We start from the raw sequence: 57,671 nt of genomic DNA, 5'->3' as shown, positions 1-57,671 counted from the left end.
AAGTAGGGGTACAACCCGGCTCGTGGTCCACAGGCGGCTCTCGTGCACAGGGTTGTCCACCGTTGTCCACCGGTTGTCCACCGGTAATCCACCGACTTTCTCCCCAGCCCTGTGGATCGTCGCGGGCGCTCGGGACGCCGTCGTCCCCAGAACCTTCAACAGGTTGCCCACAGGTGGGTCGTCGTCGGTGGACAGAGCGTCCGGTTGTCCCCAGCCCTCCACAGGCGTCCACAGCGTTGTCCCCAGGGTTTCTCCACAGGCTGTGGGTAACTGGACGTTGACGGCGAGTGGTTATCCACCGGTGGTGGACAACGAGCTGTGGACGACGAGCGGCAGCCGGCGCGGACACGCCCTCGATGGTGTGGTCTACACCTCGTCGAGGGTCAACCGACGACACGAAAAAGGCCCGGCCGATGCTCCGGCCGGACCCTCAGGTGACGACGCACGCGGCGCCGGGACGAGACGTACGCCTCAGGTGTTCTGCTTGATCCGGTTGGTCAGCTCGGCGATCTGGTTGTAGAGCGAGCGCCGTTCGGCCATCTGCTGGCGGATCTTTCGGTCGGCGTGCATGACGGTGGTGTGGTCCCGTCCACCGAAGGCCTGGCCGATCCGGGGCAGCGACAGGTCGGTCAGCTCCCGACACAGGTACATGGCGACCTGACGGGCGTTGACCAGCACCCGCGAGCGGGAGTGCCCACGGAGGTCCTCCAGGCTGACCCCGAAGTAGTCGGCGGTGGAGACCATGATCTGGTCGGCGGTGATCTCCGGCCCGGTGCCGTCCGGGATGAAGTCCCGCAGGACTTCCTCGGCCAGCGACAGCTCCACGTTCGAGCGGGTGAGGCTGGCGAAGGCGGTGACCCGGATCAGCGCCCCTTCCAGTTCGCGGATCGAGTTCGACACCCGGGACGCGATGAACTCGAGCACGTCCGGCGGGGCGTACAGCCGCTCCTGGGCGGCCTTCTTCTGGAGGATCGCGATGCGGGTCTCCAGGTCCGGCGGCTGGATGTCGGCGAGCAGGCCCCACTCGAAGCGGGTCCGCAGCCGGTCCTCCAACGTCGCCAACTGCTTCGGCGAACGGTCGGAGGTGATCACGATCTGCTTGTTGGCGTTGTGCAGGGTGTTGAAGGTGTGGAAGAACTCCTCCTGGGTCCGCTCGCGGTTCTCCAGGAACTGGATGTCGTCGATGAGGAGAATGTCGACGTCGCGGTAGCGGCGCTGGAACGCGCTGGTCTTGTCGTCCCGCAGCGAGTTGATGAAGTCGTTGGTGAACTCCTCGGTCGAGACGTACCGGACCGAGCGGGCGTTGCCCAGCGTCGTGGCGTAGTGCCCGATGGCGTGCAGCAGGTGGGTCTTGCCCAATCCGGAGCTGCCGTAGATGAAGAGCGGGTTGTACGCCTTCGCCGGCGACTCGGCCACGGCGACCGAGGCGGCGTGCGCGAACCGGTTGGACGAGCCGATCACGAACGTCTCGAACATGTACTTCGGGTTCAGCCGGTTTCCGCTGCTGTCCGCACCGGTCGGCAGCCGCCGGTCGTCCCGCCCGACCGGGCGGTGATCCGTGCCACTGCGGCCGGGGCCGCTGTCGGTGCCCCCGTCGGCTGGTACGCCCCGGATCACGTGCTGGTCGCGGGGGGAGACGCCGGACTCCTCGCCGTACCGGGGGCCGAAGCCTCGTGGGCCGGGGGCCGGTGGGTCCAGGCGCCCGGCCTGCTCGGTGAAGCCGAGCTGCTCCGGTGTTCGTCGGTTGGCGTCGGCCGGTCGCGGCGGGGCACCGAACGCGGAGCCGAAGAGAGGTTCCTGGCCATCGGTCATGACGGGACCGGTACGGGGGCCACCGTCGGCCGGCGGCATGCTCGGCACCGGCCGGTCGAACCGGTCCGGGTGCGACTGCTCGGGGATGAGCGGCAGTTGCCGGCCGGCGTCGGATCCCGTACCGGTGTCCGCCGCGTGGCCGTCGAAGCCACCCGGTCCGCCGTCCTGGTCGGCGGGGTTCGCCTCCGGAGCGCTGCGGTAGACCGTGCCCGTGGCCCGCCCGTCCTCCGGTGCCCGGACGGTCACCGCGACCTGGATCGGCCGGCCCAGTCGGCGGGTGAGCGCCTCGGTTATCGCCGGCCGCAGCCGGGACTCGATCACGTCCCGGGTGAAGGCGTCCGGCACGGACAGCAGGGCAGTGTCCTCGACGATCGCCCGTAACCGGGTCAGCCGCAGATACGCCCGCTGCTGCGCGGAGATGATCTCGTCGGCGAGTTCGTCAGTCGTCGCCGTCCACACCGCGGCAAGGTCGGTCGTACCGGCCACCGTCGTGCCACCCCCTCGCCTCTGCTCCCGGACGCCGCCGTCCCCCTGGCCATCCGGAGGCCTCGTGCCGAGCGGACGTGACCTTGTCACCCACCCGGACGCCGCACCGGTCGTCCTCCACAAGTTATCCACAGCCTGTGTACCGACCGATTGTGGCCGCCCGCCGGGCGCGGGTGGGACCTGCCCCCTGCCGTGGCCGGGCACTGAAGCGGGTTCACCGTGCCGAACGATTCACCACCGTGTCCGGTCTTGCCTGCCGGCGACATCGGCAGAACTCCGACGCTGACCGCAATCGGGCACGGTAACAGCGTTGTCGCCGCATCATCAACCGTCGACGCGCCTACCCCCTGTCGGCATCAGTGAAAACAGCCCCTTCGGTCGCCCTCCGGCGCAGGTCCCGGCCCAGGTGGGGCGGTTTGACGGTGATTGCCCCCCGACCTAGGCTGGAGGGGCTGCTCTCACGCCCTCTGCTAGGGTGATGGGTGCTCGCTGCCCACGGTCGCTCCCCCGCATCGCCGAGGTTATGCACCACCCGGGCAGCGCCGATCGGGGCCACCGCAGCGGCGGCCTGGACCACCACGACCCGGCGATCCCCTCGCCCGGGGCGTCCGACAACGGAGATCCTGACGTGAGCAAGCGCACCTACCAGCCGAACAACCGCCGGCGCGCGAAGACCCACGGCTTCCGGCTGCGCATGCGCACCCGGGCCGGTCGCGCCATCCTCTCGACCCGTCGTGCCAAGGGCCGCACCCGCCTGTCGGCCTGAGGCCGACCGGGTCCGGTCCGAAAGGACGTGGCGTCGTGCTGGCGGCCGCGCAACGACTGCGGCGCAGCAGTGAATTCGCCGCAGCGGTTCGTGGTGGCCGTCGAGCCGGCCGGGGCACGCTGGTCGTCCATCTGACCCTGCCGGAGACACCCGGGCCCGAAGACATAGCGCCGAAGCCGGTGCGGGACGGTGCGGACGCAGAATCCGCGCCGGTCTCCCGTGCCGGCTTCGTCGTTTCCAAGGCCGTCGGGCCCGCGGTGGTCCGGAACAAGGTCCGTCGCCGGTTGCGGCACCTGACCCGGGAACGGCTCGCCGGCCTTCCGACGGGAACCACCCTGGTGGTACGCGCGCTGCCAGCCGCCGCCGACGCCACCTACCAGCGACTCGGCGCGGATCTGGACGCGGCGCTCGCCGCCGCCCGGTCCGGCCGGGGACGGCGGCATCGATGAGCGCCGAGCCCCCGTCGCCCCGCGCGACTACCACCGGTGCCCGGGTGCTGACCCTACCCATCATCGCGTACCGTCGGTGGATAAGTCCGGCGCTGCCGGCCCGTTGTCGGTTCTACCCGTCGTGCAGTGCGTACGCCCTCGATGCAGTTGCCCGGCACGGCGCGCTCCGGGGAGCCGGTCTGACGGTCCGGCGGCTGTCCCGCTGCCACCCATTCCATCCTGGTGGATACGACCCGGTGCCGGAGCCGGGCAGCCGCCGACCTGCCGACGTGACTGGAGCCTGAGAATTGAGTCTCGACTGGATCTACTACGCGATCTCGTGGATCCTGCTGGCCTGGCATTCGGCCTGGGAGGCCATCGGGATTCCGGACGCCGCGGTCCTCGGCACCAACTGGGCGTGGATCCTCGCGATCGTCTTCCTGGTGGTCACCGTCCGGGTGATCCTGTTCCCGGTCTTCGTCAAGCAGATCAAGTCGCAGCGGGCGATGCAGGCGCTTCAGCCGCAGGTGAAGGCCCTGCAGGAGAAGCACAAGGGTGACCGGGAGACGCTCCAGAAAGAGATGATGGAGCTGTACCGGAAGGAAAAGGCCAACCCGCTCATGGGCTGCCTTCCGATGTTCCTCCAGATCCCGGTCTTCCTCGGCCTCTTCCACGTGCTGCGCCGCCTCAACCCGGATCCGAACAAGAGCAACAAGGACATCTACGGCTGGACTGTCGACCAGTTCAACAGTGCGTCCGACGCCACCCTCTTCACCGCACCGATCGCCAGCAAGTTCGGCTCCACCGCGGCGGAGTTGGCCCAGCTCGGCGCCAACGGCACCGTCGTCAAGATCATGGCCGGCGTCCTGGTGCTGGTGATGATGGGCACCACGTACCTCACCAGCCGTCAGATGATCCTCAAGACCGGCTGGGCGGAGGACCCGCAGCAGCGCATGATCCAGCGCCTGATGCTCTACGGCATCCCGCTGTCGCTGCTGGTCTCCGGCGCGATCTTCCCGATCGGCGTGATCATCTACTGGGTGACCAACAACCTTTTCACCCTCGGCCAGCAGCAGTGGGTGCTGCGCAAGTTTCCGCCGCCGGTGACCCCGACCAGCAGCAAGCCGGCCACCTCGGGGCGCAACGGGACGCAGCCGGCCAAGACCGGTGGCCTGTTCGGCCGGAGCAAGCCCGCCGCCGTGCCGCCGCCCCCGGCCGCGCCGAAGGTCGCCGGTCCGAAGCCCGGTGCCAAGCCGGCCAACCCGAAGAAGGGCCGCCCCGCCAAGCGGCAGGGCTGAATCGTCCGGGCCGCAGCCGGGAGACCGGCTGCGGCCCGTTGCGCGCCGTGCAGCCGCCGTGAGGCTGGCGCCGGTACGCAAAGCGCCGCGTGCGACGCGGCGGTCGGGCGAGACTGCCCTACAGACGTGCCCGTGGGCACCGGCGACGTCCCGCCGGCCCCGGGAAACCAGAGCGGACCCGAGGTCCGGCCGAGCGAGTACGGAGATGACACCGTGACCGACACCAGCACCCCCCGCGCCGAACAGCCCCTGGACGACGAGGCGCCGACCGAGGCGGCTCCGGTCGAGGGCGAGCGGGAGGAGAACGGCGCCGAAACGGCGCCGAGTAAGGCCGCAGGCGAGGGCGACCTGTTCCGGCAGAGCGAGATCGCGGCCGACTACGTCGAGGGGCTGCTCGACATCCTCGACTACGACGGCGACATCGACGAACTGGTGTCGGGCGGCCGGCCGATGGTGGAGGTGGTCGGCGGCCGCCTGCAGAACCTGGTCGGTCAGCGTGGTGCCACTCTCGAAGCGCTCCAGGAGCTGGCCCGGCTCGCCGTCTTCCGGCAGACCGGGTCGCCGAGCCGGTTGCTGCTCGATGTGGGCGGCTACCGGGCCACCCGGCGCAAGGAGTTGGCGGCGGTCGCCCGCAACGCCGTCGAGAAGGTAAAGGAGCACGGCGACCTGGTGCGCCTGGAGCCGATGTCCGCCTTCGAGCGCAAGTGCGTCCACGACGTGGTCAACGCCATCGACGGCGTGGAGAGCGAGTCCGAGGGCGTCGAGCCCAACCGTCGCATCGTCGTCCGTGCGGCGGACTGATCGGGTGACGCGAGACGACGCCATGGGCGTTGGTTCCGCCGGCCCGGGTGGTACGCCGCCCGGGCCGGCGGCCGTCCCGCCCGGCTCTCCGGATCCCGCCGTGGCGGTGCTGCCGCCCGACCTGGCCGAGGCCGCCCGCCGGCTCTTCGGCGACCGCCTCGACCTCGCCGCCGCATACGCCGAGCTGCTGGCGACCGATGGCGTGGTGCGGGGCCTGCTCGGCCCGCGCGAGGCTCCCCGGATCTGGGACCGACACCTGTTGAACTGCGCGGCGGTCGCCGAGCTGATCCCACCCGGCGCGACCGTGCTGGACGTGGGATCGGGCGCGGGACTCCCTGGGCTGGTGCTCGCCATCGCGCGCCCGGACCTGGCGGTGACGCTGGTCGAGCCACTCGCCCGCCGCACCGCCTTTCTTGAAGAAGCGGTGGAGGAACTCACCCTCAACGGATCGGTGCGGGTGTTCCGTGGACGTGCCGAGGAGGCAGTCGCCGGACCGGACCCGCTGCTCGGCGACGTGGTCACTGCTCGGGCGGTCGCGTCGCTGGACCGGCTCGCCGGCTGGTGTCTTCCGCTGGCCGTACCGGGCGGGCGGCTGCTCGCCCTGAAGGGCGCGTCGGCGTCCGAAGAGATGACCGAGCATGCCGCGGCGGTGCGTCGCCTGGGTGGCGGCACACCGGTGCTGCATCGCTGCGGCGCCGGAATCGTGGATCCGCCGACCACCGTGGTCGAGATCGTGAGGGAGCGGACGGTCGGCTCGGCCGCCCGGGTGCCGTCGAGGAAGTCCCGATCGCGGCGGCGGTGAGCCAGGCCACTCCGGCGCCTCTGTGCGGGCTGTGGTGTAGCCGACCTGGCGTGGAGCGGGGTCTGCCCATGGGGTTGTGCGAGTTGCGGCCGGCGGGTTGCGAACCCGACGTGGACCGGTCGCGCCCGTGCGCCGTAGGCTGACCGCGCGTCGATAGTGTGGAGCGGGCGGCGACGGATCTCCCTCCGGGGACCGGCCGCTCCCGCCGGGCGGCACCGCTGCGGACAGTGCGCGCGGGTGGCCCGGTTGACGGGTGCGGACCGACCATCCGAAGCGGGCAGGGATGACAGGTGCATGACGACGGCAGGTACGACGATCCGCACGTGACCGGGTCAGCAGGCGACCCTGTTTCACGTGAAACCGACTATCCGAACTGGCGGCCGTCCGAGGTGCCTCAGGGCCCACCGGAGCCCGGCCGGAACGCGCCGACGTCGGGTGCTCCCTGGTCGCCGAGTTCCGACGGGGCGGAGGCGACCGGCCGACCGGCCAACGCCTCGCCCGAGGCCCGGGTGATCCCGTTCCGGCGGAACCCGTCCGCCTCGGCGCGGTTCGAGCCGGTGCCGCCGGTGTCAACGTCGCCGTCGCCAGCAGCCGACGTGGTGCCCGATCCCCGAGTGGCATCCGACACGCCCGCCCCGCCGGCCGGTTCCTACCCGCCGGCCACTACTGACGCCGCGTACGTTTCACGTGAAACCCCAACGCGCGAAGAGGATGACCCACCGTTGGCAATGGAGGCGATGCGTGCCGTGCAGATCCTGAATCCAAGTGGCGAGGTGACCATGCCTCGGCCGGAGCGGACCCGGGTCATGTGCGTCGCGAACCAGAAGGGCGGCGTGGGTAAGACCACGACCACGGTGAACCTGGCGGTGGCGCTGGCGCTGCACGGCAACCGGGTGCTCGTCGTCGACCTGGACCCGCAGGGCAACGCTTCCACCGGGCTGAACGTCCCGCACCACACCGGCGTACCGGACGTCTACGACTGCCTGATCAACAGCGTTCCCCTGGAGGACGTCACTCAGGCCGTGGAGGGCATCCCGAACCTGTGGTGCGTGCCGGCGACCATCGACCTGGCGGGTGCGGAGATCGAGCTGGTCTCCGTGGTGGCCCGGGAATCGCGGCTCGAGCGGGCCATCACCGCCTACCCCGGGCACTTCGACTACGTCTTCATCGACTGCCCGCCGTCGCTCGGCCTGCTGACCGTCAACGCGTTGGTGGCGGCGCAGGAGGTGCTCATCCCCATCCAGTGCGAGTACTACGCGCTCGAAGGGCTCAACCAGCTCATCAGCAACATCAACCTGGTCCGTCAGCACCTCAACCCGCGGCTCGATGTCTCCACCATCCTGCTCACCATGTACGACCGGCGTACCCGGCTCGCTGACGCGGTCGAGCAGGACGTCCGGAACCACTTTGGGGACAAGGTGCTCCAGGCGGTTATTCCGCGTAACGTGCGGGTCTCCGAGGCGCCGAGCTACGGCCAGTCGGTGATGACCTACGATCCCGGTTCGCGGGGGGCGACGAGCTACTTCGAGGCCGCCCAGGAGATCGCCGAGCGGGGCGTCAAGGAGCCGGTGAGCCGGAATGCGTAATGCGGAAGAGGCGCTGGGAGGCGTGGCATGAAGAACCGTCCTCGGGGCGGTCTGGGACGGGGCCTGGGCGCGCTCATCCCGACCGGACCGGCGCAGGTTGCCGGCGCTGGCGACGGAGCGGTGGCGGGAGAGTCGGGCGGGGCGCCGCCGCTTGCCGCCGTACCGTCGGCGACAACGGCCTCGGCCCCGATGACCGCACCCGACCCGGTTCTCAGCCCGGTGCCCGGCGCACGCTTCGCGGAGATCCCGGTCGACTCGATCGTGCCGAACCCGAAGCAGCCTCGGCAGGTCTTCGACGAGGACGCCCTGGAGGAGCTGAAGACCTCCATTCAGGAGGTCGGGTTTCTCCAGCCGATCGTGGTGCGGCAGCTCGACGACGAGAAGTTCGAACTCGTCATGGGCGAGCGGCGATGGCGAGCCGCGCAGGCGGTAGGCCGGGAGAACATCCCGGCGATCGTGCGTGACACCCGCGACGACGCCATGCTGCGGGACGCTCTGCTGGAGAACATCCACCGGGCGAACCTCAACCCCCTGGAGGAGGCCGCCGCCTACCAGCAGCTGCTGGAGGAGTTCGGGGCCACCCATGAGGAGTTGGCACGTCGGATCGGCCGCAGCCGGCCGCAGATCTCCAACACGATCAGGTTGCTGAACCTGCCGGCACAGGTGCAGCGGCGGGTGGCCGCCGGGGTGCTCTCCGCCGGACATGCCCGAGCGCTGCTGAGCCTGGAGGAGTCAGAGACCCAGGAGCAGCTCGCGCTGCGGATCGTCGCCGAGGGCCTGTCGGTGCGAGCGACCGAAGAGATCGTCGCGCTCGCCCTCAGCGAGGGACCGAGCAAGAAGGAGTCGGCGAAGCGTCGCCCCAAGCCGCACGCGCCGGCACTGACCGACCTTGCCGATCGGCTCTCGGACCGATTCGACACCCGGGTCAAAGTTGACATCGGGCGGAGCAAGGGCAAGATCACAATCGAGTTCGCGACCGTCGACGATCTGGAGCGGATCGTCGGCATCATCGGTGTCGAGCACGAGGAACAGCAGAACTGACGTACCGGGACCAGACGGCCGCCCCTTCATCTCTCGATGGGGCGGCCGATCCGTCTCTCCGGGCCGCTACGACCTTGGAGCAGGCCTTCCTGATCCCGACTATGCCTTCGCCGCCATAGGGCGCGCAGCGGCCCGTAGGGCTGCCGCACGGTGCCCGAAGGAAGTGTCGGTCGCCGTCACTGCTCGGCAGAACCTGTGGGTGTGCCGCCGTGGGCTGCCCATCGGTCGGTGACCACGTGCGGGGACGGCCGGCTCGTCCGCGCCGCCTCCGGTCGTTTCACGTGAAACAGCTCCGACGGCTCCCGATGTTCGATTACGTCGGTAGACGCCTCGCGCCGGTCGCTCGCAGCCGCGCCCGATGCGGGCCAACGTGGTCTGGGCTGGCTCGGCCGGCGGCTCGGTGGCGGACCGGTCCGGGGCAGCCCCGTGGGGCGGATTCGCACCAGGGTCCACCCGTCGCGCCCCACACTCCGGCTGGACTGTCTCGCGGACTGCGATCGTCCGAGGTGCAACCGAGAGGCATGTCTACCGAGGTGATCGCCACATCAGCTCCGCCGTCCACGGCCGCCTTCGTACGTCCCCGTCTCGGCGTCGCCTCGGTGGTGTCGGCCCGAGCCCGTCGCGCTGCCGAGGACCGCGTCGACCTGACCCTGCCGGCCGGCATCGGGGCTCGTCAGGGGTGCGCCTCACTGGCGACGGAGGCCGTGTGCAGGGGTGCGCGAGCGCCTGTTTCACGTGAAACGGTGCTGTCTGTTCGACACCGAGAGGGGGCTACGGCCATCGGTTCCATGCCGTCCTGACGTTATCCACAGGTGTTGTCCACAGGCTCAGTCGGTTTCACGTGAAACAAAAGAGCGAACTCCCTTGTCGAGCCGGGGATTGCGGCGGTGTTCGGCAACCCGCGAGCCTGTGGATAACTCTGGGGAGGACGGTGAATGCGGTCTTCGGCCCGCCACCCGAGGCCCTTCAGCGCCGGAGCGGATTCGGGTAGGGACAGGGGTGCACCGACTCAGCTAGGGTCAGCGTCGTGCAAGACACCCCTCCCTCAATTCCGGACTTCACCCAGTGGCCGTCGTTTCCCTTCGAGGGCGACCTGCGGGTCAAGCAGCTCGCCGATCCGGTCCCGGTCGAACCGCCCCGCAAGGGCGAGGCGGACCGGGAATGCACCGCCTGCCAGGCGCCCGACGAGGCCTACATCTGGGTCGGCGAGCGGTGGCGGGTACGAGCCATGGACCGCCCCACCGGGCTGCCGATGGTCCTCATCCTGGAGTCCCGATCGCACCTGGATCTCGGTGACCTGCCGAATCTGCTCGCCGCCGAGCTGGGTGTGATGACGGTCCGGCTCGAACGGGCCATCCGCTCGCTGGACGGAGTGGCCCGGGTCCATGTCAACCGGTGGGGCGACGGGTCGGCCCATCTCCACATGTGGTTCCTCGCCCGGCCGTACGGGCGGCTTCAACTGCGAGGGACCTTCCTGTCTCTCTGGGACTCGATCCTGCCGCCGATCTCTGAGGACAGATGGCGGGAGAACCTCGCCCTCGTTGCGGCCTGGCTCGCCGAGTTCGGTGGTCGGCCGCTGGCCGAACCGCCCCGGATCCAGTGGCAGGCCCCGTCCAGCATCGCCGCGCAATCGGCGTCGCCGGAGAACAGCCGGCCGGCCGAGGGCGGATCACTTCTGGACGTCATCGGGGAGACGGCTGAACCTCCCGACGCTTCGGCAAGCCTGGTGGATCCCGAGCCGGACGGCGAGGTGCCGCCAGCCGCGCAGGACGAACCCGAGCCGGCAGTCGACGCCGTACCGCGGGATGAGGCCGCAGCGGACGCTTCCGCGTCGGCCCGATCCGCGACGAGGAGCCAGGCGATCCCCGGTACGCCGGTGACGAAGCCGGAGTCCGCCGACGCCCTTCGCCGGACAGACGCGCCGGAGCCGGAGGAAGCGCCGGAGTCAGATGAAGCGCCGGAGCCAGGTGAAGCGCCGGAGCCAGGTGCAGCGTCCGAGTCCGGCGGACCGCCGGAACCCGGGGAAACGCCGGAGGCGGAGGCGTCAGAGGTGGCCGCTGCGGACGAGGCGCCGGACTCTGGTGAACCGCGCCCGGCGGTGTCCCGGCCCGGCCCGCACGGCGGTGGAGCCGACCCCGCCCCGGTCACCGATCCGCTGCCGGATCAGGCGGGAAACGCTGCCACCCAACCTGACCGACCGCACTCTGCCTGAGCGTCGGCTGCCCGCTCAGGATCGGCCGGCCGAGCGGGCAGCCGACGACGCTCTCGCCGAGCTGACAGGCGGTAGCCGATCGTCGCCAGGTGGGTCGCGCTGCCGCCGACCTCGCCCCCCGAAACGACCAGACCCGACCCGAGCAGGTTCGGGTCGGGTCTGGTCTGGTCTGGCGCGCCAGGGAGTGATGGCCGCGCGTCGGCCTTGAATCGTCGGAGAGGTCAGCGAGCAGCGGCGCGGGCGACCAGGTCGCCGATGACGCGCCCGAAGTCGAGACCGGCTGCCTGCACCGCGAGCGGCAGCAGTGACGTCTCGGTCATGCCCGGTGAAACATTGGCCTCCAGCACGTGCGGCTGACCGTCCGAGTCGACGATCAGGTCGACTCGGCTGAGGTCACGCAGGCCGAGTGCCGTGTGGGCGGCCAGCGCGACCTGCGCCACGGCCTCGGCCACCGGGGGCTGTAGGCGGGCGGGCGTGTGCCAGGTGGTACGGCCGGCGGTGTAGCGGGCGGCGTAGTCGTAGAGCCCGTTGCGCGGCACGATCTCGACCGCCGGTAGCGCCTGCGGGCCGTCCCCCAGGTCGATGACGGAGACCGCCACGTCCACGCCGGGCACGTAGCGCTCGACGAGCGCAGTCGAGTCGTACGCGAAACAACCGACCATGGCGGCCGGCAGTGACGCCGCGTCCCGGACCACGGCGGCGCCCAGGCCGGAGCCGCCCTGTGCGGGCTTCACCATCAGGGGCAGCCCGAGCCGGTCGACGATTCGGTCGAGCACGGCCACCGCGCCCAACTCGCTGAACCGGTCGTGCGGCAGTGCCACCCAGTCCGGGGTGGTGATGCCGGCTTCCCGCAGCACCGACTTCGCCGACGGCTTGTCCCAGGCCAGACGGGAGGCCCGAGCATCACAACCGACGTACGGAACGCCGCAGAGATCGAGCACACCGCGCAACGACCCGTCCTCGCCGGTCGCGCCGTGCAGGGCGATGACCACGGCGTCGGGTGGATCCGCGGTCAGCGCCGGCAGCAGGGCGACGTCGGCATCGCGCAGCGCGGCCTCCATCCCCACGGCCCGCAGGGCGTCGAGCACCCGTCGTCCCGAGCGCAGCGACACATCACGTTCGTACGACAGCCCGCCGGCGAGCACGAGCACGTGCAGATCGGTGGCGGCGGGGCCGGACACGACGGGTTCTTCGGCAGCGGTGACACCCATGCCGGGCATCATGCCAAGTCGGGTCCCGGGGCGTCCGAGCCGGCCCCGCTGCGTCGGCTGCCCGGCCCGCCGACCGCGCCGAACACGCGCCGCATGGCGATGTCCTGTTCCATCACGCTGGCCAGTCGGCGGACACCCTCCCGGATCCGCTCAGGCGGCGGGAACGAGAAGTTGAGCCGCATGTGGCCGTTGCCGGTGCCGTCGGCGTAGAAGCCGGTGCCGGGCACGTACGCCACCCGGGCGGCGATGGCGCGCGGCATCATCGCCTTCGCGTCCAGCCCGTCCGGCAACGTCGCCCAGACGAAGAGCCCGCCGCCGGGAGTGGTCCAGCTGGTCCCGGTCGGCATCAGATCCTCCAGCGCGGTGAGCATCGCGTCGCGCCGCTCGCGATAGACCTCCCGGTAGACCTTCAGCTGCTCGCGCCAGGGCATGGTGCGCAGGTACGTGGTCACGGCGGCCTGGGCGTACGCGCTGGGGCAGAGGATCTGCGCCTCGCTGGCGATCACCAACTTGTCGCGCACGGCGTGCGGCGCGAGGATCCAGCCGACGCGCAGCCCGGGGGCGAAGGTCTTGGAGAAGGTGCTCAGGTAGAAGACGCCGTCCCGCCGCCGCGCCCGCAGTGGCGCGGGGGCCTCGCTCTCGAAGCTCAGCTGGCCGTACGGGTCGTCCTCGACCACCAGCAGTCCGGCCCGCTCGCAGATGTCGAGAACGCGTTGCCGCCGCTCCTCCGTCATCGTCACGCCGGTGGGGTTCTGGAAGGTGGGAATGGTGTAGAGGAACTTGACTCGCCGTCCGGTGCGAGCCTGATCAGCGATGGCGACCTCCAGCGCCTCCGGAATCAGGCCGTCTTCGTCCATCGGCACGTGCACGACCTGTGCCTGGGCGGCCTGGAACACCCCGAGCGCGCCGACGTAGGTCGGCCCCTCGGCGAGCACCACGTCACCAGGGTCCAGGAAGAGCCGGGCCACCAGGTCGAGGGCCTGCTGCCCGCCGACGGTCACCACCACGTCCTCGGGGGAGGCGCCGCAGGCGGCGTCGATGCCGGAGAGCGCCATCACCTCGCAGATCCGCTCACGCAGTTCGAGGGTGCCCTGACCGATGCCGTACTGCAGGGTGGTGGTCCCGTGTTCCGAGCCGAGTCGGCCGAGCATCTCGCCGACGGCGTCCAACGGCAGCGCCGCGATGTACGGGGCACCGCCGGCGAGCGACACCACCTCCGGCCGGCTGGCGACCGCGAACAGCGCCCTGATCTCTGAGACGGTCATCCCCCGCACCCGGCGGGCGTACCGATCGGTGTAGTCGTCGAGTGTCGTGCCGGTCATCACATCACCCCGATGGCTGCTCGGACGGCTCCCGCCCCGGATACCCGGGACACCGGCGACCATGGCGGCACGGCGCGCCGATTGTCGATCCTAGCCGCCACACGCGGCCCGACGCGCCCTCGATTAACCGCGCGTCCACATGGCGGACCCGGAACAGGGGAGGTTTGCGCGTCCTCTCCCGCGTTCCCGATCGGCGGCGTACGATCGCTCGTCGGGGGCGGAAGTGCGGCGGCACCCGTCTGGGCCGCTGCTGACGGCGGCACCAGGTGGGTCGCCGCTGGCGGCATTGTGCCGTCCGGGCCGGTCCCACCTCCGAGCCTAGTGTGGGGAAGCGCCAATGTCGCGACGTCTGGTCAGCCTGACCCTGGACACCCTGGAGGACCTGCCCCGTCCGTGCCGGCAGTGCGTCTACTGGGAGCTCGATCCGGTTTCCGCCGATCGTGCCTGCGCTGCTGGAGATCCTGGCCTGGAGAAGGAAGCGTGGGTTTCGCAGACCCTGCTGGAGTGGGGCTCCTGCGGCAAGCTGATCTACGTCGACGGTATGCCGGCCGGGTTCGTCATGTACGCCCCACCGGCCTACGTGCCCCGCTCGATGGCGTTCCCGACCTCCCCGGTCTCCGCCGACGCCGCACTGCTGATGACCGCGAACGTGGTACCCGCGTTCGTCGGTGGCGGGCTCGGCCGGATGCTGGTGCAGGGGGTTGCCCGCGATCTGACCAAGCGCGGGATCAAGGCGATCGAGGCGTTCGGTGACGCGAAGTTCGGTGACGCCGCCGATCCCGCCGGCGCCTGTGTGGCACCGGCCGACTTCTTCCTCTCGGTGGGCTTCAAGACAGTCCGCCCACATCCGCGCTTCCCTCGGCTCCGGTTGGAGCTGCGGACGGCGTTGAGCTGGAAGTCGGACGTGGAGTACGCGTTGGAGAAGCTGCTCGGCTCGATGAGCCCGGAGTCGCTGCTAAGGCCGGTCCGCCCCAGCCCGGCCACCCGCTCCACCGCCGGCTGAGGCCCGCACCGGGAGACCGGGGAGATCAGTCGAGCACGGTGCACGCGGCGACCGCCGCCCGCAGTTCGCTCACGTCGATCGAACCGGTCGGCACGTCGCGTTCGATCGGCAGGTACATCCGCTGTACCGCGGCCACGATCGCCTCGACCAGCTTGTCCCGGAACCGGGGATCGACCAGCCGCTCCCGGTCGGTCGGTGAGGTGAGGTAGCCGACCTCGACGCGTACCGCCGGCATCCGGGTGATCCGCAGCAGGTCCCACGCCTTGGCGTGGGTACGGCAGTCGCGCAGGCCGGTACGCGCGACGATCTCCCGCTGGACCAGCCCGGCCAGCCGCTCACCGGTCGCCGAGGTGACCCCGTTGTCGGTGCCGTAGTGGTAGGTCGCGACTCCCTCCGCGGCCGGATTGGCGTGGCGGTCGATGTGCAGTGAGATGAACACGTCGGCACCGAGGGAGTTGGCCAGCTGGGCCCGGTCGATGTCGGGCAGGCAGGTCTCCGGTGATGGCCCCCGGGTGAGCTGCACCCGTACGCCGGACGCGGCCAGCCGCCCCTCCAGCCGGCTGGCCAGATCGTGCACCAGGTCCGCCTCGGTCCAGCGCAGCGGGCCGTCGGGCACCACGACGCCCGGGTCGGTGCCGCCGTGGCCCGGGTCGATGACCACCGTCCGGCCCACCAGCGTCGGTCCGGACTGCCGGATGGCGTCGGACTCGCGTAGCCACTGCGGCCGGCCGCCGACCACCTTGCGACCCAGCCGGCGTAGCGCGTTCATGGTGTGCGGGCCGCAGGTGCCGTCGGGGGCGAGCCCCACCTCCCGCTGGAACTGAGCTACCGCGCGGGACGTTCGGATGCCGTAGATGGCGTCGGCCCGGCCGACGTCGTACCCCATCTCCAGTAGTCGTTCCTGCAGCGACCGGACGTCCTCACCGGTGAGCGGGACCGGCACCGCGTGGTAGAGGGTGCGGGCACCGAGCCGCCAGCGGGCGGCGTCGAGGGCCCGCCAGGTCTCGGCGCCGACCCGGCCGTCGACGCTGAGCCCACGGGACTGCTGGAACGCGCGTACGGCCAGCTCGGTGGCGGTGTCGAACTCGTCGCTGTGCGGACCGGTCGCCTTGGACAGGAGGTCGAGGCCGGTGAGCACCGTACGGATCTCGGTCACTGCGGGTCCCCGGTCACCGGGACGTATCGGACGCACGCGGGACCCCCTCTGCACGGTCAGTGGCTGGCCGGGCCCGGCGACGGTGGTACCACACCGTCTGACGGGGACCAGGTGGTCACCGGCGCACGGCGGCCCCCGGTTCGAGGTTATGCGCTGGGCGATCCGCAGGGGCGGCGGGCGGAGAAAAAGGCGCGACCCCGTGCCGGTGGTCCCGGCACGGGGTCGGTGGCGACGACGTCGCTGGGGGTCAGAGCGCCGATTCGATCAGCTTGACCAGTTCGCCCTTGGGCTTGGCACCCGCGATCGACTGCACCGGCTCACCGTTCTTGAACACGGTGAGGGTCGGCACCGACATGACGCGGTACGCCCGGGCGGTCTCCGGGTTCTCGTCGATGTTGAGCTTGACGATGCTGACCTGGTCACCCATCTCGCCGGCGATCTCCTCCAGCAACGGTGACACCTTCCGGCACGGTCCGCACCATTCAGCCCAGAAATCCACCAGGACCGGCTTGTCGGACTTCAGCACGTCGGCGGCGAAACTCGCGTCGGTGACCGACTTGGTTGCTCCCACTGTTGACCCTCCTCCTCCGATGTGTCTGTTCAGCCCTTGGGCAGAGTTGCGATGAAGCGCTCCGCGTCCAGGGCGGCCGCGCAACCGGTGCCGGCCGCGGTGATGGCCTGTCGGTACGTGTGGTCGACCAGGTCTCCGGCGGCGAAGACGCCGGGGATGCTGGTCCGGGTGCTGGGCGCCTGGACCTTCACGTACCCCTCGTCGTCCATCTCCACCTGCCCACGGAACAGTTCGCTGCGTGGGTCGTGGCCGATCGCCACGAACACACCGGTGACGTCGAGCACCTTGGCCTCGCCGGTGTGGATGTTGCGTACCTGTACGCCGGACACCTTGCCGTCCGCGCCGAGCACCTCCTCGACCACGGTGTTCCACTCAACCTTGATCTTGTCGTTGCTCAGCGCCCGCTCGGCCATGATCTTGCTCGCCCGGAACGAGTCCCGGCGGTGGAGAATGGTCACCGAGTCGGCGAAGCGGGTCAGGAAGCTGGCCTCCTCCATCGCCGAGTCACCGCCACCGACGACCACGATGTGCTGGTTGCGGAAGAAGAAGCCGTCGCAGGTGGCACACGAGGAGACACCGTGGCCGAGATACTCCTGCTCGCCCGGTACACCGAGCGGACGCCAGGCGGAACCGGTGGCCAGGATCACGGCCCGAGCCCGGTAGGCGGTCTCGCCGACCCAGACGGTACTCACCGTGCCCGGGTGACCCGTGTCGGTCAACTCGACCCGGGTGACGTCGTCGGTCAGGAACTCGGCACCGAACCGCTCGGCCTGCTTGCGCATGTTGTCCATGAGTTCGGGGCCGAGGATGCCGTCCGCGAAACCGGGAAAGTTCTCCACCTCGGTGGTGGTCATCAGCGCGCCACCGGACTGCACGCCCTCGATGACCAGCGGCTTGAGGTTGGCACGCGCCGCGTAGACCGCCGCGGTGTAGCCGGCCGGCCCGGAGCCGATGATGACCAGGTTGCGGACCTCGTCCACTGCCGTCTCCCAATCGTGTTGACTGTCGCCACCGGCGCGGAGGCCGATGGCGATCCCGAGTGCCGACGCGGCGGCAACTGATGTGCAGAACGTCATCGTACGAAGCGGGGATTCCCGAGCCGGTCATCCGGTGGGTCACGTCACGTGAACGGCCAAACGTCCGGTGACCGCGAACTCACCCTACCTGCGTGCGGTAGCGGGCGTCCGAGCCGGACCCTGGCACACCACACTCCGGTCCGCTGACCCACGCCCACTGTGCGCCGGAGCCGTCGGTGAAGCGTACGACCAGCGCCGGAAGGCCCTCGAAGCGGGCGTAGTCGACGACGTCGACCACCAGCGGCGTCCCGCCGTGCTCGGCGCTGATCTCGGCGAGGCAGGCGTTCAACGCCGGCCCCTCGCCGAGCCGGGCGAGGTCACCCGGGCCGGGCAGACGCTCGTCACTCTGCCCGCCGATCGCCGGCTCGCTCTTGGTGGAGAACGGCCCGACAGCCGGCATCATCCCCGACAGGGTCTGCGGCGTGTAGTCGGTGCCGCTGCGCTGTGCCTCGCCGACGATCTGGAAGGGAGGTAGGGCGGCCGCGGCGGAGGCACGCTCGGGTGCCGCGTCGGCGGCGGAATCCGGCGGGGAGGCTTGCGGGACCACCGGACTGGCGCCCCGATCGCTGTAGGCGGTGCCGCTCGCCGCGTCGTCGCCGTGGTTCGCCCGGGACAGTTGGAGGGCGCCCAACCCGACCACTGTGGCGGCGGCGAGCGCGACCGGGCCGGCCACCCGGGCCCAGCGGCGCCGTCGTCGACCCGGCCGGGACGGAACGCTCCGCTCCTGCCCGGGACGCGGGGTGCCACCGGGCCGCCGGGAGCCGCCGAGCGGCTGGACCGGCACGACTGCTGCTTTCCCGCCCGTGGACTCCGGCTTGCCGGCAGGGTCGGGCTCGCCGGCCACGTCGGGTTTCCCGACGGCACCCGGCGGCGGGACCACCGGCCGCAACGGGGCCGCCACAGCCGATTCGTCGTCGGTTGCCGTGAGATCGACGTCCTCGGCGACGGCCAGGGCGGTACGAATCCGATCGGCGATCTCCGGCGGCAGCTCCGGCGCCGACTCGCCCCAGCCGGCCAACTCGGCACGGACGTCTTCGAGGGCCGGTGCGAGCAGGGCGTGGGCCTGTGCCCAGGCGGGGTCCTGCGCCACGAGCCGGGCGATCTCGACCTGCTCCAGGGTGCCGTCCAGCGCACCGCCGAGGTAGTCGGCGAGGAGGTCGTGATCGACCTCGCTGAACTCCCCGGTACTCACGCTTCCTCCTGCTGATCGGACGCCGGTCGGGATGGCCCCGACCTCGATCGGACGGCCGGTGGCGCTCCCGGGTTCCCCCGGGTGACCTCCGGCACGTTCGGCCCGCCGCCGGACACTGACCCACCGCCCGGTGCCGGCCCGCCGCCGGGCCGCAGATGCCCGAGGACGAGCGCCAGGCGGGCTCGGCCCCGGGCACACCGGCTCTTGACCGTTCCCTCGGCCACCCCGAGGATCCGTGCGACCTCGGCGACCGGGTAGCCCTGCACGTCAACCAGGACCAGTGCGGCCCGCTGCTCCAGCGGAAGGGTGGCCAGGGCGTCCCGGACCACCATCGCGGTGTCGTGGTCTCGTACCGGGGCGGCCGGCTCGATCCCGCCGGTGCCGGAACCGTCCTCGGGGCCACGGATCCCGTCGGGCAGCGGCACCGTGGGATGAGCCTGACGGCGACGGATCCGGTCCAGGCAGGCGTTCACCACGATCCGGTGCAGCCAGGTGGTGACGGCCGAGTCGCCCCGGAAGCGGCCAGCGGCACGGTGGGCGGAGAGCATCGCGTCCTGGAGGGCGTCCGCGGCCTCCTCACGGTCGCCGATCGTACGTAGGGCGACCGCCCAGAGCCGATCCCGGTGCCGGTGGAACAACTCGCCGAACGCGTCCCGGTCGCCGGCGGCGTGGGCGCGCAGCAGATCGAGGTCGCTGACCGGCTCGCCCGCCGACGTCTCGCCGGTGGCGTTCCGCCCGGCGTCGCGTACCTCCATCACCGGCCCCGGTGGGTGCCGCCGGGCTGGTGCCTCATGACCCCTTGACCGTCATCTCCTGCACCCCGACCTTGAAGCCGCCTCCGTTCGGAGGCAGCTCGGTGATCCAGAACAGCAGGTAGCGGTACTTCTTGTCGGCGTCGAAGCCGTCGAAGGTCATCGTGGTGCCGTCGTGGGCCTCGAAGGGCTGCCCGATCTGGTTCTTCTGGTACGAGGTGAGGATCTGATCGTCGCCGGCACCCGTCGAGGGGGCGTCGATCGTGCCGGTGAAGAGCTCCGCCGAGGCGCCGGTGTCGGAGAGGTTCACCTGGACCGACTTGACCGTGTGCTCACCACCGAGGTCGACCCAGACCCCCATGCCCCGCTTGAGGTTGCCGAAATTGCTGCGGTTGTAGGTCTCCGTCGACCAGCCCTCGTCCCGGTCACCGTCGAAGACCTTTTCGGCGTCGCGAACCTCGGTACGGTCGTTGCTGTCCGGGTCGATGATCCGGGCGCCGCTGATCTTCAGGTCCCGGATGGCCGGTGCTGCCGGCTCCTCGGTGACCGGGGCGCTGGAACTCGGCGCGGCAACCGGGTTGGTCTGCGGATCGTCGCCACCCAGGGTGCTGATGCCGATGAGGAGTCCCACCAGGGCCACCGTCAGCAGGCCAGCGATGCCCAGGGCAACCTTGCGCCCGCCCGCCGCGGCCAACGGCGACGGCTCGTCGCCGGTCTCGCCGGCGAAGCGCAGCGGACCGGTGTGGTCGAGATAGTCGTCGTCGGGCACGTCGAGCCGGGCCAACTCGGCCGCGAGGACATCCGACGACGGCGGAGCTATCTCGCCGTCGATCAGGTCCATCGTGAGGTCGTCCAGGTAGGCCGGCACCCCGGCCCGGACCTGGCGAGGCGCTGCCACCGCGCCGTTGGCGTCGCGTACCGCGTCGGGGATGGCTGCCCGGCCGTGCCCGGCGGTGGCGCCGCGCAGTGGCGCCTCGGCGTGCGGCCAGTAGCCGGTCATCGCGAAGTAGAGGACTCCACCGACCGCTCGGACGTCACTCTCCTGGGAGTCGGCACCGTCGGTACGCGCGTCCGCCAGTACCACCCGGCCGTCGTCACTGATCATCACCGTGCCCGGATGCACGTTGCCGTGCACCATGCCGGTGGCGTGTACGGCGGCCAGCGCGCTGGCGATCGCGCTGCCCACGGCGGTGGCCCGGGCCGCGTCGAACGGACCCGTGGCGACCAGTTCCCGCAGCGACTGCCCGTCGACCCACTCGCGCACCACGTACGCCCGGTCGGCCTCGTCGATGGCGTCGTAGACGCCGACCAGGTTGGGGTGGATGACCCGGCTGGCTGCGACGGCGGCCTGGAGCATCTCGGTGGCCGAATCGCCACCCGGGTAGCGCATCACGACCGCGACGGGCCGGCGAAGCACGACGTCGACCCCGCGCCAGACCAGGCGGCCCGCGCTGTCGTTGTTGATGTGCTCGACCAGTTCGTAACGTTCGGCGAGGATCTCACCGGCCGTCGGAGCACCGAAGGTCATGACCGGCGGAGTGGTCTCGTCCGCGTCCTGACCCTCGCCGACCTGGGTCACCCGTCCTCCCTCGGTGATCGTGTCGATCGATGGACCCGCGCTGCTGGGCATCTGCTTACCGCTCCGCCTTCGTCTGGTACTTGGCCGACCGGTCCCCACTGATGGCGCACCGGTGCCTGCCGTACCCGTCGAGAGCGACCTTACCCGTGTTGCCCGGGTCCTCGACATGTCATCTTCCCGCCGTGACCGACAGAGGACTTCGCAGTCGTGCGGTCTTGTCCGGTTGGCACCGTTGTCAGCCACGTTGCTGGCACATGTACCAGCCAATCTAGAGGCTGCCCGCACCCGGCCGTCGCCGGGGCGGAGCAGGTCGGGGCGGCGGGTCAGGCGTGCGGGGGATTCCCGTCGATCGGCCGAGCACACTCAGCCGTCCGGTTGGTTATCCACAGGACGACCCGCTAGGTGAGCGGCGGCGCGCGAGGTTATCCACAGGCACATCCCCAGCCTGGTGATCCGCGGTCACGCTGGGTGCAGCCCGCCGCCTGGTCGAGGATCTATCGGCCGAGGCGGCGGCGAACCATGCCGACCACCTCGGTGATCTCCGAGATCCGCAACACGATGGCCAGACCCAGATACGTACCACCGATCACGGCGCCGCCGACCAGCAACTGCACGATCGCCTCCACCTTGGTCGGCGTGTCGTCGCCGGGCAGCAGGAACACCACCAGCAGACCGGCCAGGGCGGCACCGAGCGCGGCGATCACCACCCGGCCGAGGGTACGCAGGATCGCGCCCAGCCCGATGCGGCCCACCCGGGGCCGCAGCAGCCAGGCAGAGGCGATGGCGGCGGCCAGATAGGAGACGGTGTTGCCGATCATCATGCCGGCACCGGCGAAGCTCGCCGAGAAGAGCGCGAACAGGGCGATCTGCACCCCGATCCGAAGCGCCACCACGGGGATGTTGATCAGTGCCGGGGTGCGGGTGTCCGGCAGCGCGTAGAAGGCGAAGGTGAACAGCTGGCTGATCGCGAAGGGCACCAGCGCGAGCGCGGCGGCGAGCAGCACCAGCGACGTCGCGGTCGCGTTGTCCTCGGTAAACGCGCCGAATCGGAACAGGGTGAACGCGATCGGGGTGGCGAGCACCGCGTAGCAGACCGCGATCGGGGCGAGTACGGCCGACACCATGCGGGTGCCCCGGGACAGGTCGGCGGCGAGGTCGGCGTACCGGCCGTCGGCGGCGGCGGCGCTCATCCGGGGCATCAGCGCCGTGATGATCGACACGGCGATGATGCCGTGCGCGGTCATCAACAGCAGGAAGACGTTGTTGTAGATCAGCGGGCCGGCGGCGTTCTCCTTGCCGGCGCGGTTCAGCAGGTTGAACAGCACGATGAGGCCGACCTGGCTGACCGCGACGTAGCAGATCATCCACGCCCCGAGCCGGCCCAGCTCGGCCAGGCCGAGCTGGCGGAAGTCGAAGCGGAGCTTCCACCGGAAGCCGACCTTACGCAGCGCCGGCAGCAGCCCGGCGACCTGGATGGCGACGCCGACCAGGGTGCCGCCGCCGATCAGCAGGACCCGACCGGTCGTCATGTCGTCGGGCCCGACGATCTCGGCGCCGAAGATCGCGATGTACAGGCCGGCGGTGCCGATCACCACCAGGTTGTTGAGGATCGGTGCCCACATCGGGGCGGCGAAGTGGCCACGGGTGTTGAGCACGGCGCTGATCAGTGCGCTCAGGCCGGAGAAGAAGATCATCGGCAGCATGAGCCGAGCCAGCGTGGTGACCAGTCCGGAGTAGCCTTCAGCGGACTCGTTGGCGCCGTACAGCCAGGTCAGGGGTACGGCGAGGGCGACCGCGAGCAGGGCGGCGGCGCCCAGCGCGAGCAGTGCCAGGGTCAGCAGCCGCTGGGTGTACGCCTGGCCGCCGTCGCTGTCCGCCTTGCGTCGGCGTACCAGCACCGGGATCAGCACGCTGGTGAGGATGCCGCCGAGCAGGAACTCGTAGACCATTCCCGGCAGGATCTGCGCGGTGGTGTAGGCGTCGCCCACCAGCGCGCCACCCAGGGCGGCGCCGATCACCAGGTTGCGCAGGAAACCCGTACCCCGGCTGACCAGGCTGCCGATCGCCATGACCGCGCTGTTGGCCGCGGCGCTGGTCTCCGCCACCTGCTCCTGGGGCGGCGCGACCGACTCGGCCGCCGGCTGGTTGAGCGGCTCGGCGGAGATGAACGTGGCACCGTCGTCGGGCCGGCCGCCGGGCACGCCGCCCTGCTGGGCGTTCGCGCTGCGGTAGAGCCCGCCGCTCATCTGTGCCTCCAAAGGGGTACGCCGGAGCCGGCATCGGCCCGCCCGTCACAGACCTTAGTCAACCCCGACCCGTTACCCGCGCCCGGCGGACGAGATGGCGATCAGGACCGATAGGCTGCTGATCCGATGTCCGAAGCCGCCGCATCCCACACCACCGACCGCCGCGAACTCACCGCCGCCCAGCGCAACGCCGTCGCCGAACTGCTCCGGGTCTCCCCGGTCGCCGACGAGCTGGGCCACCGGTTCGCCGCCGCCGGTCACGAACTGCACCTCGTGGGCGGTTCGGTACGCGACGCCCTGCTCGGCCGGCTCGGCGAGGACCTCGACTTCTGCACCGACGCGCACCCCGACCAGACGCTGGATATCGTGCGGGGCTGGGCCGAGGCGATCTGGGAGACCGGCCGCGAGTTCGGCACCATCGGCTGCCAGCGCGACGGCCTGCGGCTGGAGATCACCACGTTCCGGGCCGAGTCGTACGACCAGGTCAGCCGGAACCCGATCGTGGCCTACGGCACCAGCCTGGTCGAGGACCTGCGGCGGCGGGACTTCACCATCAACGCGATGGCGGTGAGCCTGCCCGAGCACCGGTTCGCCGACCCGTACGACGGCCTGGCCGACCTGGCGGCGAAGGTCGTGCGTACGCCGGGCACGCCCGCCGAGTCGTTCGGCGACGATCCGTTGCGGATGCTGCGGGCCGCCCGCTTCGCCGCCCAGCTGCGCTTCACGGTGCACCCGGACGTGCAGGCGGCGATGACCCGGATGGCCACCGACCTGGACCGGATCACCGCCGAGCGGATCCGCGACGAGTTCACCAAGCTGCTCTGCGGCGCCGACCCGATCACGGGGCTGCGGCTGCTGGTCGACAGCGGGCTGGCCGAGCGTTTCCTGCCCGAGCTGACCGGGCTCAAGCTCGAGATCGACGAGCACGCCCAGCACAAGGACGTCTACGAACACACCCTCACGGTGGTCCGGAACGCGATCTCGTACGAGGAGGACGGGCCGGACTTCGTCCTGCGGATGGCCGCGCTGATGCACGACGTGGGCAAGCCGGCGACGAAGTCGATCGGTCCGGACGGTCGGGTCAGTTTCCACCACCACGAGGTGGTCGGCGCCCGGTTGACCAAGGCGCGGATGAAGGCGCTGCGCTACCCCAAGGACGTCACCGCCAAGGTCACCATGCTGGTCGCGCTGCACCTGCGCTTCTACGGGTACGGCCGGGGTGAGTGGACCGACTCGGCGGTGCGCCGGTACGTGACCGACGCGGGTGACCTGTTGACCCGGCTGCACAAGCTGACCCGGTCGGACTGCACCACCCGCAACCGGCGCAAGGCCGCCCAGTTGGCAGCGGACTACGACGCGCTGGAGGAGCGGATCGCCCGGATCGCCGCCGACGAGGATCTGGCGCGGGTCCGGCCCGACCTCGACGGCAACGCGATCATGGAGCTGCTCGGCGTGCCGCCGGGGCCGATCGTGGGCCGGGCCTGGAAGTACCTCAAGGACCTGCGGTTGGAGCGTGGCCCGCTGGACCGCGACACCGCCGAGGCCGAGCTGCTGCGCTGGGCCCGCGACGAGGGCATCCGCGACTGAGCATCGACGCGGCGCGCTTTGCCGACGTCCATCGTGGCCCGTCCCCGTTGTGACGGCCACACGTCGAGACGCTCACGTATCGACCGAACGGTGGACGCGAGTTCTCTCGAATTCATTCATGATGTTGGAACGTCCATCAGCCCGCTGCTCAGCAGTTGGAGGCGGGACGATTCAATGTCCGTCCGACCGCCCACCGGGCATGGTCGACGACCGACGGGGGTCACACCTAGTGAAGAACCGTGGCGTACTGCGCCGCTCGGCGGTGGCGGGGCTCGCCCTCGCCACCGCCTCGTCCATCCTCACCGTCGTCTCCGGCGGTGCCGCGATGGCTGCTCCGCACGATCAGCCCCGACCCGAGGTGCTCGGCACCAAGGGCGTCGGCGTCGTGCCGGACCGCTACATCGTCGTGCTCAAGGACCGGAAGGCCGGTTCCAGTGCCGTCCGGGCCGCAGCATCCGCGCTCACCGGAGCGAACGGGGGCACCGTCCGGCGGGTGTTCGACAACGCCCTCAAGGGCTACTCGGCCACGATGAGCCAGCGGCAGGCCGAGAAGTTGGCGGCCAATCCCGCCGTGGCCTACGTCGAGCAGGTCCGCCGACTCTCGGCCAACGGCACGCAGAGCAGCCCGCCGTCCTGGGGCCTGGACCGCATCGATCAGCCCTCGCCGAAGTTGAACAACACCTACAAGTACCCGAACACCGGCAGTGGGGTCACCGCGTACATCCTGGACACCGGGATCAACGTCGACCACCAGGACTTCGGCGGCCGGGCGACTCACGGTTACGACGCCATCGACTCCGACCACGTCGCAGAAGACTGCCACGGCCACGGTACGCACGTTGCCGGGACCGTCGGCGGCGCGAGTTACGGCGTGGCCAAGGGTGTCAACCTCGTCGGTGTACGGGTGCTCGACTGCGACGGCTACGGCACCACCGAACAGGTCGTCGCCGGGGTCGACTGGGTGACCGCAAACGCCCAGCAGCCGGCCGTGGCCAACATGAGCCTCGGTGACATCGTTGCCGTCCCATCGCTCGACGAGGCGGTGAACCGGTCCATCGCGTCCGGCATCACCTATTCGATCGCGGCTGGAAACTCGTGGATGGACGCCTGCCAGGCGTCCCCGGCCCGGGTGCCGGACGCCATCACCGTGGGGGCGACGGACCGGATCAACATGCGCGCCTGGTTCTCGAACTACGGCAAGTGCCTCGACATCTTTGCTCCGGGCGTGAGCATCCCCTCGGCGCGCCACAACAACAACACCGGCAGCGTGGTCTTCAGCGGCACCTCGATGGCCGCCCCGCACGTGGCGGGCGCCGCGGCCCTGCTGCTGAACGACAACCCGACCTGGACGCCGAAGCAGGTCCGCGACCGGATCGTCACCACCGGCCTCGCCGGCGGGGTGTACGACACGAAGGGTTCGATCGACCGGCTGCTGACGGTCGGCGCGATCTCGCCGGCCCGCTTCTCGCACGGCTTCAAGGCCCGTTCCAACGGCAAGTTCGTCACCGCCGCCAGCAGCACCAAGCCGCTGGTGAACAACGGATCGAGCATGGGCACGGCGCAGCGGTTCGACATCGTCGACGCCGGCAGCGGCCTGGTCGCGCTGCGTTCCAGGGTCAACGGACTGTACGTGGTGGCACCGACCAACGGCACCAAGCCGCTGATCGCCAGCCACAAGACGATCGTCACGTCGGCGAAGTACACCATCGTGAACCACACCGACGGCTCGGTCAGCCTCAAGTCCCAGATCAACGGCAAGTACGTCACGGCGTCGACCTCCGGTAGCTCGTCTCTGATGGCGAGCAAGACCTCCATCGGCACCAACGAGAAGTTCACCATCGACGCGGCGCCGCCGATCGTCAGCCTCAAGTCGAAGGCCAGCGGCAAGTACGTGGTGGCCGCCAGCAGCACCAAGCCGCTAATCGCCAGCAGCACGACGGTCACCAAGGCGGCGAAGTTCGACGTCATCAACCAGGGCGACGGCTTCTTCAGCTTCCGGGCCCACTCCAACGGCCGGTACGTGACCGCGGCGAGCAGTGGCACCAAGCCGCTGGTCGCCAGCAGCACCTCGCGGGGCTTCTGGGAGACGTTCGACTTTCTCAACTACAACATCGACGGAACGATCTTCCTCAGGGCCAGCGACGACCAGGCGGTCTCCGCCGGGTCGGCCGGCACCAGCCAGCTGATCTCGAACAAGACCATCAAGTGGACGTCGCCCGGGCTGGGCCTGAGCAACGGCGAGAGATTCACCGTCTCCACCGCCTGATCCAGCACAGCACGACCGGCGCCCGCCGGAGCACCCAAACATGGGACGCTTCGGCGGGCGCCACCGTTCCTGCCCGGTCAGCTGCCCAGATCGGATGGCACCCTGAGCGCCGGTGCGACGAACGGGGGAGAATGACGACATGCGTTGGACAGTGCTCGACTCGCCGATCGGGGAGTTCTCCGTGGCCACCGACGGCGGCAGCGTCTGCGGCGCACACTTTGGCCCGGTCGCGGACGCCGCCACGGAACCGGTGGACGCGACGTCCCGGCAGGCGGTCGCGGAGCTACGGGCGTACTTCGCCGGAGAGCTGACCGATTTCGGGCTACCGGTGACGGTGCCGCGCGGGTCCGAGTTCGAGCGGGCGGTGTGGCGGGAGATGACCCTGATCCCGTACGGCGAGACGTTGACGTACGGCGAGGTGGCCCGGCGGGTGGGGGATCCCGGCGCGGCTCGGGCGGTCGGGGTGGCCTGCAACCGCAACCCGATCCCGGTCGTCGTGCCTTGTCACCGCATCATCGGGGCGGGCGGAAAGCTGGTCGGCTTCGGCGGTGGCCTGGACCGCAAGGTCAAGCTGCTGGAGCTGGAGGCCGGCGTCGCCCTGCAACGCGCCTGGTCCTGAACGTCAAGAGTCGATCGCGGTCGTGACGGGGCGGAGGCTGACGCCGCTCGCCATGGCGTGCTGCTGTTCGATCTTCCCGCGAGGGCCGGGTCCGTGTGGACCCGGCCCTCGACGACGCTGCTGGTCGGTGCGTCAGCGCTCGATCTCGCCGGCGATGAACTCCTCGACGGCGGCGTGCGCGTCGTGGTCGGCGTACTGCACCGGCGGGGACTTCATGAAGTACGACGAGGCCGACAGGATCGGGCCGCCGATCTTCCGGTCCAGGGCGATCTTCGCGGCCCGGACGGCGTCGATGATGACGCCGGCCGAGTTCGGCGAGTCCCACACCTCGAGCTTGAGCTCGGCGTTGAGCGGGGTGTCACCGAACGAGCGGCCCTCCAGGCGGATGTACGCCCACTTGCGGTCGTCCAGCCACGGCACGTGGTCGGACGGACCGATGTGCACGTCGCTCTTGCTCATCTCGTGCGGGATCTGCGAGGTGACCGACTGGGTCTTCGAGATCTTCTTCGAGACCAGGCGGTTGCGCTCCAGCATGTTCATGAAGTCCATGTTGCCGCCGAAGTTGAGCTGGTACGTGCGCAGCAGCTCGACTCCCCGGTCCTCGAAGAGCTTCGCCAGCGCCCGGTGCACGATGGTCGCGCCGACCTGGCTCTTGATGTCGTCACCGACGATCGGCAGGCCCGCGTCCTCGAACTTCTTGGCCCACTCGGGGTCGGAGGCGATGAAGACCGGCAGGGCGTTGACGAAGGCGCAGCCGGCGTCGATCGCGGCCTGGGCGTAGAACTTGTCGGCCTGCTCCGAACCCACCGGCAGGTAGGAGACGACGACGTCGACCTGCGCGTCGCGCAGCGCCTTGGCCACGTCGACCGGCTGGGCGTCGGACTCCTCGACGATCTCGCGGTAGTACTGGCCGAGGCCGTCGAAGGTCGGGCCGCGCTGCACGCTGACGCCGGTCGGCGGCACGTCGCAGAGCTTGATGGTGTTGTTCTCGCTGGCGACGATCGCCTCCGCGAGGTCCATGCCCACCTTCTTGGCGTCGACATCGAACGCCGCGACGAACTGCACGTCAGAGACGTGGTAGTCGCCGAAGGTGACGTGCATGAGACCCGGGACGCGGTCGTTCGGGTCGGCGTTCCGGTAGTACTCGACGCCCTGTACCAGGGACGAGGCGCAGTTACCCACACCGACGATGGCGACGCGGACGGAGCCCATCGCGTGTGCCTCCTTCTTTTCTGTCACGGCCGCTCTTTCCTGGTCTCTCCAGGCGGAGGCGGGCTGTTGTCTTCTCGTCGGCCGCCGGCTGTCCCGTCCTGCGGGACCGTCGGGGCACGGCCGGAGCGCTCGTTGGCGATGAGCTCCTCCAGCCACCGGACCTCGCGCTCACAGGCATCCAGGCCGTGGCGCTGCAGCTCCAGGGTGTACGCGTCGAGGCGCTCGGCCGCCCGGCCCAGCATGTCGCGAAGGCCCTCGCGACGCTCCTCGATCGTGCGGCGGCGACCTTCCAGGATCCGAAGTCGGGTCGCCCGGTCGGTTCGGGAAAAGAACGCGAAGTGCACACCGAAACCGGTGTCGCCGTACGTCTCCGGCCCGGTTTGTGCGATGAGCTCCGCGAAGCGTTCCTTTCCTTCCGCGGTGATGGTGTAGACCACCCGACCTCGTCGGCTGGTCAGCGCGGGAACCTCCTCGGCGGTGGCGGGCGTCTCGGCGGCTTCGGTGATCCATCCCGCAGCCTGTAGCCGGCGCAGCGTCGGATAGAGCGAGCCGTAACTGATTGCGGCTCGGATCGCCCCGAGCTTGGCGGTGAGCTCCTTGCGTAGCTCATAGCCGTGCATCGGGGCTTCCTGCAGCAGGCCGAGGATGGCGAGTTCGAGCATTGGCCACCCTTCCTTTACCCTGTGCGTGGAGCGCTAACCGCCGCGATGTATCGGACCGATACATCGCACCGTAGCGTCTCGGCTCGGCAGGAGCAAACCCCCGTTCCGAGGTCCCCTGCTCACGGATCGTCACGATGGTCGCCTAGCCAGACGAGACCGCGTACCCTTTCCCGCATGCGTACGCAGCGCCAGATCGTCGACTACTCGCTCCGAAAGCGAGTAGTGCTGCGTGAGCTTCTTGCCGGCCGGGTCGGTACCTACGACCTGTGCGATGCATCTCCATACCTGAAGAACGCGGCTCGGTTCCACGGCGAGCCCACCGACCAGCGGTGTCCGATTTGCCGGAGCGAGAACCTCACCCGCGTCCACTACATTTACGGGGACGAACTCAAGCAGTCAGCCGGCCAGGCGCGTACGGTGGCCGAGTTGTCCGTGCTCGCGATGACGCTGCGTGAGTTCCAGGTCTTCGTAGTGGAGGTGTGCCTCGGCTGTGACTGGAACCATCTCGTCGAGCAGTACCTGCTCGGCCGGGACGGCCTGCTCGGTGGCGCGGATGACGGCCAGGAGCGCAGCGAGGCGAGCGGCATGACCGCAGACGGAACGGGTGCCCGGCGAAGGCGAGAGGCGCAACGGTGAATCAGGCTCGATCGGCCAGCCCCGGCCGTGGCACACGTGGCCGGGGTGACCGACAGCTTGTAGGTCTGAATAGTCCGATTGATTCGGATCTGACACCGGTACCACGGCACCCGCGTGCCGTGCTTTCGGGTGTCACAACTCACGGCAAACCGGTGGCGGTGCGACCGCGCCCCACCGCGACGGCAGGGTGTGAGGAATGAACTCGTACGGCGATCCCAGCTCCTCGCGCGGACGGGCCCGCATTCCGGGCCAGGACGACCCGGGGCAGGCGGACGACGCGTACCGCCGCCAGGGTGGTGAACCGCGCGGCGTCAACTGGTCGACCGGGCCGGAGGGTGCCAGCCCGTCGGCCCGCGCCTCGGTCGGTGGTCGTGCCTCGGTAGGCGGCTCGGCGAGCGTTCCACCGCGCCACGGGTCCACCGGCGCGGCACCGGTCGGCCGGGCCGGACCCGGCCGTGCCTCGGTGCCGGTCTCGCCGGCGGCGCCGGGTCGTGCCTCGGTGCCGGTGTCCCCGGCCCCGGGCCGGGCCGGTCGTGCCTCGGTGCCGGTGTCGCCGGCCGGGCCCGGACGTGCCTCGGTCGCCGTCGGCGCGGCATCGGCCGGCCGGGCGAGCGTCGGCTCGGCGTCGGTGGCTGGTCCCGGCGCCCGGGCCGCAGTGGCCCGGGCGAGCGTCGGTGGTCCCGGCGGGCCGGGCGGCCCGGGTCGGCCCGGCGGTCCGACCGGACCAGGTCGCGGCGGCCGTGATCCAGGCGGAGCGGCCCGTGCGCGCAAGCGCAAGCGGCTCAACATGCTGATCGCCGGCTTCGCGGTGTTCATCATGCTGGCCGGCATCGGTGTGGTCGGGTTCACCTACTACTCGACCAACGTGGTGCTGCCCAAGGAGATCCCGTTGCCGCTCTCCACCATCGTCTACGCCAAGGACGGCAAGACGTTGGTGGCCAAGCTCGGCAACGAGAACCGCACCTTCGTCACCATCGACGCCATCCCTGAGCACGTGCGCAACGCCGTGGCCGCCGCCGAGGACCGCAACTTCTACCGGCACTCGGGCGTCGACTACAAGGGCATCGCCCGGGCCGCCTGGAACAATCTCTCCGGCGGCGACAAGCAGGGTGCCTCGACCATCACCCAGCAGTACGCCCGCAACGCCTACGAGAACCTCCAGGACGACAGCTACGCGCGGAAGGTGAAGGAGGCGATCCTCGCCTCCAAGCTGAACGACGAGTTCACCAAAGAAGAGATCATGGAGAACTATCTCAACGTGATCTACTTCGGCCGGGGCGCGTACGGCATCGAGGCGGCGGCTCAGACGTACTTCAACACCACCGCGAAGAAGCTCAACCCGGCCCAGGGGGCGGTGCTCGCCGCGCTGATCAAGCAGCCCGTCGCCAGCGCCACCCACCCGGGGTTCGACCCGGAGACCAACGAGGTCGACGCCAAGTCCCGCTGGGAGTACGTGATCAACGGGATGGTCGAGGAGGGCTGGCTCGGCGTACCGGGTAAGCCCGAGCGGCCCGCCGAGTACCCGAAGGTCCAGAAGTCGAAGAAGGACAACGGTTTCGGAGTGGCCTCCCCGCGCGGCAACGTGATCAACTATGTCCGCAAGGAGATGGAGGAGTGGGGTCTCTGCTCCAACTCGGGCGCGCCGGACAAGCCCAACTGCGTCAACGAGCTGCGCGAGGGCGGCTACCGGATCACCACCACCCTCGATCCCAAGATTCAGAAGTCGCTGGAGGAGATCGCCCAGCTCGGTCGTAAGGACACGTTCCTGGCGGACCAGCCGAAGAACCTGATGCCGGCGGTGGTGTCCGTCGAGGCGAAGACCGGCCGCGTGCTGGCCTACTACGGCGGTAACAGCGGTGCGGACTTCGACTACGCGGGTCTCAACACCGATCAGAACGGCAACCTGGTCGGTGGTCATCCGCCGGGATCGTCGTTCAAGGTCTACACCCTTGCCGCAGCCATCGACGCCGGCATCTCGGTGAAGTCCCGCTGGGACGCCACCCCGTTCAAGCCGGAAGGCTTCGAAAAGGAGATCGTCAACGCCGGCCGGGACGTGCGGCAGAGCTGTAACAAGTCCTGCACTCTGCAGGAGACGACCGTGCTCTCGTACAACGTGCCGTTCTTCCACATCGCGGAGCAGATCGGCACGGACAAGGTGATCGACATGGCCCGCCGGGCCGGTGTCCGCACCATGTGGGACGACAAGGGACGGGCGCACGACCTGATCAAGAACAAGCCCGAGAAGCTCGCGCCTACCTACTTCGACCGGGTGGCCGCCTACGGCCAGTACCCGATCACGGTGCTCGACCACGTCAACGGCCTGGCCACGCTCGCCAACAGCGGCAAGTACAACAAGGCGCACTTCGTGCGGACCGTGGAGAAGCAGAACAAGGCAACCGGCAAGTGGGACAAGGTCACCGGCACGGGCGAGAAGCTCGACCCCAAGCAGGTGATCAAGCCAGAGGTGGCCGACGAGGTGACCGCGGTGCTCAAGGAGATCCCCGGCAAGAACAACGCCAGTCTGGCCAACAGCCGGCAGGTCGCCGGCAAGACCGGCACCTGGCAGCTCGGCGACACCGGCAAGAACCAGGACGCCTGGATGGTCGGCTACGACAAGAACGTCGCCACAGCGGTGTGGATCGGTAGCCACGATACAAAGAAGCGAGCCATCGTCGACCGGGGCGGCAGCAACATCGGCGGTGGCACCCTACCGGCGCAGCTGTGGAAACGGTACATGGACGAGGCGCTGAAGGGTTACGACCCGTCCGACCTGCCGGATGTCGCCGGGATTGGCGACGAGGAAGCCGGCAACGGTGAGGCACCGCCGCCGCCACCGCCGCCGGACGTGCAGCAGTGCGAGCCGACCGACATCCTCTGCCAACTCGGTGGCGGTAACCGCAATGGCGGTAACAACGGCGGCGACAACAACGGCGGCGACAACAATGGCCCCGGCAACCCGGACAACGGCCTTCCGTTCAGCCCACCGGACAACGGTGGTGGCGGCGGCGGACTCCTACCACCGAGAGCCACCAACCGGGAGTGATTTCTCGTAGCTGCGGCGGGCGGCCGGACTTCGGTCCGGCCGCCCGCCGTTGGTGTTGGCGGAAGAGGCAGGCGCGGTGGGTGGTGGGGCGCGGCCAGTGGACTCGGTGACCGAGCCGGGGGCTCGAAGACGATGAGAGCACGCTGATGGCGCGGTGATGGTGTGGTGATGGCGACGATCGATACCTTGTCGCCTCCCATCCCCTCACTAGGAGGTCCTATGCGGCGGCTACTACTCATTTCCGGACTTGTCTCGGCCCTCGCCCTGAGCTGGATCGCGGCCCCCGCCTCAGCCCAGGCGGCGCCTGACCGCGCCGCCGTCGAGGTCGAGGCGGTGATCGCGGCTGGCGACGGCGTCCGGCTCGACGCGGTGACGCTCGCCAACGCCGGCTGCGGAGTCTCGTGTGACAACAAGGATCCGCAGACCTTCAAGATCTACTACGACGGCACCAGGTACTACACCTGTGCTGAGGACGCCATTACGCCCAAGTTGTCCAGCGGCTACGTGTACCGCACGTCGAGCCCGTCGGGCAGCGTCGAGCTGCGGTACAGCCCGCGATGCCGCACGGCCTGGGCGAGGACCAGTGCCGGATGGCTCGCGATCAAGGTGGTCAGTCGCCACCTCAACGGCAACCACCGCATGACGCTCGAGAACTACTCCGAGTACGGAAACGTCTGGACCAACATGGTCAACGACGCCAACCTCGAGGCTCAGGCCTGCTACTGGCCGGCCAGTGGCACCGATTGGAGCTGTACCCGCTGGTACTGAGGCCCGACTTGACATTGGTGTCCACCACGGCATGAATCGGCGCGCGCTGGACTTCTTCTGGGAACAACGGGATCAGTGCCGCCGTGATGATCAGAAGGTGACGTCGCCGACTACCTTCCGTTCCAGTCTTCAAGCGATGAAGGGATGCGGAATGACTCGTACGAGAAATGTGCTGGTGGTGCTCGCCCTGGCGCTCGGTGCCCTGGTCGGCGTGCCGGCGTCGGCAATGGCGGGACCGGCAGCCGTCCCGGAGGGCTGCCGTAACGCGGGCGGTGGCGGTTACGCCTCGTGCAACGGGAAGGACCCGCAGGCGATGGGTTGCTCGTCAGGGGCCACGACCACGGCCTCAGGCAGGGCGAAGAACGGTGTCTGGGTCGAGTTGCGCTACTCGTCGGGCTGCCAGGCCTACTGGACGCGTTACACCAACACGCCGGGTAGCACCGGCGATGCACGCATCTGGAACGGCGCCGGGACGGTCTTCTACAAGAAGACCCTCGCCGCCTATGCGGGTGAGACCGGGTGGACGCCGATGATGGCGGCCAACGTGAACCCGGACGCCTGCCTGTACTTCTACTACGCCGATCTGCGGGAGTGGATGGAGTACTGCCCCTGACCCTGAGACCAGGGCGTCATGTGCGCCGGGTCCCTGCGCCGGTCAACGACGCAGGGACCCGGTTGCCTTGGCCGGACGGTCGAGTCAGTACTTGCTCGTCCACCAGGTGGTGGGCCCGGCAACGGCCTCCGCCCGGGCGAGGAGATTGGCGTCGTTGACCATCGGTGTGTAGTAGGCGCCGGCGAAACCGCTGTAGGCGGTGCGGACCCGGCCATCGAGGTAGTAGCTGCGGACCGTCGGGTAGTAGAAGTCAGAGCCGACCCTGGCCCAAGCGGTCCGGCAGCGAGGGCTGTAGCGCAGTTCGAGACTGATTCCGTCGGTGTTGGACGCGACGGTCTTCGCGTCGTCGGAGCAGTAGTGGTAGCAGGTCGAACATCCACTGTGGTAGATCTTGTAGGTCGCCGGATTCTTGCCGTCACAGCCCGCACCGCAGCCGGTGGACAGCAGCTCGGCTTCCGGGATCATCATGGCGTTCGCCGGGTCGAGGTCCTCTGCCTTGATCGTGGCGACTTCCGACGGCGTGGTGGCCGGTGCCGCGCTGGCCGCCTGCGGCGCGGCCAGGGCCGCGGCGAAGCAGAGTGCCAGCACAGCGGCCAGTCGAGCGCTTCTTCTTCCGAGCAAGACGATCCCTCCAACTCACATTAGGTGCCGCGACGGTCCCAGAGATGCTCACCGATCCATCACCGTCGGACCACCATCCCTCGACGAGAACACCACGCTTGTCACCGTGACGGCGGGTCGTGAGAGTGAAAGGGTGGGTCGGGATCCCCGACCCACCCTTTCGTCGTCGGTGCCGCTCGTGTGGCGGAGCCTCAGCCGAGCGCGACGGTCGCCGTTCGGGCTCCGTGTAGAAGCCGGTGGTAGAGATCCTCTACCACCGGACCTGTGTTGATCCCCAACTCCCGCGCCAGTCGGGACCGCAGACCGCTCAGTACGCCCAGCGCCTCGGCGGTGCGGGCACCGGCATGCATCGCCTCCGCGAGCCGGCAGTGCAGACCTTCGTGGTACGGATAACTCGCGATCCAGCTGTGCAGATCGGCGGTCAGCAACCGTTGTCGGTCAAGACTGAACTCGATTTCGATCAGCGTTTCGATCGCCTTCAGATGATATTCCCTCCAACGCAGGGCCTCCACCTGTAGCTTGACTGATTCGATATCCTCGATTGGCGATCCGCGCCACAGTTCCAGCCCACTCCGTAGGAGTGTAACGGCTCTTTCCGGGCTGCCGACTTTCGCCGCGATTTCTGCATCGGTGCAGAGACTGCGGAATTTCAGGCCGTCTACTTTTTCGTTGCCCACTTCCAGGGTGTAGTGGTTGCTGTTCCGATTGATTCGATGGGCATCGGTGCCCAGCCTGGCCCGAAGGCTGCCCAGCCGGTTCTGTACCTGTTGGCGGGCTGTCGCAGGTGGATCGTCGTCCCACACCACATCGATCAACAAATCGATGTGCACCGGTCGGTTCGAATTCAGGAGCATGGCCGCCAGGATTTTCCGGTCCCTGGTGCCCGGAATGCCGACTCCGGAAATTCCTTGCCTCAACATCAATGGCCCAAGAAAACAAAAGTCCAAGACATTTCCCCCGTGTCTTCTGACCTGCCCGCCTTGTTCGGGCGATGCCTATGATATCGTAATATTTATAGGTGTCAAGGCCTGGCCGGGCTGCCAAGTCTCTTTCATTGGATGGGTTCTGGAAGCGTTCGACAGTTCGACGGATGTTGTGCTGGCGGTCGAACCCATATTGATTGGACCGCCGGTGCACGTGGTACTGGTCTCCCGGCGCCGAGCCGCCACGTGATCCGGTGGCGCTTCGCCGGATTCCAGGAACAGCCGGGTTTCGACTTCTACCCGGTCAACTGATACGGCAAGATGCACGGTCATGAGCAGCCAGTCGACGCCCGGCATCGATGGACCGGATGTCTCCGATCACCCGTCCCGCTCCGACGGCTTCGTCCGGGGACTCTCCGGACTGATCGGCGGCCCGCTCGGTGACCACGCGGTCGCCCGCGACCGACCCGTCGGTACGGAGCGTCGGTTCTGGACGGTGGTCCGGATCGTCCTCGCGTTGACCTGCCTCACGCTGGCCCTGCACTGGGTGCAGAAGTCGCCCTGTCAGGACGGCGCGTGGGAGAACAACGAGCAGTACACCCGGTTCTGTTACACCGACGTGCTGGCGCTCTACTACGCGGAGCGGCTCAACGAGGGTGCCGTGCCCTACCAGGATCATCCGGTGGAGTACCCGGTGCTGACCGGGTACTTCATGGGAGCGCTCGGGCTGCCGGTGCACGCGGCCGGCGACGGCAACCCCGACATGAATCAGGGGCAGTGGTTCTACAACCTGAACGCACTGGTGCTCGGCGCCCTGGCGGTGTTCACCGTGGCGGTGATCCTGGCGCTGCGCCGCCGGCGTCCCTGGGATGCCGCGCTCTTCGCGCTCGCCCCCGCACTGCTGCTCACCGCCACCGTCAACTGGGACCTGCTCGCCATCGGTCTGGCCGCGTTCGGCCTGCTGGCCTGGGCGCGCTCCGGGGAGGGCCGCCGCGGCGTCCTGCTGGTCGCCCTGTCCGGGGTGCTGCTCGGTCTCGGCGGGGCGGCCAAGATGTGGCCGCTGTTCATCCTCGGGCCGATCCTGGTGCTGGCGATACGCGCCGGCCGACTCCGGGCCGCCCTGCTCTCCATCCTCACGGCCGCGGTGACGGTGGTGCTGGTGAACCTGCCGGTGGCGCTGCCCGTCGACTCGCGGGAAAACTGGAAGCGCTTCTTCGAGCTGAACACCGATCGGCCGATCGACTGGGGAACCCTCTGGTACATAACCCGCTACCTGGACGGGAAGTTCGGTGACCCGGCCAGCATGGGCCCCTTCCAGTGGCTCGACGCCAACATCCCCACCCTCAACTACCTCTCGTACGCCCTGTTCGGCCTGGCCTGCCTCGGCATCGGCGCGCTCGCGCTGCTGGCGCCGCGCCGGCCCCGGCTCGCCCAGCTCGCCTTCCTCGTGGTCGCCGCGTTCCTGATCTTCAGCAAGGTCTGGTCGCAGCAGTTCGTGCTCTGGCTGCTGCCGCTGGTGGTGCTCGCCCGGCCCAAGTGGGGAGCGTTCCTCGTCTGGCAGGCGGCCGAGGTCTGCTACTTCGTCGCCTTCTACGGCCAACTGCTCGGTGCGTCGACCGGCCAGCCGGTCTTCCCGGAGGGCGTGTTCGTGCTGGCCGCGAGCCTGCGCTTGGCCGCCGTGGTAGCGCTGGTCGTCCTGGTGGTGCGGGAGATCCTCAACCCGGAGCGGGACGCGGTGCGCCGCACCTACGCCGACGACCCGGACGGCGGCGTGCTCAACGGTCTTCCGGACGTCCCCTGGCTCGACCGATGGCGAACCCGCCGTTCGATCACGGAGCCGTCCCCGACGCCCGTGCCCACGAGCACGTGATCCGGTGACGCTGCGAGACCAGCCCACCCTCGCCACCCGCCATCTCAGAGACGGAAGACCACGACCGAGTCGATCTCTTCGCGGGTGATGCCCAGCCCGTCGACCGGTGCGTCGACGCTGACCTCCCAGGGCGTGCCAGCGATCCGGTCCCGCATCACCAGCACGTTGCGTACGCCGAGGGTGCGCAGGTAGTCGACGCTGGTCTGGTCGGGGAAGGTCATGGCGACCCGGCGCACATCGTCCAGTTGGCGCGGGACGAAGCCGCTGCCACCGTTGACGATGTCCTGGAACCGGGTGGTCGACCAGAGCATCACCGGCTGATCGTGGTTCTGCCCGCTGGGCAGCACGAGCAGCGGGCCCTCCACGGAACGCATGGCGGCCGGCTGTGGCGGCACCACCGGCTGTGGGGTCCTGTTGGTCCCCTCGGCGATGACCAAAACCAGGGGTATCAGGGTGGCCAGCCGCAGCCACGGGCTCGGCCAGGAGGGAATCCGCTCGGCGGAGATCTCCCGGACCCGCTCGGCGAAGGCGCTGACCGCACCCGCCGCGAGCAGTCCGAGCAGCAGCGTGGCCCAGAGCATCAGCCGCCCCGGGGTGCGGATACCGCTCCAGCCGGGCAGGTGCTCGAAGAGCGGTACGTAGGTGAAGCGGCCGTCGAAGAACTCGGTGCCCATCGACAGGGTCATCGTCACCAGCACCCCGGCGAGTAGCAGCAGGCGTTGGCGAACCGTCCAGATGGACAGGAGGAGGCCGCCGGCCGCCAGCGCGTAGAGCGCGAAGCCGGGCAGCAGCGTCATCTCCGGATGCCAGGGCAGGATGGAACGCGCACCCTCATGCAGCCCGCCCCAGACGCGGGATTCGGCGGGCGCGGTGACGAAGCCGCTGGGGGGCGGCGAGAAGACGGCGATGTCGGCGATCGTCCGTTCCGCGTACGGGTGCAGTTGGGTGACGGTGAAGTACGGGATGGCCAGCAGGACCCCCACACCGGCGAAGATCAACCCGCCGATCAGGTCGGCGACGAACAGTCGCTGACCGAAGGGACGCCTGACCCGCCAGAAGATCCGCTTCGCGAACCAGATGACGGCCGCCACCAGCACGATGCCGGCCAGCACGTACGCGAACGGCAGGCCGATACCGAAGCCAAGGCTCAGCTGCCAGGCCGCCACCAGCCAGCCGGCGTACACCCAGCCCTCGTGCCGGCGCTCGGGTCGGTAGCCGTGCCGTAGCGACCAACCGTGCCCCCGGGCCAGCATGGCCAGCGCCAGCGGGATGCCGCCGTTGGATATCACGTGCAGGTGACCGGCCTGGGCCAGCAGCCATGGCGCGTAGGCGTAGGTGACCCCGGCCACCGCGGACCCGATCCGGCTCGCACCGAACTGCCGGGCCAGCACGTACGCGCCGAAGGCGGCGAGCGCATGGGCCAGCACGAAGATGATGTTGTACCGGAGCAGGGCGGCCTCGGGGCCGACACCGATCATGCCGGCCGGCGCGTACCCGAGCAGCGTGTCGGAGAAGGCGAAACTCCACCGTTCGGGGAAGAACGAGTTGGCGTGCCACAGCTGGGCCGGATCGGTCAGCAGAGCGTGCCCGGACCAGGCCATCTGCCAGGCCTGCAGGCTCGGATCCCAGTAGTCCTGTGGCAGCGTGTGCGCCGGGTAGCGCAGCGTCGGCCAGGTCATCAGCACGGCCAGCGCCAGTGAGCCGAACGCGGCCAGCGTCCACTCGTGAATCAGCAGCCGGCCGACCCGTCGACCCAGCCTGCCGTACCAGGTCGGCACCGACTCGGGAGCGGGCCCGAAGGCGGCCCAGCGGTCCGGCTTACGGCCGCCGCTGCCCGCCGTACCGTCCGTCGCGTTGCCGTCCTTGCTAGCGCCGTCCTCCCCGTTGCCTTCCTCCCCGTTGCCTTCCTTCCCGTTGCCTTCCTTGCTGGCTCCGTCGGTCAGGTCCTCGCCAGCGCTGTTCTGCTCCCGCGCGGCCTTGTCGTCGCCGCCTTTCGCCGGACCGGCGGGCGTCGGGCCCGTCCCGTCCTTGGCGGCTTCGACCTGGTCGAGCCCGTCCTGCCGACTCGCGTCCTCACCGGTCCGGTCGGCATCCGGCGGTGCGGCGGGGGTCTGGTCGGGTTTGGCGTCGTCCGGCGCTGCCTCGCCAACCGTGCGAGTGTCTCGGGAGATCGACTTCGTGCCGTCGCCGGCGGAGTGCTGCGTGGTCATTGCGCCGAGGTCTCCCCGGCGAGCCGGCCGCGGAGGAAGGCGATGTCGCCGCTCTGCCCGTCGGTGCCGCCCGGTGTCTCGACGATGACCGGGGCATCTGCCGCGCGGATCACCGCGACCACGAGATCCGGGTCTATGGTGCCGCCGCGCAGGTTGTCGTGGCGGTCCCGACCCGATCCGAACCCGTCCTTGGAGTTGTTGGCGTGGATCAGGTCGATCCGTCCGGTGATCGCCTTCACCCGGTCGACCAGGCCGAGGAGTTCCTCACCACCGGCGTGGGCGTGACAGGTGTCGAGGCAGAAGCCGACCTGGTGGTCGCCGACGGCGTCCCAGAGCCGGGCGAGCGCGTCCAGCCGACGGGCGCAGGCGTGCTCGCCGCCGGCGGTGTTCTCGATCAGCACCGGCAGCCCGAAGCCGCCCGCCTCCGCCGCGTATGTCAGGGCCTTGCGCCAGTTGTCGAATCCGATAGCCGGATCGTCGCCGGCGTTGACGTGTCCGCCGTGCACCACCAGGCCCTTGGCGCCGATCTCCGTGGCCGCCTTGGCGTGGGCGAGCAGCAGCTTGCGGCTGGGAATCCGAATGCGGTTGTTGCTGGTCGCGACATTGACGACGTAGGGCGCATGTACGTAGACGTCCACGTCGGCGTCGCGCAGCACAGCGGCGTCCGCACGGGGCTGTGGCGCCTTCCAACCCTGCGGGTCGGCGAGGAAGAACTGCACGGCGTCTGCCGCCCGGGCGGTCGCCTCCGCCAACGGGTCGGTCGGATCGACGTGGGCTCCGATACGCATGCAGGCGAGCCTACGTCGGAGCCCCGACGGGCGGCGTGACGCCCACCGTGCTCGTCGCGTCACCGCCTCCGTCGGGGGTCGTTGATACCGATGAATCAGAAGGTCAGGTGCTTCCGGCGGGAGCCGTGAGAAAAAATGTCGGTAATTCCGGGATTTGCCCGTGAAGCACCGACTTCCGCGATAACGTCGGGTAACAACGTGATAAAGCTCCGCGGGGCGTCTCCAGTCCAACCTCATCGGTGTGGTCGTTCCTCCCCAGGTCCCACCCAAGGAATGCGGACGAGGCGCCCCGCGGTCACGTGGCCGGGGGTCGGTGCCGACAACGATGTCGGCACCGACCCCCGGTTCGCTGTGTCCCAGTCACCTCGGTGATGGTGATCGTTCGGGCCAGGTATCCTGGTCCGGTTGTCCGCTCCCGTTCGGGTTCCCCCGGGTCGGGACGGGCACGACGCACGACCTCCTGCCACGGAAGGACCGTGGCCGCTTAGCCCACAGGAGGTGAGCACGTCTTGCGTCATTACGAGATCATGGTGATCCTCGACTCCAGCCTCGAGGAACGCACCGTCGCCCCGTCGCTCGACACGTACCTGAACGTGATCAGGACCGCGGGTGGCTCGGTGGAGAAGACCGACGTGTGGGGCCGCCGGCGCCTCGCGTACGAGATCAACAAGAAGTCCGAGGGCATCTACGCCGTCATCGACCTCCAGGCGACGCCGGAGGCGGTGGCCGAGCTGGACCGTCAGCTGCGGCTCAACGAGTCCGTGCTGCGTACCAAGGTCATCCGGCCGGAGATGCGCTAACCAATCCACCCAGCCCTACCCGATCAGCCTCATCAGTGCTGTCAGAGGGTTCTGCGAACCTGTACGACGGAACGGATGAGTGCGCGAGGAGTTGGTCATGGCAGGAGACACCACCATCACGGTCATCGGCAACCTGACCGATGACCCCGAGTTGCGATTCACCCCCTCCGGGGCTGCGGTCGCCAAGTTCCGGGTCGCATCGACGCCCCGATTCATGGACAAGGCGTCCGGCGAGTGGAAGGACGGCGAGCCGCTGTTCCTCTCGTGCACCGTCTGGCGGCAGGCCGCAGAGCATGTTGCGGAGTCGCTGCAGCGCGGTGCTCGTGTGATCGTCTCGGGCCGGCTGCGTCAGCGGTCCTACGAGACCCGCGAGGGTGAGAAGCGCACCGTCATCGAGCTGGAGGTCGACGAGATCGGCCCATCTCTGCGCTACGCCACGGCGAAGGTGCAGAAGATGTCGCGTTCCGGCGGCGGTGGCGGCGGTTTCGGTAGCGGTGGCGGTGGTGGCCAGGGCGGCGGCGGAGGCAACTTCGACGACCCCTGGGCTTCGGCCGCGCCAGCCCCCTCCCGTTCGGGTGGCGGCAACTTCGACGAGGAGCCTCCGTTCTAATGGCGCCGAGCGCGCGTGATCGTAAACCAGGAGCAAGGGCAATGGCGAAGGCTGCGGCACTGCGCAAGCCGAAGAAGAAGGTGAACCCGCTAGACAAGGACGGGATCACCTATATCGATTACAAGGACACCGCGCTGCTGCGCAAGTTCATCTCCGACCGCGGCAAGATCCGCGCTCGACGGGTGACCGGCGTTACCTCGCAGCAGCAGCGGCAGATCGCCCGTGCGGTCAAGAACGCCCGTGAGATGGCGCTCCTGCCGTACACCGCGACGGCCCGCTGAGAGGAGGCACCGATATGAAGATCATCCTGACTCAGGAGGTGTCCGGCCTCGGTGCCCCGGGCGACATCGTGGAGGTCAAGAACGGCTACGGCCGTAACTACCTGCTCCCGCAGGGCTTCGCGATCGTCTGGACCAAGGGCGCGGAAAAGCAGGTCACCCTCATCAGGCGGGCCCGCTCGGCCCGCGAGATCCGTGACCTCGGCCACGCCAACGAGGTGAAGGCCCAGCTTGAGAGCCTCAAGGTGACCCTGAAGGCTCGTGCCGGCGAGGGTGGCCGGCTCTTCGGCTCGGTCACCCCGGCCGAGATCGTCGACGCCGTGAAGGCGGCCGGCGGTCCGGCGCTCGACCGCCGCCGGCTGGAGCTGTCCGGCCACATCAAGGCGCTCGGCTCGCACCCGGTGCGGATCAAGCTTCACCCTGACGTGACCGGCACGTTCAACCTCAACGTCGTGCAGGGCTGAGCCCAGCAGACAACGCGAAAGGGCCCGCACCGGTGGACGGTGCGGGCCCTTTCGCATCCAACTGCCGCTGGCAGTGACGATCGGAAACCGCCGTCAGCCGATCGGCTCGCCGGTGACCGCGCTGATCATCACCGTGGAGAGCCCACCGCCGACCACGGCGGCGGCGAGCGCCACCGTGGTCGAGCGCCAGGTGGTACCCACCCGACGCAGCAGCATCGCGACCGCCAGGCTGCTGGCCAGCGCCAGGCCGAACCGTGGAATGCCGCCCACCATCGCCCCGAAAGCACGCGCCCGGGACGAGTCGCAGCCACCCCCACTGATGTCGGTCACGCAACCCGCGGGCGGAGTCCCGTCGAGAGTCAACAACCAGACGAAGATCACCATTGCGGGCAGGACGTAGCAGGCCGCCGTGTAGAGCAGCGGTAGCCACGGGCCACCCGGATCGGGATCGAGCAGGTCGTCTTCCAGCCTACGGTTCCAACTGGCGCTGCCGACCGACTCGATCCGCCGCCGTACCGCCGCGATGCCGACCTGCCGCGCGGGCGCTGCCGGGGCAGGCCGACGCCGCGGCGCCGGGCGCGGTCGAGGTGCCGTGTAGCCGACCACCGGCGACCGGGGTGCCGACGCAGGCGCATCGACCCAACGCGGATCGTCGCCCGCCAGCCGGGTGCCAGGCCAGAAACCCTCCCGCTGCGGCTCCGGCTCGGCTCGCCCGGCCCGGGACCACTGCTCGGCACCGGCCGCCGCACCCGATCGGGGCGGCACGGTGTGGTCCCACCGGTCCGACTCGGAGTAACCGTCCCATCGGTTCGGGTCCTGCCGCCGGTCCCGTCGGTCCACCTCGGAGTAGCGGTCCCACTGGCCAGTCGAGTCGGGCTCGAGCCACTGGTCCGTGGCGGGACCCTGAAGCCACTGGCTCGTACTGTCGGCGTCCCACGGATCAGCTGCCCCGTCCTCGGCGCGACGATCCAGACCCGCAGATTGCTCCCAGACGTGCAGGCCGGAGGCGTCCCACGGATCCACCGCCGGCTGCCGGCTCTCCGGCTCCGCCGTCCGCTCCCAGGGCTCCGCCGCCCCCGTCGTCCGCTCCCACGGGTCCACGGCCGGACCGGGGGCCTCCGCCGCGCGTCGCCGGCGTCGGGTGGGCGGCTCTGCGGTCGGCTCAGAGTCGAGCTTCTGCTGCCCCTCGTCCTCCAGACCTGACCAGGTCACCTGGCGGCGACGCGACTGAGCCCGGCGGGGACGACTCTGCGGCGTCACACCCGAGACCGGATCGTCCTCCTCGGCTCGACGGCTGCCGACGTAACCCTCCTCGCGGCCGCCGGCATAGCCCTCCTGCGGACGGTCGAAGGTCCACTCCCGAGTGTGATCGGACTCCGTCCTCCTGGTCGACCCGGCGGCGGCTGACGACGGGGCATCACGCCAGCCCGACTCGATGGCGCGCCGGCTCCGGGCCGGCTCGACCGAGCGCCAATCGCTGTCGCCGTAGCGCGGCCGGTCGGCGTCGTCATCGTCGTCCGGAGCGGCGTGCCGGCCACCACCATCCACGCTGCTGACGCCCGACTCCAGCGCCCAGCGCGGCAGGTAGGGCTCGGCCGGCTCCTCCTGGCCGCGCTCGATGGCGCGACGACGGCTCGGAGTGCGGTAGCGCTCGACCGCCGAGTCGTAACGCTCGGCCGGGGAACGCTCGACCGGCTCGGCCCACGATGCGGCCGACCGCCGCTCGCGCGGGTCGTCCTCCCCGCGTGCCCAGTCCCGGTAACTCACGGCCGGAGCGTGACCCTTCTCAACCGAAAGTGCAATCCGCTGTCCAGGTGTAGCCGTAGGCCACCGATCTTACGGGAGGTTCAGGACAAAGCCCTACCCGGAAATTTCCGTCCACAGGCTGGGGACGAGATCCTCCCAGGTCAGAGGCTTGCAGCAAGGAATTCCCCATGTGATATCCACACCCTGTGCACACGCTGCGCACATGCTCGTCTCCGGTATCCACAGGTTGTCCCAAGGCTCGTCCACCGCCGTGGTTGAGCGGCTGACCTCGCAGTCCGTATGGTTAGCCACCGACCTACCGCCCGGTGGCCCCCGATCGAAGCGGACGGTCGACTTGTCGCACCCAGGCGGTAGGCCTGAATCGATCCGACGCAGTTGAGGGGGCCCTGGTGTCGGTGACAGATGACAGGCGGACGGAGTCCTTTCCGAGCGGTGGGCAGCCATCCGGCCCGGCACCCCGCGACGGCCAGTACGACAAGACGCCGCCGCAGGACGTGGCCGCCGAGCAGTGCGTCCTGGGCGGCATGCTGCTCTCCAAGGACGCCATCGCAGACGTCGTCGAGATCCTCAAGACCAACGACTTCTACCGGCCGATCCACGCCACCGTCTTCGACACCGTCCTGGAGATCTACGGCCGGGGTGAGCCGGCCGACGCCATCACCGTGGCCGCGGCGCTGGCCGACTCCGGCGACCTGGCCCGGGTCGGCGGTGCCCCCTACCTGCACACGCTGATCGCGAGCGTGCCGACCGCAGCGAACGCGGCCTACTACGCCCGCATCGTGAGCGAGCGGGCGGTGCTGCGGCGGCTGGTCGAGGCCGGGACCAGAATCGTCCAACTCGGGTACGGCACCGCCAACGGCGGCAGCAGGGATGTCGACGACATCGTCGACCTGGCCCAGCAGGCCGTTTACGACGTGACCGAGCGTCGGGTCAGCGAGGACTTCGCCATCCTCGCCGACATGCTCCAGCCGACGCTGGACGAGATCGAGGCGGTCGGCGCCCAGGGTGGCGTGATGACCGGCGTGCCGACCGGCTTCACGGACCTGGACCGGCTGCTCAACGGCCTGCACGCCGGCCAGTTGATCATCGTGGCCGGCCGACCTGGGCTGGGGAAAGCGCTGGCACTCGACACTCCGTTGCCGACTCCGACCGGCTGGACCACCATGGGTGAAGTCAAGGTCGGTGACCATCTCATCGGCGCCGACGGGCGTCCGACAAAGGTGACGCACGCCTTCGAGGTGAGGCACAACCGTCCTTGCTACGAGGTGGAGTTCTCCGACGGAAGTGTGATCGTCGCGGACGCCGAGCACCTGTGGAAAACGACTACGCGCGCCAGTCGTCGCGGCGGAGCGGTTCGTCGGGAGGTTGCCTGGTCCCCTGCTGCGGTGGACGGCCTGCGTCGGGTGGCATCTGAGGCGCCCGACGACGCTCGTATCAGCGTCGCTGACCTGGCGTCAGCGGTCGGCGGCTCTGTTCACACGGCGCGCCGGGTGGCGCGGAGTCTCCCGCACCTAACTGTCCCGCCCACGCGTGGACGAGGAGGTCCGTGCGCCTACACCTATCCGGCCCGCGAGTTCTACGGGCAACTTTGGGATCGCGTGCCGACCTGGTTAGACGCGGTTGCCGCAGCCGAGCACGCCGACGTCGTTACGACCGAACAGATCCGGGCGACGCTGCGTACACCCACAGCCGATCGCAGGCTCAACCACGCGGTGCGGAACGCCCGTGCGCTTCAACTGCCGGAGGCTGACCTGGCGGTGCCCCCGTACACCCTGGGAGCTTGGCTGGGTGACGGCCACAGCGCCGGCAGTCGAATCACCACGGCCGACCCAGGGATCCTGCGGAGGATCGAACTCGACGGGTTCGAGACGAAGCAATCCGACTCCAAGCCAACGCTGTACTCGATTCGGCCTTCAGCATGCCCGATGTGCGGCCGGTGCCGCACGGGCTGCGCGGTCTGCGCCAACTCCCCGTCGTCGCTGACGCAGTCACTGCGCTCGATCGGCGTGCTCGGCAACAAGCACGTGCCGGGGGCGTACCTGCGCGCTTCGGAAGCACAGCGCCGGGCGCTGCTGGCGGGCATGCTCGACACCGACGGCACCGTAACCAGCAGCGGCAATGTCCAGCTGACGACGACCTCGGCGAGCCTCGCCGAGAGTGCCTACGAGTTGGTCGTCAGCCTCGGGTACCGGTGCTCGATCAGCCGCAAGGCGGTCAAGGGACGCAAGCCGGAAAGCTCGATCGCGTACATCCTGAATCTCACGACGACCGACGACGTGTTCCACCTGCCCCGCAAGCGCGAGACTCACCGTCTGCGCAGGCGCAGCGAATCCACCGTCCGGGCCAATAGTCGTTTCGTTACCGACGTCCGACAGGTGGACAGCGTGCCCGTCCGCTGCGTGACCGTTGACAACGACGACCACTTGTACTTGGCAGGCCGGTCAATGATCCCCACGCACAACAGCACCGCTTCCATGGATTTCGCCCGCAATGCGGCGATTCGGGCCAACCAGGCGGCGGCGATCTTCTCGCTGGAAATGAGCAAGGTCGAAATCGTCATGCGGCTGCTCTCGGCCGAGGCCCGGGTGCCGCTGCACGTGCTGCGTAGCGGCCAACTCTCCGACGACGACTGGACGAAGCTCGCTCGCTGTATGGGCGAGATCAGCGAGGCGCCGCTCTTCGTGGACGACACGCCGAGCATGAACCTGATGGAGATCCGGGCCAAGGCCCGCCGGCTCAAGCAGCGACACGACCTCAAGTTGATCGTGGTCGACTACCTCCAGCTGATGACCTCGCCGAAGCGTACCGAGAGCCGTCAGCAGGAGGTCGCGGATCTTTCCCGAGGCCTGAAGCTGCTGGCGAAGGAGGTCGAGTGCCCGGTCATCGCGGTGAGCCAGCTGAACCGTGGTCCGGAGCAGCGAACCGACAAGCGACCTCAGCTGTCTGATTTGCGGGAATCGGGCTCGATTGAGCAGGATGCGGATGTTGTTATACTTTTGCATCGTGACGACTACTACGACAAGGAGTCGCCCCGGGCCGGGGAGGCGGATTTCATTGTCGCCAAGCACCGGAATGGTCCGACCGACACCGTGACGGTCGCCGCCCAGCTGCACCTGTCGCGCTTCGTGGACATGGCCATCGTCTGACGTCGGCGGCGGCCACCCTGTTCAGTGGTCAGCCGAGCACGGGGAAGCGGGCGGCGATCTCGCCCAGGTCACGGCGCTCCGGATCGGTGAGCGCGAGTCGGCCGGCAGCCTTGAGCAGGTAATCGTGGTCGGTCCAGCCGGGTGGCCGGGCAGCGGCACTGCCGAGCAGACCGTCCACGGTGGCGACCGCGACCCGGGTGGCGGCCGGACCGGGCGGTGTCGCGGCCGGCAGGTCGAGCGTCAGGTCGAGGTGATGGATCACGGCCTCGGTGGTGAGTGTGTCCAGCAGGTCGGACACCCGCAACACGTGCCCCTGAGTGGTGACGAAGCCGGCCGGATCCGCACTGCCGGCGGCGCGTACGGCGGCCGGGGCGGTGTCGGTCCAGAGCCGGACGACCCCGGATGGACGGTCGAAGGCAGCGGCGGAGCGTCGCGCCCACCAGGTGTGCCGGGCACCCTGGTCGGTGCTGCCGGGGAAGGAGTGCCAGTAGCTGACCGCATCCACGGTGGCTGGCCCGTCGGCAGGGCTGGCCAGGGCCACGAGGGCCCGCTGCGCGTCACAGAGCACGTGCAAGAGCAGGTCGGCGACGAGCCAGCCTCGGCACCGGGTGGCCCGTTGCAGGTCGCCGTCGTCGAGGCCGGCGACGGCGTTGGTGATGCCGTCGTAGGCATTCGCCAACGCGAGGTGTGAACTGCGTGTCCCCATCTGGGCAGCGTTGCACAACTGGAGTGGCATCGCGCGGCCGGCGGCACCCCGCCCAGCCGGGTTGACCACCGGCGCGTGCGGCGGTCCGGATGGCAGGTGACCTGGCCGGCGGTCCGGTCGAGCCACCTGCCCGGCCGGCTCAGCCGAACATGTCGTCCAGGAAGCTCTTTCGCTTCTTGCGCCGGTAGTGCCCGTGGTAACCGTAGTGCTGCTGTTGCTGAGCGTGGCCGTAGGCCGGTGCCGGGTAGCCGGGCGGCGGGGGCGGCGGGGGCACGGCACCGTATCCCGGCTGGTGCGGCGCGGGAGCGGGTGGTGGCGGTGGCGGGTAGCCGCCCGGCCGAGCGGCGGGCTGGGGCGCGGCGGAGGTCTGCTGCGCGCTCCAGTTGGCCTCCGCCTCGAACAGCTTCTCCAACTCACCGCGGTCGAGGAAGATCCCCCGGCACTCGCCACACTGGTCGATGACGACGCCACTGCGTTCGTACTGCCGCATTTCTCCGTGGCACTTGGGACAGTTCAGGCTCATGACCCGACGGTACCTGGTCGATTCACGCGACAGCGGTCAGCGCGTCGGTGACCTCGCCGTCGGAGACCTCGTGGAAGTCGTCGTAGTACGCGCCGACCGCGGTGAAGGTGGGTGGCCGCTGGGCACAGATCACCTGGTCGGCCTCGGCGGCCAGCATCTCGTACGCCTCCTGGGAGCCGACCGGGACGGCGACCACGACGCGGCGGGCGCCGAGTTGGCGGGCGACCTGGACAGCCGCGCGGGCGGTCGCCCCGGTGGCCAGCCCGTCGTCGACGATCAGGGCGGTGCGTCCGGTGAGGCCCAGCGGCGGCCGACCGGCCCGGTAGAGCTGTTCGCGCCGGTCCAGCTCCGCCTGCTCTCGCCGCTGGACCTCGGCGATGTCGTCGGGGCCGAGCTGACCGGCGACCACCTCGTTGACCACGCGTACGCCGCCGGGGCCGAGCGCGCCGAAGGCGACCTCGGGGGCCCAGGGCATACCGAGTTTGCGGACCACCAGCACGTCCAGCGGCGCGCCGAGGCGTTCTGCGATGACCTGGGCCACGGGAACGCCGCCGCGTACCAGGCCCAGCACGGTGACGTCGGGTTCGCCGATGAGGGCGGTGAGGCGGTCGGCGAGCATCCGGCCCGCGTCGGCACGGTCACGGTAGGCGGTCATGCTCTCAGGTCTACGCGCTGCGGGACGTCTTCGCCCGTCGGTTGCCGGATCCCGGGAATGTCGAGCGCTGCTGCCCAGAGGAGGAACGCGACCGGGTAGAGGAGGTAACCGAACCGGGTGGTGGGCATCAGCAGGATCGCCACCAACAGCCCGTACCCACAGACGAGCGCCGCGGTGCGGGCGGTGCGGGGCGGGCGGCGGGCGAGTCGCACCGCGATGGCCACCCCGGCGGCGACCAGCAGCGCGGCGGCGACCACCCGTCCTGCCGGCAGCACGTTCGCGACCAGGTAGCCGGGGAACGGCGACTGTGCGGGGCTGGATACCTGGCCGTGCCCGAGCGGGAACAGCAGCACGTTCTCCACCAGCGCCTCGCGGTCGACCAGCAGGGTCGGCAGCAGCGCGGCAGCGGGCAGGCCCAGCGCGCCGGCGGTGACCCGCAGGCCGGCGCGTCGGGTCAACCCCCAGATGATCAGCACCGCGGCGACCGGCCAGGCGAAGAGTTTGAGCGCGCCGGCCAACCCCACGACGATGCCGGCCCAGCCGGGCCGGGCGGTGGCGGCGAACGCGAGCGCCAGCAGGCAGAGCGCGAGTACGGGTAGGTCGTCGCCACCGGTGGCCAGGGTCAGCGCGCAGACCGGCAGCACGGTGGCGGCCTGTATCCCGCGCAGCAGGGCGGCGTGGGGTCGGGTCGGCCCCGCTGTGCCCACGGGTTGCCGCAGGACGCGGACGGCGACGACGAGAGCGAGCACGGTACCGACGGCGAACCAGATCCGGGCGTCGGTCCACCAACTGTCGAGGGCCGCACGGGGCAGCCCGAACAGGGCCATCCCCGGCTGGTACGGGGTGTAGCCGAGAAGTTGTTCGCCGGCGGGCAGCGCGGCGATCGCGTCCGGCCCCAGGTAGGGGGTGCCGGTCTCGACCAGCCGTCGTCCTGATTCCTCGACGACGAGCACCTCCTCCTGGGCCCGGTCGGTGCGTCCCGCAGCGCGCTGCACGCTCTGCCAGATCAACGGCAGCAGGGCCACACCGGCCCAGGCGAGGCCGGTGACCAGCCAGCGCGCGGGCAGCCCGACCAGGGTCGAGCCCGGTCGACGGCGGCGGAGCAGGAGTTGACCGGTGGCCAGAAGCGCGACGGTGAGGTAGCCCAGGGCCGCGACTGCGCCCCAGGCGCGGTGCGGAACAAGGGTCGAGGTGCCCGCAGTGACCGCCGCGAAGGCGGCCGATACGGCGTAGAGGCCGAGGTCGAGGGCGAGACCGCCGGCGGCGGTGTCGAGCCGGTGCCACCACCCGAGGCGGTGGACGGGCGGGGTGGCGGTGCTCACCCGGGCAAGTGTGTCAGGCCGGCAGGTGGCGGCCCCGGCCCCCCTGCCGGCGGCCCTGCGGCAGCCGGACCACCGCGCCCGCGTCGTGCAGCGCGGCCGCGAGACAACCCGCACGGCCGCCGGTGCCGCGTTGGAGCACCGCGAGCAGCGTGCCGGCGGGTAGCGGGCGGGCGAAGAGATGACCCTGGCCGGCGGTGCAGCCCAGTTCCCAGAGCGCCCGACGCTGCGCTTCCCGTTCCACTCCTTCGGCCACCACCGCGAGGTCGAGGCTGCGACCGAGGTCCAGGGTGGAGCGGATGATCGCCGCGGCCTCGGTGGAGGACTCCATGGCGGTGACGAAGCTACGGTCGATCTTCAGCTCGTGCACGGGGATCCGGGAGAGCAGCGAGAGCGAGGAGTAGCCGGTGCCGAAGTCGTCCAGGGCGAGCCGGACACCGGAGTCGCGCAGCCGGGTGAGTACCTGGTCGACCACGTCGAGTTGGCTGAGGGTGAGGGTTTCGGTCAGCTCCAGGACGAGCCGGTCGGGTGGCAGGTCGTGCGCGCGCAGGCGGGCCAGCACCGCCCCGGGGAATCGGGCGTCGAGCAGGCTCCGGGGCGACACGTTGACCGCCACCGGTACGTCGAAGCCGGCGTCGCGCCAGCTGCCGGCGGCGATCAGCGCCTCGTCGAGGATCGCTTCGGCGAACGCCGGAAGCAGCCCGGAGCGCTCCACCGCCTCCAGGAAGCGCAGCGGGTCGATCATGCCGTGGGTGGGGTGGCGCCACCGGGCCAGCGCCTCGGCGGCGATGACCTCGCCGGTGCCGAGGTCGACGATCGGCTGGAAGTTGACGGTGAACTCGTGATCGGCGACGGCGCGGGGCAGTTCGCCACCGAGGGCGAGGCGCCCGAGGTCGGCGGTGTCGCGGGCCGGTGCGTAGCTGGCTATCCGTTGCCCGGCCCGTTTGGCCTGGTACATGGCGACGTCCGCGCGGCGCAGCAGCTCCACCATGCCGCCGGTGGCGGGGGCGACGGCGATGCCGCCGCTGGCCTCGACGTTGATCCGCATGCCCTCGACGTCGAACGGCTCGTGTAGCGCCGTCAGCAGTGTCTCGGCCCGGTGCGCGGCCACCGCGGGGGCGGGCAGGGCCCGCAGGAGTACCGCGAACTCGTCGCCGCCGAGCCGGGCCACCAGGTCGTCGGCCCGGGCGGCGGCGCGTAGCCGCTCGGCTACCGCGGCCAGCATCTGGTCGCCAGCGGCGTGACCGAGGGTGTCGTTGACCTCTTTGAAGTGGTTCAGGTCGATCAACACCAGGGCGGTCACCCCGTCGGCGTGCCGTTGGTGCAGCTGCTCGTTCCCCGCGTCGAGCAGGTGGCGCCGGTTCGCCAGTCCGGTCAGCGCGTCGTGGGTGGCGTCGTGCGCGTGTGCCTGTGCAACCCGGGCGAGTTCGGCGTACGCCTGGGCATTGCGGATGGCGGTGCAGAGCGCCGAGGCGAACGTGTACAAGGTGTAGTGCTCACGCTCGGAGAGTTTCACCGGTCCACGGAAGCGCAGCCTCAGCATGCCCACGTCGGCCGTCTTGTCATGGCCTTCGAGGCGGACGGGGACCACTGCGCCCTGCACGGTGGTGGGCTCGCCGACCGGACCGTCGTAGGTGACCCCGTCGGCGCCGCCGCGCACGACCCGGTCGGCGTCGCGTAGCTCGACCTCCACCTCGTCGGCGGAGAAGAGCTCGGCGGCCCGGGTGACCGCGGTGGTTAGGACGTCGCCCAGTTCGACGACGTTGAGCGCGTCGGTGGTCTGGGCGAGCCGCTGCCACACCTGTTGCTCCGTGCGGGAGCGGATCCTTGCCGAGTAGAGCAGGTGGAGGTTGAGCATCAACGGCGGCACCGCGAGGAGCAGTCGGATGTCGATGTTGATGAGCAGCACCGTGCTGACAATGACGACGAGGCGGGCGAGAGCCGCGCTGATGCGAAGACCCCAGTCCTCGCGGAACAAGGTGCGTAACGAGGTGCCGGTCGCCATCGAGATGACCGGGAGGGTGACGAGTTCGTCGAGCAGCACTGCGGCGAGGTAGGCGACAGCCAGGGGGATGCCTGTCTCGGTGAGGTCTGAGCTGGCGGTCGGCCACTCGAACGCGTGGAGCACCAGGCCGGCGGCGGTGGCGACGAGCATGTTCTTGCCGATGCCGAATGCCCTCTTGATCGGCGAGCTGCCGGTCAGGGTGGTGGAGATCGCGATTCCGATGCCGGTGGCAAGGATGACCACGGGGGCGGGTGCCACAGCGAGCCCGATCACGATGGCCGTCTCGGTCCAGGCAATGTCGTGGTTCGTGGAGCGGATGCGAACCCGGACCTTGACGATGAAGCCGACCGCGACGAGGGAGATCAGGGTCGCCCAGGTGACGGTCGCCGTGGTAGCACCGTAGCTGGGCAGGTGGGCGACAGAGACCGCTCCGGCGAGGCCGGCCAGAACGACGACGAGACCGACGAGCAGCATGAGCCGCTGATCGGTCTCGGTCTGTCGGGCCTGCCGAGCCAAGCATCATCCCCATTCGTCACCGGGGGGTTGCGCTCCGCAAGCGTACTCCGGCTACTCCTGATCGGACAGGAGGATCAGTTCCATTCGTGCGAGTTCATCTCGACCCCCAGCTGAATCTGACGTCAACACCGTGTTGCCAGACCCTAGGGACGCTTGCGGGCATTTAGCGACTATTCATGTCTTAATGCGCATAATAGGCTAATATGGAGAAGTCGCATCACGTTCTGTCCTGCTCTATTGACGGACTGTTCCATGGTGGCTGAACTTCGCTGCCCGGTCGCCGGAATGCGGTCAATCAAGTGTGGCTAGAGGTCTCTATTCAGTTCATCGCCGCTTCGGTTGAGCTTGCTGCGACCGGTGCAACTTACCGGCGGGCGGCAGCGCTAAGCTGCATACAGTGATCCTTTGAATGCAGTCAGAGGGGCCGGTGCAGATTCAAGTCCTCGGCGGTCTCGCGGTGCGCCTCGGCGCGGGGGTGCTGCCCCCCGGGACGCCGAAACAACAGACCGTACTCGCCATGCTCGCCTGCAACCCTGGGCGGTTGGTATCGGTCGACCAACTTGTCGATGAACTGTGGCCCGACGGTCCGCCGCACTCGGCCGTGCCTAATGTCCGTACTTATGCGGCTAACTTACGCCGGAGTATCGAGGCAATGGTTCCAGCGCGGGAGGTGCTGATCCGCGCCCGAGACGGCTACCGCCTCGATGTCGAGCATTCGGCGGTGGACGTCTTCGCCTTCCAGGCCGAGGTCGCCGAGGCACGCCGGCTCGCCAGGACGGACGAGACGGCGGCGGTCGACGTGCTGTCCTGTGCCCTTCCGATCTGGCAGGGGCCGATGCTCACCGGAGTTCCACTCGGGCCGGCGCTCTCCGCCCAGGTAGCGGCCGCGACGGAGGACCGGATGCTCGCGGCCGAGTTGTTCGCCGAGCTGAAGATTCGCCTCGGCGGCTATGACGACGCGCTACCGGCGTTGAGGGAATTGCTGATCATGCAACCGCTTCGGGAGCCGGCTCATCTCCTCCTCATGCGGGCGCTTCATCTGCGAGGAGACCACGCGGGCGCGATCGCCGCGTATACCACCGCGCAGCGAACGCTGCGCGAGCAGTTGAACGTCGATCCCGGGACCGGGATGCGGCAGTTGTACCTTCGGATTGTCGAGCACGAGCGGACATCGCGGCACAGCGATCCTGCGGGTCGACATCCGTTCGAGGTGATCGCCCCGACGGAGCCGGTTCCGACGCCTGACGCCCTGCCCCGGGGCTTGGCGGACTTCGTGGGCCGGGCAGACATCATCGAGCACCTGCTGTCCGAGACGTCGCGCGTCGGGAAGCTCACTGCGGCAGTTCATCTGATCGACGGCATGGCGGGCAGCGGTAAGACGTCCCTGGCCGTGCATGTTGCCGGCAAACTCACCGGCGGCTATCCGGACGCACAGTTGTTCATCGACCTGAAGGGGCACGACAGCGTCGAGCGGGTAGATCCTTCGACGGCGTTGGCGACGCTGTTGCGTCAGTTGGGCGTACCAGGTGGCCGGATAACGCCGGAATTCGGAGAGCGACTCATCCTGTGGCGGCGGGAACTTGCCCGTCGTCGGGTAATCATTGTGCTCGACAATGCGGCGGACGCCGAGCAGGTCCGGCCGTTGCTGCCGACTGCGCCCGGCAGCGTGGTGCTTGTCACGTCACGGCGGCGCATCATCGGCTTGGATGTGGGCCCGCCGGTGTCGCTGTCCGTGATGACACCGGCGGAAGGTGTCGCGCTGCTCAGGTCCAGCGCCGGAGGGCAACGGGTGGCGGCCGACCCGGAGGCGGCGATCGCCTTGGTGCAACAGTGCGGTGGTCTTCCGCTGGCGATCCGGCTTGCCGGCTCGCGGCTCGCGCATCGTCCGACGTGGCGCCTGGTCGATCTCACGGCTCTGCTGGCCGACAATTTCCGCAGACTGGATCATCTCGCCGCTGGGGACCGGAGCGTGGCGGGAGCCTTCGCGGTGTCCTACGATCCGCTCACCGGACCTGTCAAGCGGCTGTTCCGGCTGCTCAGCGTCCATCCGGGCGATGACTTCGGTGTGCCAGCTGCCGCTGCGCTGTCCGGCCTGCCATTCGGTGAGACCGTCGATGCACTGGACGACCTTCTTGAGTGCCATCTCGTGGAGGAGATTGGGCCGGGGCGTTACCGGATGCACGATCTGATCCGGCAGTATGCCCACGAATTGTCGATCCAGCACGACTGCGCGAGCACCAGAGGCAAGGCGCTGTCGGACCTGAGCGACCTGATGCTTCAGTTGGCCTTCGCTGTCGTCGACAATCTTGAGTCCAAGTTCGTCCGGAGGCACGTGAGCCTCGGGCGGCCGCGCCGCGCTGACCTCTTGAACGCCTCGGGTGTGTCGACTGAAGAATGGATGGAGGTCGAGCGGGCAAACTTGATGTCGCTCGTCGAGCGCTCTCGTGAGTGGGGGCACCATCATGACGCCTGGCGCTTGGCGCGGTTGCTGTGGCGTTTCCTTTATGTTCGCGGCTATTTCGACGACATCATCTTCACTCATCAACATGGGCTGGCGGCGGCGAAGGCGGCCAAGGACGATAATGCAGTCGCCTGTATGCACAACTACCTCGCCTCCGCCCACCTGCGAACGGGTAATTACGGAGAAGCGCTGAAGCACGTCAGTGAGGCTGTGAGCATCGCCGAGCGGGGTGGTGACCTGAGGAATGTCGGCCGCTACCGGACCAACCTGGTCGCCGTACACTGGATTCGCGGCGATCTTGAGGATGCTGTCCGGGTGGGTCTGGACGGCCTGCGGAGCCCAGACGTGTACGACGCGGACGAGGTGCCCAGTTTCCTGCCGAACATCGGACTCGCGCTGACGCTGCTCGGCAGGTACGACGAGGCGCTGCGGCTGCACCGGCTGCACCTCTACGTCGGCCGTCAGGTCGGTAGCCAGTTCCACCTGCTCAACGCCCTGAGCCACATCGGTGCCGTCAAGTGTCGGATGGCAAAGTACGAGGCGTCGATGCGACTGCTGAGGGCGGCGCTCCTGATGCGGGAGCGGACCGGTCACCGCTACGCGGAGTCGGAGGTACGCAACGATCTCGGCATCGCGTTGCGGGGCCTCGGGCGTATCGACGAAGCGGTGCTCCAGCACGACGCGGCACGGCAGTTGGCGGTCGACTCGGGTGAGGCGCACGTGGAGGCCGCCGCCATGAATGACCTTGCACTGACGCTCGCCCGTTCCGCGGACACCGAACGGCTGATCGGTCTGCACGGTGAAGCACTCCGGGTGGCTACCCGGATAGCCCATCCCTACGAGCAGGGGCGGGCGCTGGCCGGACTGGGCGAGCATCTGCTCGTCACCGATCGGGCCGAGGCGCGCCGACACTGGGAGCGGGCGCTGGCGATCTTCAGGCGCATGGGTGTGCCGGAGCAGTTCGAGATCGAACGGCGCCTGGCCGAGACCGCATCCCCGGCACCGTCCGCGCCCGCAACACCGACGATGCCCGCGCCGCACCGGCAGCAGCCGAACGGCGCACCGATGGCCGAAGGTCATCACTGACCCTTGGCCAGGGCCGGCACTCTATCGGTTTCTTATCGCCGGGCCCACTAGCGTCCGAAGCGTTCGCCGACGGGGGGAGATCCGCCAGTAGCCGGATCTCGTCGCGACCCCTGCCGTCCGTCTCCCCAGCGACCGACGGCAGGCTGGTGAGGAAGGAGCGGCGCCCGGGCGTCGCTC

At 69.5% G+C, this 57,671-nt stretch carries 45 protein-coding genes and 1 pseudogene; 24 read left to right on the top strand and 22 right to left on the bottom strand.

Annotated elements, in window-relative coordinates; translation table 11 throughout:
• Nucleotides 1-471: 471 nt before the first annotated feature.
• Nucleotides 472-2,298, bottom strand: a complete 1,827-nt coding sequence (gene dnaA, locus BMY89_RS18990) for a chromosomal replication initiator protein DnaA (protein WP_092381352.1) — start codon at nucleotides 2,296-2,298, stop codon at nucleotides 472-474.
• Nucleotides 2,299-2,926: 628 nt separating this feature from the next.
• Between dnaA and rpmH the strand changes: the two genes are divergently transcribed.
• The 9 genes and pseudogenes from rpmH (at nucleotide 2,927) to BMY89_RS18945 (ending at nucleotide 11,232) form a co-directional block, all read left to right on the top strand.
• On the top strand, nucleotides 2,927-3,064 hold the full coding sequence (rpmH, locus tag BMY89_RS18985) for a 50S ribosomal protein L34 (RefSeq protein ID WP_067300964.1): 138 nt from the start codon (nucleotides 2,927-2,929) through the stop codon (nucleotides 3,062-3,064).
• A 35-nt stretch (nucleotides 3,065-3,099) separates the two neighbouring features.
• A complete protein-coding gene (rnpA, locus tag BMY89_RS18980; protein WP_092381351.1) occupies nucleotides 3,100-3,513 on the top strand; it encodes a ribonuclease P protein component in 414 nt (137 codons plus the stop codon).
• Nucleotides 3,510-3,797: a membrane protein insertion efficiency factor YidD gene (yidD, locus tag BMY89_RS18975; protein WP_092381350.1), complete on the top strand. Its 288-nt coding sequence runs from the start codon at nucleotides 3,510-3,512 to the stop codon at nucleotides 3,795-3,797. Before rnpA ends, yidD begins: the two co-directional genes overlap by 4 nt.
• A gap of 3 nt (nucleotides 3,798-3,800) precedes the next feature.
• Nucleotides 3,801-4,790 (top strand): membrane protein insertase YidC, encoded by a 990-nt coding sequence (yidC, locus tag BMY89_RS18970; protein WP_092381349.1) that lies wholly within the window; start codon nucleotides 3,801-3,803, stop codon nucleotides 4,788-4,790.
• A gap of 213 nt (nucleotides 4,791-5,003) precedes the next feature.
• Nucleotides 5,004-5,591, top strand: a complete 588-nt coding sequence (locus BMY89_RS18965) for a Jag family protein (RefSeq protein WP_092381539.1) — start codon at nucleotides 5,004-5,006, stop codon at nucleotides 5,589-5,591.
• 4 nt (nucleotides 5,592-5,595) lie between these two features.
• A complete protein-coding gene (gene rsmG, locus BMY89_RS18960) occupies nucleotides 5,596-6,393 on the top strand; it encodes a 16S rRNA (guanine(527)-N(7))-methyltransferase RsmG (protein WP_232521423.1) in 798 nt (265 codons plus the stop codon).
• Nucleotides 6,394-6,683: 290 nt separating this feature from the next.
• Nucleotides 6,684-7,979, top strand: coding sequence for a ParA family protein (locus BMY89_RS30450; protein ID WP_092381347.1), 1,296 nt, complete (start codon nucleotides 6,684-6,686; stop codon nucleotides 7,977-7,979).
• Nucleotides 7,980-8,183: 204 nt separating this feature from the next.
• Nucleotides 8,184-9,020 (top strand): annotated as a pseudogene (locus BMY89_RS18950) (ParB/RepB/Spo0J family partition protein); the annotation flags it as partial.
• Between the two features lie 1,048 nt (nucleotides 9,021-10,068).
• A complete protein-coding gene (locus BMY89_RS18945; protein ID WP_092381538.1) occupies nucleotides 10,069-11,232 on the top strand; it encodes a hypothetical protein in 1,164 nt (387 codons plus the stop codon).
• Between the two features lie 221 nt (nucleotides 11,233-11,453).
• Here BMY89_RS18945 and BMY89_RS18940 read toward each other — a convergent pair whose 3' ends face one another.
• A complete protein-coding gene (locus BMY89_RS18940) occupies nucleotides 11,454-12,443 on the bottom strand; it encodes a D-alanine--D-alanine ligase family protein (protein WP_092381537.1) in 990 nt (329 codons plus the stop codon).
• An 8-nt stretch (nucleotides 12,444-12,451) separates the two neighbouring features.
• Complete coding sequence (locus BMY89_RS18935; RefSeq protein WP_092381345.1) at nucleotides 12,452-13,765, bottom strand: aminotransferase-like domain-containing protein; 1,314 nt, start codon at nucleotides 13,763-13,765, stop codon at nucleotides 12,452-12,454.
• Nucleotides 13,766-14,102: 337 nt separating this feature from the next.
• On the opposite strand from BMY89_RS18935, the gene BMY89_RS18930 reads away from it, so the two are divergent.
• Nucleotides 14,103-14,768, top strand: a complete 666-nt coding sequence (locus BMY89_RS18930; RefSeq protein WP_092381344.1) for a GNAT family N-acetyltransferase — start codon at nucleotides 14,103-14,105, stop codon at nucleotides 14,766-14,768.
• A gap of 25 nt (nucleotides 14,769-14,793) precedes the next feature.
• Here the strand turns inward: BMY89_RS18930 and BMY89_RS18925 are convergent, their stop codons facing one another.
• From BMY89_RS18925 to murJ, 7 genes are all read right to left on the bottom strand, one after another.
• Nucleotides 14,794-15,960, bottom strand: coding sequence for an N-acetylmuramoyl-L-alanine amidase (locus tag BMY89_RS18925; protein ID WP_092381343.1), 1,167 nt, complete (start codon nucleotides 15,958-15,960; stop codon nucleotides 14,794-14,796).
• A 211-nt stretch (nucleotides 15,961-16,171) separates the two neighbouring features.
• On the bottom strand, nucleotides 16,172-16,495 hold the full coding sequence (gene trxA / locus BMY89_RS18920; RefSeq protein ID WP_092381342.1) for a thioredoxin: 324 nt from the start codon (nucleotides 16,493-16,495) through the stop codon (nucleotides 16,172-16,174).
• Between the two features lie 29 nt (nucleotides 16,496-16,524).
• Nucleotides 16,525-17,475, bottom strand: coding sequence for a thioredoxin-disulfide reductase (gene trxB, locus BMY89_RS18915; RefSeq protein WP_092381341.1), 951 nt, complete (start codon nucleotides 17,473-17,475; stop codon nucleotides 16,525-16,527).
• A 175-nt stretch (nucleotides 17,476-17,650) separates the two neighbouring features.
• Entirely contained in the window at nucleotides 17,651-18,763 is a 1,113-nt protein-coding gene (locus tag BMY89_RS18910) for a hypothetical protein (RefSeq protein ID WP_092381340.1), read from the bottom strand.
• Nucleotides 18,760-19,518, bottom strand: a complete 759-nt coding sequence (gene sigM, locus BMY89_RS18905; RefSeq protein ID WP_092381339.1) for an RNA polymerase sigma factor SigM — start codon at nucleotides 19,516-19,518, stop codon at nucleotides 18,760-18,762. Before sigM ends, BMY89_RS18910 begins: the two co-directional genes overlap by 4 nt.
• Nucleotides 19,519-19,552: 34 nt before the next feature.
• On the bottom strand, nucleotides 19,553-21,145 hold the full coding sequence (locus BMY89_RS18900; RefSeq protein ID WP_092381338.1) for a protein kinase family protein: 1,593 nt from the start codon (nucleotides 21,143-21,145) through the stop codon (nucleotides 19,553-19,555).
• A gap of 443 nt (nucleotides 21,146-21,588) precedes the next feature.
• The gene (murJ, locus tag BMY89_RS18895) at nucleotides 21,589-23,340 is read right to left on the bottom strand and encodes a murein biosynthesis integral membrane protein MurJ (protein ID WP_092381337.1); all 1,752 of its coding nucleotides are present in this window, start codon (nucleotides 23,338-23,340) and stop codon (nucleotides 21,589-21,591) included.
• A gap of 126 nt (nucleotides 23,341-23,466) precedes the next feature.
• On the opposite strand from murJ, the gene BMY89_RS18890 reads away from it, so the two are divergent.
• The 3 genes from BMY89_RS18890 (at nucleotide 23,467) to BMY89_RS18880 (ending at nucleotide 27,812) form a co-directional block, all read left to right on the top strand.
• Nucleotides 23,467-24,927, top strand: a complete 1,461-nt coding sequence (locus BMY89_RS18890; RefSeq protein WP_092381336.1) for a CCA tRNA nucleotidyltransferase — start codon at nucleotides 23,467-23,469, stop codon at nucleotides 24,925-24,927.
• 229 nt (nucleotides 24,928-25,156) lie between these two features.
• Entirely contained in the window at nucleotides 25,157-27,193 is a 2,037-nt protein-coding gene (locus BMY89_RS18885; RefSeq protein ID WP_092381335.1) for a S8 family serine peptidase, read from the top strand.
• 139 nt (nucleotides 27,194-27,332) lie between these two features.
• Nucleotides 27,333-27,812, top strand: a complete 480-nt coding sequence (locus tag BMY89_RS18880) for a methylated-DNA--[protein]-cysteine S-methyltransferase (RefSeq protein ID WP_092381334.1) — start codon at nucleotides 27,333-27,335, stop codon at nucleotides 27,810-27,812.
• Between the two features lie 132 nt (nucleotides 27,813-27,944).
• Here the strand turns inward: BMY89_RS18880 and BMY89_RS18875 are convergent, their stop codons facing one another.
• Nucleotides 27,945-29,024, bottom strand: coding sequence for an inositol-3-phosphate synthase (locus BMY89_RS18875; RefSeq protein WP_092381333.1), 1,080 nt, complete (start codon nucleotides 29,022-29,024; stop codon nucleotides 27,945-27,947).
• Nucleotides 29,025-29,047: 23 nt separating this feature from the next.
• Entirely contained in the window at nucleotides 29,048-29,686 is a 639-nt protein-coding gene (locus BMY89_RS18870) for a PadR family transcriptional regulator (RefSeq protein ID WP_092381332.1), read from the bottom strand.
• A gap of 174 nt (nucleotides 29,687-29,860) precedes the next feature.
• Between BMY89_RS18870 and BMY89_RS18865 the strand changes: the two genes are divergently transcribed.
• The 4 genes from BMY89_RS18865 (at nucleotide 29,861) to BMY89_RS18850 (ending at nucleotide 34,746) form a co-directional block, all read left to right on the top strand.
• Nucleotides 29,861-30,322, top strand: coding sequence for a DUF5318 family protein (locus BMY89_RS18865; protein ID WP_092381331.1), 462 nt, complete (start codon nucleotides 29,861-29,863; stop codon nucleotides 30,320-30,322).
• A 196-nt stretch (nucleotides 30,323-30,518) separates the two neighbouring features.
• The gene (locus BMY89_RS18860; protein WP_092381330.1) at nucleotides 30,519-33,365 is read left to right on the top strand and encodes a transglycosylase domain-containing protein; all 2,847 of its coding nucleotides are present in this window, start codon (nucleotides 30,519-30,521) and stop codon (nucleotides 33,363-33,365) included.
• A 219-nt stretch (nucleotides 33,366-33,584) separates the two neighbouring features.
• Nucleotides 33,585-34,133 carry a DUF2690 domain-containing protein gene (locus BMY89_RS18855; RefSeq protein WP_170147726.1) on the top strand — a complete coding sequence of 183 codons (549 nt, stop codon included), beginning with the start codon at nucleotides 33,585-33,587 and terminating at the stop codon, nucleotides 34,131-34,133.
• Between the two features lie 151 nt (nucleotides 34,134-34,284).
• Nucleotides 34,285-34,746 carry a DUF2690 domain-containing protein gene (locus tag BMY89_RS18850; protein ID WP_170147727.1) on the top strand — a complete coding sequence of 154 codons (462 nt, stop codon included), beginning with the start codon at nucleotides 34,285-34,287 and terminating at the stop codon, nucleotides 34,744-34,746.
• Nucleotides 34,747-34,830: 84 nt separating this feature from the next.
• Here BMY89_RS18850 and BMY89_RS18845 read toward each other — a convergent pair whose 3' ends face one another.
• Nucleotides 34,831-35,334, bottom strand: a complete 504-nt coding sequence (locus BMY89_RS18845) for a DUF2690 domain-containing protein (RefSeq protein WP_092381327.1) — start codon at nucleotides 35,332-35,334, stop codon at nucleotides 34,831-34,833.
• A gap of 224 nt (nucleotides 35,335-35,558) precedes the next feature.
• Nucleotides 35,559-36,221 (bottom strand): AfsR/SARP family transcriptional regulator, encoded by a 663-nt coding sequence (locus tag BMY89_RS18840; protein WP_170147728.1) that lies wholly within the window; start codon nucleotides 36,219-36,221, stop codon nucleotides 35,559-35,561.
• A 400-nt stretch (nucleotides 36,222-36,621) separates the two neighbouring features.
• Between BMY89_RS18840 and BMY89_RS18835 the strand changes: the two genes are divergently transcribed.
• A complete protein-coding gene (locus BMY89_RS18835) occupies nucleotides 36,622-38,160 on the top strand; it encodes a glycosyltransferase family 87 protein (protein WP_092381325.1) in 1,539 nt (512 codons plus the stop codon).
• 44 nt (nucleotides 38,161-38,204) lie between these two features.
• Here BMY89_RS18835 and BMY89_RS18830 read toward each other — a convergent pair whose 3' ends face one another.
• Both BMY89_RS18830 and BMY89_RS18825 read right to left on the bottom strand, forming a co-directional pair.
• Nucleotides 38,205-40,370, bottom strand: a complete 2,166-nt coding sequence (locus tag BMY89_RS18830) for a hypothetical protein (RefSeq protein ID WP_232521422.1) — start codon at nucleotides 40,368-40,370, stop codon at nucleotides 38,205-38,207.
• Nucleotides 40,367-41,158, bottom strand: a complete 792-nt coding sequence (locus tag BMY89_RS18825) for a deoxyribonuclease IV (RefSeq protein WP_092381324.1) — start codon at nucleotides 41,156-41,158, stop codon at nucleotides 40,367-40,369. The genes BMY89_RS18830 and BMY89_RS18825 overlap by 4 nt, the downstream gene beginning before the upstream one ends.
• Nucleotides 41,159-41,667: 509 nt before the next feature.
• On the opposite strand from BMY89_RS18825, the gene rpsF reads away from it, so the two are divergent.
• The 4 genes from rpsF to rplI all read left to right on the top strand — a co-directional run bounded on the left by rpsF (nucleotide 41,668) and on the right by rplI (nucleotide 43,310).
• Nucleotides 41,668-41,958: a 30S ribosomal protein S6 gene (gene rpsF / locus BMY89_RS18820; RefSeq protein ID WP_092381323.1), complete on the top strand. Its 291-nt coding sequence runs from the start codon at nucleotides 41,668-41,670 to the stop codon at nucleotides 41,956-41,958.
• A 79-nt stretch (nucleotides 41,959-42,037) separates the two neighbouring features.
• The gene (locus BMY89_RS18815) at nucleotides 42,038-42,568 is read left to right on the top strand and encodes a single-stranded DNA-binding protein (RefSeq protein WP_175510388.1); all 531 of its coding nucleotides are present in this window, start codon (nucleotides 42,038-42,040) and stop codon (nucleotides 42,566-42,568) included.
• A gap of 41 nt (nucleotides 42,569-42,609) precedes the next feature.
• Complete coding sequence (gene rpsR / locus BMY89_RS18810) at nucleotides 42,610-42,849, top strand: 30S ribosomal protein S18 (protein ID WP_007073789.1); 240 nt, start codon at nucleotides 42,610-42,612, stop codon at nucleotides 42,847-42,849.
• Nucleotides 42,850-42,863: 14 nt separating this feature from the next.
• The gene (gene rplI / locus BMY89_RS18805; protein WP_092381322.1) at nucleotides 42,864-43,310 is read left to right on the top strand and encodes a 50S ribosomal protein L9; all 447 of its coding nucleotides are present in this window, start codon (nucleotides 42,864-42,866) and stop codon (nucleotides 43,308-43,310) included.
• Between the two features lie 93 nt (nucleotides 43,311-43,403).
• Here rplI and BMY89_RS18800 read toward each other — a convergent pair whose 3' ends face one another.
• Entirely contained in the window at nucleotides 43,404-45,077 is a 1,674-nt protein-coding gene (locus BMY89_RS18800) for a hypothetical protein (RefSeq protein WP_092381321.1), read from the bottom strand.
• A gap of 389 nt (nucleotides 45,078-45,466) precedes the next feature.
• Between BMY89_RS18800 and dnaB the strand changes: the two genes are divergently transcribed.
• On the top strand, nucleotides 45,467-48,223 hold the full coding sequence (gene dnaB / locus BMY89_RS18795; RefSeq protein WP_092381320.1) for a replicative DNA helicase: 2,757 nt from the start codon (nucleotides 45,467-45,469) through the stop codon (nucleotides 48,221-48,223).
• A 28-nt stretch (nucleotides 48,224-48,251) separates the two neighbouring features.
• On the opposite strand, the gene BMY89_RS18790 is transcribed toward dnaB, so the two are convergent.
• From BMY89_RS18790 to BMY89_RS18770, 5 genes are all read right to left on the bottom strand, one after another.
• On the bottom strand, nucleotides 48,252-48,929 hold the full coding sequence (locus tag BMY89_RS18790) for a maleylpyruvate isomerase N-terminal domain-containing protein (RefSeq protein ID WP_092381319.1): 678 nt from the start codon (nucleotides 48,927-48,929) through the stop codon (nucleotides 48,252-48,254).
• Between the two features lie 139 nt (nucleotides 48,930-49,068).
• Nucleotides 49,069-49,452 carry a TFIIB-type zinc ribbon-containing protein gene (locus BMY89_RS18785; protein ID WP_092381318.1) on the bottom strand — a complete coding sequence of 128 codons (384 nt, stop codon included), beginning with the start codon at nucleotides 49,450-49,452 and terminating at the stop codon, nucleotides 49,069-49,071.
• Between the two features lie 22 nt (nucleotides 49,453-49,474).
• The gene (locus tag BMY89_RS18780; protein ID WP_092381317.1) at nucleotides 49,475-50,107 is read right to left on the bottom strand and encodes a phosphoribosyltransferase; all 633 of its coding nucleotides are present in this window, start codon (nucleotides 50,105-50,107) and stop codon (nucleotides 49,475-49,477) included.
• A complete protein-coding gene (locus BMY89_RS18775) occupies nucleotides 50,104-51,429 on the bottom strand; it encodes a glycosyltransferase 87 family protein (protein ID WP_092381535.1) in 1,326 nt (441 codons plus the stop codon). Before BMY89_RS18775 ends, BMY89_RS18780 begins: the two co-directional genes overlap by 4 nt.
• A gap of 13 nt (nucleotides 51,430-51,442) precedes the next feature.
• On the bottom strand, nucleotides 51,443-53,947 hold the full coding sequence (locus BMY89_RS18770) for a putative bifunctional diguanylate cyclase/phosphodiesterase (RefSeq protein ID WP_372433341.1): 2,505 nt from the start codon (nucleotides 53,945-53,947) through the stop codon (nucleotides 51,443-51,445).
• A gap of 409 nt (nucleotides 53,948-54,356) precedes the next feature.
• Between BMY89_RS18770 and BMY89_RS18765 the strand changes: the two genes are divergently transcribed.
• Entirely contained in the window at nucleotides 54,357-57,494 is a 3,138-nt protein-coding gene (locus BMY89_RS18765; RefSeq protein WP_092381315.1) for an AfsR/SARP family transcriptional regulator, read from the top strand.
• Nucleotides 57,495-57,671 lie beyond the last annotated feature (177 nt).

The organism is Micromonospora phaseoli, from assembly GCF_900109115.1.
In the GTDB taxonomy this organism is placed as follows: domain Bacteria; phylum Actinomycetota; class Actinomycetes; order Mycobacteriales; family Micromonosporaceae; genus Micromonospora; species Micromonospora phaseoli.
This window is presented reverse-complemented; position numbering and strand designations above follow the sequence as displayed.

What these genes read in the sequence shown, in the direction of transcription:
- rplI (WP_092381322.1), top strand. Translation starts at nt 42,864, where the DNA reads ATGAAGATCATCCTGACTCAGGAGGTGTCCGGCCTCGGTGCCCCGGGC.
- BMY89_RS18890 (WP_092381336.1), top strand. Translation starts at nt 23,467, where the DNA reads ATGTCCGAAGCCGCCGCATCCCACACCACCGACCGCCGCGAACTCACC.
- BMY89_RS18840 (WP_170147728.1), bottom strand. Translation starts at nt 36,221, where the DNA reads ATGCTCCTGAATTCGAACCGACCGGTGCACATCGATTTGTTGATCGAT.
- BMY89_RS18785 (WP_092381318.1), bottom strand. Translation starts at nt 49,452, where the DNA reads ATGAGCCTGAACTGTCCCAAGTGCCACGGAGAAATGCGGCAGTACGAA.
- BMY89_RS18875 (WP_092381333.1), bottom strand. Translation starts at nt 29,024, where the DNA reads ATGGGCTCCGTCCGCGTCGCCATCGTCGGTGTGGGTAACTGCGCCTCG.
- BMY89_RS18790 (WP_092381319.1), bottom strand. Translation starts at nt 48,929, where the DNA reads ATGGGGACACGCAGTTCACACCTCGCGTTGGCGAATGCCTACGACGGC.
- BMY89_RS18940 (WP_092381537.1), bottom strand. Translation starts at nt 12,443, where the DNA reads ATGGGTGTCACCGCTGCCGAAGAACCCGTCGTGTCCGGCCCCGCCGCC.
- sigM (WP_092381339.1), bottom strand. Translation starts at nt 19,518, where the DNA reads ATGGAGGTACGCGACGCCGGGCGGAACGCCACCGGCGAGACGTCGGCG.
- BMY89_RS18825 (WP_092381324.1), bottom strand. Translation starts at nt 41,158, where the DNA reads ATGCGTATCGGAGCCCACGTCGATCCGACCGACCCGTTGGCGGAGGCG.
- yidD (WP_092381350.1), top strand. Translation starts at nt 3,510, where the DNA reads ATGAGCGCCGAGCCCCCGTCGCCCCGCGCGACTACCACCGGTGCCCGG.
- BMY89_RS18865 (WP_092381331.1), top strand. Translation starts at nt 29,861, where the DNA reads ATGCGTACGCAGCGCCAGATCGTCGACTACTCGCTCCGAAAGCGAGTA.
- BMY89_RS18765 (WP_092381315.1), top strand. Translation starts at nt 54,357, where the DNA reads ATGCAGTCAGAGGGGCCGGTGCAGATTCAAGTCCTCGGCGGTCTCGCG.
- BMY89_RS18855 (WP_170147726.1), top strand. Translation starts at nt 33,585, where the DNA reads ATGCGGCGGCTACTACTCATTTCCGGACTTGTCTCGGCCCTCGCCCTG.
- BMY89_RS18835 (WP_092381325.1), top strand. Translation starts at nt 36,622, where the DNA reads ATGAGCAGCCAGTCGACGCCCGGCATCGATGGACCGGATGTCTCCGAT.
- BMY89_RS18870 (WP_092381332.1), bottom strand. Translation starts at nt 29,686, where the DNA reads ATGCTCGAACTCGCCATCCTCGGCCTGCTGCAGGAAGCCCCGATGCAC.
- BMY89_RS18830 (WP_232521422.1), bottom strand. Translation starts at nt 40,370, where the DNA reads ATGACCACGCAGCACTCCGCCGGCGACGGCACGAAGTCGATCTCCCGA.
- rpsR (WP_007073789.1), top strand. Translation starts at nt 42,610, where the DNA reads ATGGCGAAGGCTGCGGCACTGCGCAAGCCGAAGAAGAAGGTGAACCCG.
- BMY89_RS18850 (WP_170147727.1), top strand. Translation starts at nt 34,285, where the DNA reads ATGACTCGTACGAGAAATGTGCTGGTGGTGCTCGCCCTGGCGCTCGGT.
- BMY89_RS18930 (WP_092381344.1), top strand. Translation starts at nt 14,103, where the DNA reads ATGTCGCGACGTCTGGTCAGCCTGACCCTGGACACCCTGGAGGACCTG.
- murJ (WP_092381337.1), bottom strand. Translation starts at nt 23,340, where the DNA reads ATGAGCGGCGGGCTCTACCGCAGCGCGAACGCCCAGCAGGGCGGCGTG.
- BMY89_RS18935 (WP_092381345.1), bottom strand. Translation starts at nt 13,765, where the DNA reads ATGACCGGCACGACACTCGACGACTACACCGATCGGTACGCCCGCCGG.
- BMY89_RS18860 (WP_092381330.1), top strand. Translation starts at nt 30,519, where the DNA reads ATGAACTCGTACGGCGATCCCAGCTCCTCGCGCGGACGGGCCCGCATT.
- BMY89_RS18780 (WP_092381317.1), bottom strand. Translation starts at nt 50,107, where the DNA reads ATGACCGCCTACCGTGACCGTGCCGACGCGGGCCGGATGCTCGCCGAC.
- BMY89_RS18900 (WP_092381338.1), bottom strand. Translation starts at nt 21,145, where the DNA reads ATGCCCAGCAGCGCGGGTCCATCGATCGACACGATCACCGAGGGAGGA.
- BMY89_RS18880 (WP_092381334.1), top strand. Translation starts at nt 27,333, where the DNA reads ATGCGTTGGACAGTGCTCGACTCGCCGATCGGGGAGTTCTCCGTGGCC.